Source organism: Winogradskyella bathintestinalis (assembly GCF_030407435.1).
GTDB lineage: Bacteria > Bacteroidota > Bacteroidia > Flavobacteriales > Flavobacteriaceae > Winogradskyella > Winogradskyella bathintestinalis.
The window spans coordinates 1-57,671 of record NZ_JASDDK010000001.1 but is presented as its reverse complement, the minus strand read 5'-3'; the positions used below and the strand labels follow the sequence as shown (position 1 = coordinate 57,671).

Below are 57,671 nucleotides of genomic sequence, written 5' to 3'. Positions count from 1 at the left end.
TGCCTTTTGGCAATGCACCACATCATTACTGCGACCCAGAAAGGGATGGTTATATTATGTTGGATGGTTCTGAAATTATAGCGAAAAAACTCGAAGAGTTTAATACCTCTTATTACTTCAATATTGTTAATGGTGGTCGGCATGAAGTATCTCGAATTCCTTTTGAAGATTTAGATAAAGTATTCAACTTTTTTAATCAAACCATGATAAATGATGAAGTCATTCAGACTAAAATTATAAAAACGAAACAACCATGAAAAATTTATTCCTTGCTTTAATCGTGCTTGTTGCATTTCATTCTTGCAAGAATGAACCTAAAAATACTGATGCCGCTTCTAATGTAGCCGAGAAGTCGAAACCACGACCAAATATCGTTTACATTATGGCAGACGACCATGCAGAACAGGCGATTAGTGCTTATGGTCATCCTATAAGTAAATTAGCACCAACACCAAATATTGACCGCATTGCTACCGAAGGTGCTTTGTTTAAAAATAATTTCTGTACCAATTCTATATGCGGACCGAGTAGAGCCGTTGTGTTGACTGGGAAATTTAGTCACATTAATGGTTTTAGAATGAATGGCGACCAATTTGATGGTAGCCAACAAACCTTCCCTAAGTTATTACAAAAAGCAGGTTATAATACAGCGGTAATCGGAAAGTGGCATTTACATGGTTTACCGGAAGGGTTTGACTATTGGAAAATATTAACAGATCAAGGCAATTACTACAATCCAGATTTTATAGCGATAAACGAAATTACCAAAGTAGCCGATACCTCAAGAACTGAAGGTTACGCCACAGATATTATTACCCAAGATGGAATTGCATATTTAAATTCAGTAAAAGATAGCGATAAACCATTTATGCTGATGCTACAACACAAAGCACCACACAGAAATTGGATGCCAGCATTGCGACATGCCAATAAATTTGATGACGTAGAATTTCCCTTGCCTGACACCTATTTTACAGCTCACGAAGGGTCTTTAGCTTCACAGCAGCAACAACAAACCATTTATAAAGATATGTATGAAGGTCACGATTTAAAATTGACCAAAAAGAAAGGAAGTCCAGAATTGGCACACAACCCATGGAAATCGGATTTCAACCGTATGAACGAAGCACAACGAACAGCTTGGGATAAGGCCTATCAAGCAAAGAATGATGCCTTTCACGATTCAAATTTATCACGGGCAGCATTAGCAAAGTATAAAGGACAACGTTACCTACAAGACTATTTAGCAACAATTGCCTCGGTAGATGAAGGGGTTGGTAAGGTTTTGGATTTTCTTGAAGAAAATGGTTTAGCCGAAAATACGATGGTTATCTATACCACTGATCAAGGCTTTTATTTAGGTGAAAAAGGCTGGTTCGATAAGCGTTATATGTATGAAGAATCTTTAGCAATGCCCTTGGTTGTAAAATACCCTGATGTAATTAAACCAGGAACCGTAATTGATGACATGACCCAGAATCTAGATTTTGCCGAAACTTTTTTAGATTATGCGCAAGTTGAAATTCCAGCAGATATGCAAGGAAAATCCTTACGTCCTTTATTGGAAAACACCTTTGATGCAGACGATTTTAGAGATGCAGTTTATTATCATTACTACGATTATCCAGCATTTCACATGGTAAAAAAACATTATGGAGTTAGAACTAAACGCTATAAGTTAATGCATTTCTATGATGATATCGATACTTGGGAATTATACGATTTAGAAGAAGACCCAAAAGAAATCAATAATCAAATCGATAATGCGGAATACGATAAAATTGAAGCACAACTAAGATCAAAGTTGACCCAGCTTCAAAAGAAATATAAAGTAACTCTTTCTGATTTTGAGCAAGCTTCCGAGGAAAGCGTTAAGCGTGGTTACAAACAATTTGAAAGGTTAAGAGGTGATACCGGAACGTCATATAATCCGCAAACGGATAAAGACACAAAATTATAGTGAAACCGTTGCTTGTTCAGTATAAAAATACCCCACATGGGGACAATTTTTCGGTTGAATCAATCTATTGTCCCTTTTGAGGAGACTTTAAGAATATAAAGCAATGATTAAAGAGTTTTAAGAACATATAAGATATTATTCCATGAAAAATTTATTCCTATCCATTTCAATTTTACTTACATTTTCATGTACTACTCACACCAAAAATGGGGAACTAGCATTAAATGAAACCCATAAAGTTGACACCGAGAAAAAAAAGCACCAAACTTATATCAACCCGCTCGATATAGATTATACCTATATGGTTTACAATTCTAGTAAAAATAAATCATACCGTTCTGGTGCGGATCCTGCGGTTATTGAATTTAAAGGAGAATATTATATGTTCGTCACACGTTCGTTTGGGTATTGGCATTCTAAGGATTTGGTCAACTGGGATTTTATTAAGCCACAACAATGGTTTTTTGAAGGGAGTAATGCGCCAACAGCATTTACATATAAAGATTCGCTAGTCTATTTTGCTGGTGATCCTGCGGGTTATGGAAGTATTCTTTATACTGATGATCCAAAGAAAGGCACTTGGACACCCACCGCTTCAATTTCTAATAATATTCAGGATTCGGAATTATTCATTGATGATGATGGTAAAACTTATCTGTATTGGGGGTCTTCTAACGTACATCCACTTCGTGTAAAAATGCTGAATAAAGATGATCGATTTTTAGAAACAGGAGTTAAGAAGGAATTGTTTAATCTTGATGAAGAAAAACATGGATGGGAACGTTTTGGTGAAAATAATTATCATCCCACTTTAAAGGAAGGTTATATGGAAGGTGCTTCCATGACTAAACACAATGGGAAATACTATTTGCAATATGCCGCACCTGGCACACAGTTTAATGTGTATGCTGATGGTGTCTATATTGGCGATACACCACTTGGGCCTTTTACTTATATGAAAAACAATCCAATGAGTTTTAAGCCAGGTGGATTTACGAATGGAGCAGGTCATGGAATAACAGTAAAACAAACCAATGGTCAATATTGGCATTTTGCAACCATGGCATTGGCTTCTAATGCGCAGTGGGAACGTCGCTTGTGTATGTTTCCTACGTATTTTGATGAGGACGGTTTAATGTATTCAAATACGGAATATGGCGATTATCCACGTTTTGGTGCTAGCCATCCTTCAAAAGCAGGAGAACACAATGGTTGGATGTTGTTGTCATACAAAGGCGATGTCACCGTATCAACATCCTTAAAACAAATTATGAAATTTACATCGAATGACGATGATGTGGAAGTGACGGAGTTATCTGTAGAGAAAACTGATGACGGTCAAATTACCGCGAAGGTTTTAACGGATGAAAACCCTAAAACCTTCTGGGTAGCGGAAGCCAATGATGATAAACAATGGGTTAACATTGAAATGCAAAACGCAGGAAACATCCACGCATTACAACTTAATTATCACGACCATGAATCTGGAATTTACACACGCGTAGAAGGTTTAAGACATCGCTTTACAATCGAAGTCTCGGAAGATGGCAACAATTGGCAAACGGTTGTAGATAGAAGTAAAAGTGATATTGATGCCCCCAATGCTTATCTCGTTTTGAACGAGCCAGTAAAAGCAAAATATGTGCGTTATAATAATATTGAAGTGCCAGGCGCAAACTTTGCCATGTCTGAAATTAGAGTGTTTGGCTTAGGACTTGAAGAAAAGCCTAAAAAAGTTACCGGTTTTAATATTGAAAGACAGAAAGATCGTAGAGATGCTGCACTTGCTTGGAACCCTGTAGAAGGAGCTCAAGGCTATAATATACGTTGGGGTATTGCTAAAGATAAGCTCTATCAATCGTGGTTGGTCTATGATGTTGAAGAACTTTATATGCGTAATTTAGACCGCGATACGTCTTATTATTTTAGCATTGAGTCTTTTAGCGAAAACGGAATCTCAGAAAAAAGTGAGGTTATTTTTATCGAATAAATACTGTAATAAAAATTCTGTCTAATATGAATTTATAAAATATTCAAGAACTAAAAAATAATTAATTATTAAATAAAACTGAAATGAAAAAAGGTGTTTTCTTATTATTAATAGCAGCCGTTTCCGCCTTAGGAGGTTTGCTTTTTGGGTATGATACAGGTGTAATTAATGGAGCACAATTTTATTTAACACAGTATTTCGACCTTAGTGATGCTTTAAAAGGTTGGGTAGTTGGAAGCGCGCTTTTAGGATGTTTTGTAGGAGCTATAATTGCAGGTCCATTAAGTATTAAAATTGGTAGAAAATGGTCATTGATACTTTCTGCCATATTCTTCACACTATCGGCCTATGGGTCTGGATTGCCAGAAATGTTTCCGCAAACCGTTAGTATGTTGGTGGTGTTTAGAATTATTGGAGGATTAGGCATTGGCGTGGCATCCATGAATGCACCAATGTATATTGCAGAAATTGCACCGTCAAATATTAGAGGACGTATGGTAACTTATTATCAATTGGCCATTGTAGTTGGTTTCTTTGTGGTTTTCTTAGCAACTTATTTTATAGGTAATGATTTAAGTGTGTCTGAAAATATTCAATTCGGATGGAGACGTATGTTTTGGTCAGAATTGGTACCTAGTCTTTTGTTTTTATTATTGTTGTTTATTGTACCTAAAAGTCCTAGATGGCTAGCATTAAAAGGAAGAGATAGTGAAGCTTTAACAGTTTTAAAAAGAATAAATGGTGATGATACTGCTGAAAAAGAAATGTTAAGTATTAAAAAATCTTTGGATGAAAATAATGATGGTATAAAAGTAAGTTACTTTTCTAAAGCTATATTAGTTATAATTGCTATTGGTACTGTTCTATCTGTTTTACAGCAATTTACAGGAATTAATGCTGTGTTATATTATGGAGCTGATATTTTTGAAAAAGCACTAGGATTTGGAAAAGAAGATGTGCTAGCCCAACAAATATTATTAGCCTTCGTAAACCTAGTATTCACATTTGTGGCTATGTTTACAGTTGATAAATTTGGTAGAAAACCGCTGCTTTATATTGGTTCTATAGGTATGATTGTAGGTTTTTTACTTTTAAGTATCACATTACAGCAAGAAAGTGTTGGTGTTTTATCTTTAATCGGTGTATTGCTTTTTATCGCATCCTTTGCATTATCAATGGGCCCAGTAGTGTGGGTGTTATTGTCCGAAATGTTTCCTAATAAAATCCGAAGTGTAGCTATGTCAGTTGCTGTTGCTGCGCAATGGGCTGCCAATTATGTGGTTTCTCAGTCGTTTCCTATTGTAATGGGGAGTGAAATGAATAATAGTGAGCCTTGGAATGGATCCCTTCCATACTATATTTTTATAGTATTTATTCTAATAATTGTTTTTGTAACTTATAAATTTATACCAGAGACGAAAGGAAAAACATTAGAAGAAATTGAAGGATTCTGGAAATAATTAAAAAGATCGTATTCTAAAAAAAAAACAGACTGTCTAACTGCACAGTCTGTTTTTCATTAAATGGTTAATAGCAAAATATATTGGTTAATAGCATAAATTTTAATGACTTAACAAAATTTTACAGTCTTAACTTTAATTTGAAGACTTTTTCTATAAGCTTTAATACTGATAATTTCATTACTCTTTTTACGATTCATTTTTAAAACCTTAGATTTTATCTTAGCAGAAATATCAATTGCTTTAGCATCTGTTTTTTCAACTTTATTAGCTTCAACGAATTCAATTTCATTATTAACGGAAACTTTTTGTTGAGCAAAAGCTGTTAAAGACATTGTTAAAAATAATGTGATGATTAAAGCATTTTTCATAATCGTAAGAAGTTATATTTGTTTTAACTTCGAGTCAAAGAAACGACGGATATCTAATGTGAAAGAAAAATTTAGATGAAACAAGTCGATAAATGGATAACAGGAAAGTACTCGTAAAAAACTACGATGAAATACACAAAATCGGCTCGCAGCCCTTTAAAAAGGTTAGCTTTAATGCTGAACAACATTATTTTATGGATGAAAAACACTCTAAAATTAAAAACATCGATGAAATACACAAATTCAGTTTCAAAAGCGCATTAATACTGAAAAATTATGAATGATTTCAATGATAATTCCTATTTTAAATTGTTTAACCAACAACGGCAAAATCAATTTGCTATTGGGAATAGTTCCTCTAAAGAAAGAATAAGAAAATTAGATCAACTTCAACGTGCTATAGAGGTAACGTATAGAAAAGAAATTCAATCCGCCTTATATAAAGACTTAGGTAAACCAGTTGTTGAAACAGAGCTTACAGAAATTTACGCGATAGTAGGAGATATAAAGCACGCTAAGAAAAAGTTAAAACAATGGATGCAGAAGCAAAGTGTTGACACACCCATATCCATGTTGGGGTCGAGTTCTTATATTAAATATGAGCCAAAAGGTGTCTGTTTAATTATTTCACCATGGAACTTTCCTTTCAATCTTACCTTTGGACCTTTAGTATCCGCTATAGCTGCTGGAAATACAGCCATAATTAAACCATCTGAGATGACACCTCATTCGTCGGTATTAATGGAAAAGATAGTTTCAGAAGTGTTTTCAGAAGATGAAGTAGCGCTAATACAAGGAGAGGTTGAAGTTTCTACAGAACTTTTAAAACTACCATTTAATCATATTTTTTTTACAGGTTCTCCAAAAGTGGGAAAAATAGTGATGGAAGCTGCCTCTCAGCATTTGGCATCAGTAACCTTAGAACTAGGCGGAAAATCGCCTACCATAGTAGATAAAACTGCTAATATCGATAAGGCAGCAAAGAAAATAATGTGGGCAAAATTCTTAAATTGTGGACAGATATGCGTTTCACCAGACTATGTCCTTATAGACGAAAGCGTAAAAGCGTCATTTATTACATCGTGCATTAAATGGTTAAACACCTTTTATAGCGATAACCCCAAAGCATCAGATTCCTACGGAAAAATAGTAACCGATAAGCACTTTGAACGTTTAAGTTCTTATTTAGAAAATGCTAAATCATTAGATGCTAAATTTGAAATTGGAGGCAGTACCGAGAGCACTTCAAAATATATAGAGCCCACCATTATTTCCGATTTAAAACCTGAAGCAAAACTTCTGGAAGAAGAAATATTTGGACCTATTCTACCAATAGTTACTTACAAGAGTTTAGACATGGCAATGGCGTATATTAATTCCAAACCTAGACCATTGGCACTTTATATATATAGCAAGAGTAAAGCCAGCATTAAAAAAATTATGAATAATACTAGAGCAGGTGGTACGTGTATAAATAATAGTGTGCTACATTATGCCAATCATAACTTACCCTTTGGTGGTGTAAATAATAGTGGAATTGGTAAGAGTCATGGGTTTTACGGGTTTAAGGCCTTTAGTAATGAACGATCGGTTTTAAAACAACATACCTTTGGGGTTACAGAATTATTGTTTCCACCTTATACTAATATGAAAGAAAAATTGGCCAGGTTAACTGTAAAGTGGTTTTAATCTTTATTAAAATAATCAGACTGTATCTGCTCGTTTATCCCATCTTGAAACTTCGTCATGCTAAAATACTGATGAATAGAGTAACACCCGGTTTCACCCGATTTATTAATGGCGATATAACCAACCTGAAAGTTTTTGTAGTCACTATGAGGTTTGTTAACAATTCTACCAATAGCTTCTTCACAGGCCGCTTGAGGCGACTTTCCTTGTCGCATTAATTCTACAACTAGAAAGCTTCCCACTGTTTTTATAACTTCTTCACCTAATCCGGTGGCTGCGCAAGCACCAATTTCATTATCTACAAATAAACCAGAACCTATAATAGGTGAGTCACCAACACGACCTGGCATTTTATAGGCCAAACCACTTGTAGTACACGCCCCAGAGATATCACCATTTTTGTCAAGAGCGAGCATACCAATCGTATCATGATTTTCAATATTGATAATTGGTTCGTAATTGGCTTCAACTTTCCATTTTTCCCAAGTTTTTTTTGATGCTTCAGTGAGGAGATCTTCAGGTTCAAACCCTTGTAAAATTGCAAATTCTTTAGCGCCTTCGCCAGCAAGCATTACATGTGGTGTTTCTTCCATAACTTTTCTCGCTACTGAGACGGCATGAGTAATGTTTTGAAGATAAACTACTGAGCCACAATTGCCGTGTTGGTCCATTATGCAAGCATCGAGTGTTACATTACCATCTCTATCAGGTAAGCCTCCTTTACCAACAGTTTGTCCTTTTTCGTTAGCTTCCTCGATTTTACAACCTTGTTCTACAGCATCTGTAGCATCGCCGCCAGCTTGTAAAACCTCCATAGCTTTAGCTGTTGCTTTTTTAACATTCCAGGTGGCAATTACCACAGGTAATATTACCTTATCTGTCTTATTAGCTTTAAAGATTGGTTTTTCAAGAATAGCATTTTTTGCAAATGAATTGTTAATCGTTAAGCCTAATCCGGTAAATGATGCATTTTTTATAAAATCTCTTCTTTTCAAACTATCCTAAATTTATAGCAAGATCTCATCGAATTCAACCCTGATTGTGTCTTGTTGTTTTGCTGCCCAGTGTATTATAAATGTTTAATACTGCACTCCTTGTTTATCCAATACTGTTTTTGTTCTAAACGCATAAAATAATAAATAGGCAAAACAAGCCACAGCCATCCAATAAGAAGATTGAATAGTGAATACATCCGCTAATTTTCCCTGTACAGGTGGAATTATAGCCCCTCCTAAAATCATCATAATTAAAAAGGCAGAACCTTGCGAGGTATATTTTCCTAATCCAGCAATACTTAATGTAAAAATGCAAGGCCACATTATTGAGCAAAATAATCCACCAGATATAAAGGCAAACAACGCCATATTTCCTGAGGAGAATAAACCGATAAGCATAGCAATAATGCCTAATAAACTAAATACTTTTAAAGTTTGTACAGGATTATCCTTAGCTATAAAAAAACCGCCAATTTGAACCGCAATACAAATAGCGAAGAAAATTATTTCATTAGGACTGAAGCTAAACTTTATACTATTTACTAAAATAATCACTCCGAAAGCCACGTAAGGCACAATAATTAATAAGGCTTTCTTCAGCCCTTTACTAGGATTAAAAACAGTTATGGCTCCAACCCAACGGCCAATCATTAGACCGCCCCAATACATCGAGATATATGATCCAAGTTGCGAATCGTTTAACTCTGGAAGTCCTAAGGCATTCAGGCCAGTGTCACCAACACTTTGTTTTAAAAGCTCTCCCAAATTACTGCCAATGGTAACCTCTACGCCCACATAGGTAAATATAGCGAGCATACCCAATACTAATTGTGGATATTTCATGGCTCCCCAACCTTTGGCATTTTTACGTGCACTTGCATTGGCAAAGAATACCGATAAAATTACAGCTAATAGTGCCACAAAAAGTAAAACTAATCTTATGTTTTCAATGTGTTCGGTTGCGTTTTCAGTTCCAGAATATGTGCTAAAAATATAACCGAAGCAGCCAATGACAACAAATGTTAAAACAATTAATAGATTTCGTGCTTTGTTAGCGGGTTCAAAAGCAGTTTCTGATTTAAGAGCTGGCAATTTTTTTGAAAAATGAAATAATGCCGCAGCTATTAAGAACAGAGCACCAACACCTAAATACAAGTGTTGTACAGTAACTAATGTGATCACATTATTATCTATCATTTGAGCCAACTCATCTGTACTCCAGGATGCTGACCCAAATATGACCAAGCTAACGACTACTGGTCCTATAGTTGTACCAAAAGAGTTTATGCCTCCAGTTAAATTTAAACGATGTGATCCTGTTTTTGGATCTCCAAGAGCAACAGCAAAAGGGTTGGCTGCCGTTTGTTGTAATGAGAAGCCTAAAGCCACTATAAAAAAGGCAATAAGCACCAAATAAAATACTCCGGTTTGTCCTTGTTCTGCGCCAGATGTAACCGGATACATTATAAATGCACCTATAGCAGAAAGCAATAACCCATATACAATTCCATTTTTGTATCCCCAATTGTTAAGAATATCCCGTTTTAGAATACTTGATACTATAAACAGTAGAAGGGCTCCGATATAATAGGCGCCGTAAAATGCAAAATCTACTAATTGAGATTGAAATTGGTCGATATTAAAATACGTTTTACAAAACGGTATAAACACACTGTTAGATGCGGCTATAAAGCCCCAGAAAAAGAAAACTGTACATAACGTTGCTAAGGCTGATTTGTTGTTTTGGTTGTTCATTAGTATAAGTTAGTTAATTTTAAAGCATCTAATATAGTAAAATGCATTTCACGAATGTAATTGCTTTTTTATTTTATGAATTTTAGAAGTATTAAAATTTCTATTAACGGTAATTTTTTACAATAACACCAATAAATTGGCTTTTCATAATGTTGTACATAAAACCGTCAATTTTAATATCTTATGCATTAACATTTTTATAAGATACTTCGTAGTTTCGTATTTCAAATTTACCTGTTTTACTTACCATAACTATAACAGCGGTAAAAACAAAATTTCTATGTTGCGTTGGATTATCTTAATCATTCTTATTTTTATTCTCGATTTTTATGCCTTTCAGGTTATAAAAACTTTGACTAAAAGCTATTGGATTTATGTGCTTTATTGGATCTTGTCCATATTGGTAGTAGCAAATTTCGCTTACTATTATTTCAATTTTGTAAGAGGGGAAAGTTTTACACATGGTCATGGTTACGCGGTGGCTTTTTTGTTTACGGTTTTTGTGCCTAAAGTAGTTTTGGTCTTATTTATGTTTGGAGAAGATTTGGTAAGAATAGGGACTTATCTCTTTCAGAAATTTTCTAATGACACGGCTCACTATAATGGTAGACGTGAATTTGTATCCAAAATTGCGCTTGGTGTAGCAGCCATTCCGTTCGCATCTTTTGTATATGGGATTACTAAGGGGAAGTACAACTTTCAAGTTTTAAAGCGTACTATATATTTTGAAGATTTACCAGAAACTTTCGATGGTTATAAAATAACTCAAATTAGCGATATCCATTCCGGAAGTTTAGAGAGTAAAGAAGACATTGCTTTTGGAGTGAATTTGGTAAATGAGCAAAACAGCGATGTTATATTATTTACAGGTGATATTGTAAATAGTAAAGCAGAGGAAATGCAGGAATGGATTCCCGTGTTTGATAAATTAAAAGCAAAAGATGGAAAATATTCTGTGCTAGGCAATCACGATTATGGATATTATGCGTACGGTGGAGATGTTGAGTTGAACCGAAAAAACCAAATAGAGGTTGAAGCTGTTCATAAAAGTATTGGGTTCGATTTATTGTTGAATGAAAACCGACGCATTGAAAAAAATGGTGAGCATATAAATATTTTAGGTGTAGAAAATTGGGGTGCATCACGTCATTTTCCCAAACGGGGAAGTCTTAAAGAGGCAACAAAGAATATAGGTGAAAATGACTTTAATATTTTGATGAGCCATGATCCGTCTCATTTTGATTACACAGAAATGGAGCTTAATACTGAAGACATTAATAATCACGATATTATTATTGACGAATCAAATATTATTAATTTCAGTAAGCACATTCATCTTACGTTAGCAGGGCATACGCACGGTATGCAATTTGGAATAGAATTGCCACGGTTGGGAATTAAATGGAGTCCTGTAAAATACCGTTATCCTAAATGGGCAGGTCTATATAAGAAAGCAAGTAAATATTTATATGTTAACCGAGGGTTTGGTTATCTCGCTTTTCCTGGACGCATAGGAATATGGCCCGAAATCACTGTGATAGAACTCAAAAGAGGAACAGAAAGTGCATAATTGTAAAGAATTGCTTATTTTTATATTAAGCCTATCTAACTAACGATAATTTAATATTTCAGTATTTTGATTTGAGATGCTTATTTATTTGACTAAAACTATAATATATGTCTAAATTTGGGGAAATAATAGATGTTGATATTCCAGTATTATTGGACTTCTACACAGAAGAGAATAATCAATCAAAAACCATGCATCCTATTCTTAGGGATGTTGCTGCAGCTTTAGGTGATAAAGCTAAAATTATAAAAATTGATGTTGAGAAAAATAAGGAACTCGCCGAGGCGCTTCGAGTTAAAGGCTTGCCAACTTTAATTATTTATAAAAGTGGCGAAATGAAATGGCGCCATAGTGGGGACCAAGATGCCAATACTTTGATTAATATTATTCAGGAATATGTTTAGTTGATTAATACATATTTAATAATCATCGTTCATAATTTATCTAACTTCGAACTTACCTAAGCATTTTAAACTGTTTAAGCAATACTGTGTAAAATTTTCATTTCTGTATTCAAATACCAATTTTAAATTAAATAAAAGGGTGTATGTAGCTAAAAATTAGCGAACCAATTTGTAAGCTATTGCGATCTTAGAATTTCAAACTTTTAAATTGAAAACCAGTATTAGTATAATAATCTAAAACTTTGGGAAGTACATATTGTAAATTTCGAGAGGCTTTTACACTATCATGAAAAACAATTATACTACCTTTTTTACCCGATGAGGTTACATTTTTAAGACAGGTATCTTCGGATACAGAAATGTCCCAATCGAAGGACAACACATCCCACATTACAATTTTATAACTTAAGTCTTGAATTTGTTGGCTTTGCTTAGATTTGAGTTTTCCGTAAGGTGGTCTAAATAGATTTACAATATTGACCTCGACGTCTTGTAATTGAAGTTTAGATTTTATAATATTTTCGGTTTGGATAACATCTGTTAAGTAAGCTTTTGTTTTATGTTTCCAACCTTTTAAATGGTGGTAAGTGTGGTTGCCTATGGCATGGCCATCGTTTATAATATTCTGAAAAATACCTGGGTGCTTTTCAATATTATTTCCAATACAAAAAAACGTGGCTTTTGCATTATAATCTTTTAATGTTTGAAGAACCCAATCCGTAATTTCGGGGGTAGGGCCATCATCAAAAGTTAAATAAAGTTCTTTCTCGATGGTGTCAATATTCCAGATAAAATTTGGGAACAATGTTTTTACAAAGTCTGGCGTTTTAGCTGGAATAATAGTCATGTTATTTTATAATTCAGGAATAATATTATCTACTTTATCTATAGTGTCTTTAATAGCATTCTGAATATCTACATCTTCAGGTATTTCTGGCAGTTCGTCATCGTTGTAACGACTCATTAATTCATCAAACAAGCTTAGGTAGCTATTGAAGGTTTTGGTCTCTTGGAGTGCAAAATCTTTATCGTTGTAAATCACTAATATGTCAATTAAAGCTCTGTAACGTTGAATATCTAAATAAATATCCTCTCCGACCATTAGTTCTTGGTCTTCAAGATCTAAACTGCTGTAATACACTAAGTTTTCTTGATATTTTTTGGCAACATCTTTATAAAGTTTGCGCCCTTTTTCGACCTTTCCTATTTGATAGTAGGCACTTACATAGGGTTCAAGTAAAGAGTAAAAGCCAAACTTATCTACAGGCATTTTTTCCATGGCAATGTCTGCGATTTCTTCTGCTTTATCTAGTTCGTCTTCATTGATGAGTTGTTCTATCAATCGTGCTAAATTTCCTCTATAAGTAATGCCGTTTCTTCGCGTTTCAATGTCGTAATACAGCTCTGTTCCGCTGCCTCCCCATTTCCAATTTTTAACCATATTGTACATTAGGTCTGGATCTACACGTCCCATATCATAAGGATTTGCTCTATCAACGGCTGTTTTAATCGGAACGAGTTTATAACACATACCATCGAGCTGTAAATAATCTTTTAACCAGATATAATCTTCTGCTCCAAAAGCTCCCCCTGTAAAATATATTGGTCGTTCCCAATTGTTATTAGCAATGATATCTAACATTAATAGACGGTTCTTATAAAGATAGCTGCCTCCAATTTCTGTGTAAAGCTTATCTTCTATTAAGTCTGCATCTTTTGGTTTCACAATGCCGTTTTTAAGAACCATATCTTTATTAACAGGAATACTAATGTTTTTGGAAGGAAAATAATTTGTATTCAGTAAATGTTTAGGATAAAGACTTGGGTCTTCACCTTGTCTTTCAACCACATATTTAAATTTTGTGTTTGGTTTATCACTAGAAACAAAATCCATAAAATCTTTAATTGGTATGGTGTCTTTAGTGATTTCTCTTCTAATTATAACGTCTCTTGTGCCTCCTCGATATTGGTTATGTGTCAACTGCGAAGGGATAGGGTCACTATCGTAAGCTTTACGTTTCATTTGGTCGATGTACCAATCCGTTTGAAACAAACTAGTATTAACCACTCGTACATCTGTACGTACTCCTTCTATTTCCTGTAAATACCAAAGGGGAAATGTGTCGTTATCTCCAATGGTAAATAATATGGCATTTGGCGCACAAGATTCTAAATACTTTCTTGCCATGGATTCCGTAGTGTATTTTCCAGAACGGTCATGATCATCCCAATTATTTGCGGCTAAAACACCAGGAACAATAATTATGCATACTAAAGTAATAGCAGGGGCTAAAAGTTTCGTTTTTATACTGGCTTTTAATAAATCGTAAATGGCATAAACTCCAAAACCAATCCAAATAGCAAATACATAAAACGAACCGACCACAGAATAATCGCGTTCTCTTGGTTCAAAAGGTCTAATATTGGTATAAAATTGTATAGCCAAACCTGTCAGTAAAAAGAAAACTAAAAGCACCCAAAAACGCTTTAAATCTGAATACATTAGGAAAAAGAAGCCTACTAAACCTAGTAAAAGCGGTAAAAAATAATAGGTGTTTCTAGATTTGTTTTCTAAAACATCGGTTGGTAGGTTGTCTTGAGATATACCTAAATGCAATTCGTCAATAAACGGTATACCAGAAATCCAATTTCCATTTTTGTACGTGTATTTTCCTTGGATATCGTCTTGTCGTCCTGTGAAATTCCACATAAAATAGCGCCAATACATATAGCCAAATTGATATTGAAACATGTACATTATATTATCCATAAAGGAAGGCTGTTCAATAATCAAATACTGTTGGCCATAATTTCTTAAAAATTGATTATAACCTTCATAATCAATTTCGCCTCGTGCCACTCGCATTTTAAAATCCTGAACAAGCTGATCGAATTGTTGCTTCTCTCCCAAAGCGTATTGACTCGCCTGATCTTCGGATAAGCCTGCGTTCATAGCTTCATTATAAGCACGAGTTTGTAAATTAGGATCAACTCTAAAATCAATTAAACCTGTGAACATCATGTAATTCTCTGCATGTTCGGCACTCCACATTCTAGGAAGTATGGAAGCATGTTCATGATTGTAGTTTTGTCTGCTTTTTTCCCAATCGTTAATAATTACATATTTACCCGCCTCTTCATCACGCTCAAAATTCTTTTTATCATCTATGAAAGGCTCATCTTTATCTGCGCCAGAATACACTTCTGTAAACTGGGGCCCATAAAATAAATGTGTTTCGGGATATTGTTCAAGGTTGTAATACGCTAAAAGTTCTCTGGCATCTGAAGGGTCATTTTCATTAATCACCACTTGTGCATTAGCACGAATAGGAAGCATCATCCAAGATGAAAAACCTATAAAAATAAACATGAGACAAAGTACTAATGTGTTTACATGTCTCATTTCTTTTTTACGAGTATAATTTAACCCAAAATAAAATAAACCAATAACCATTAGCCCTGTAATTATGGTTCCAGAATTAAAAGGTAGTCCAATAGAATTCACAAAAAAGACTTCTAAATAACCAAAAAGTTTTAATGTAGATGGCAATAATAATTTGAATATAAATAGTAAAATTGCTGCCGACGCAATATTGGCAATTATGAAGTTTTTAACCGTTATGGTTTTATAATTCTTAAAATAATAGAGTAGGCCAATCGCAGGAATAGTTAATAACCCCATAAAGTGAACACCAAATGATAAACCTATTACAAAAGCAATTAAAATTAGCCAACGGTTACCTCTTGGTTTGTTCATATCTTGCTCCCAACGCAAACCTAAATAAAATAGAATGGCCATAATTAAGGTGGCCATGGCATAAACCTCAGTTTCTACAGCATTAAACCAAAAGGAATCAGTAAATGTAAAGGCTAAACTGCCCACTAAAGCACTACCTAAAATGGCATACGCTTTGCTCGGGTTATCATCATTGTTATACTTAACCAGCTTTACGAGGAGTAAGGTGATTGTCCAAAACATAAATAGGATGGTAAAGGCACTGGCGACTCCACTCATCATATTCATTATCATCCCAATTTGAGACGATTCTAAAGCAAACATCGAGAAAAAAGCCCCGAACATTTGAAACAAAGGAGCACCTGGTGGATGACCAACCTGTAATTTTGAAGACGTTAAAATATATTCACCAGCATCCCAAAAACTCACGGTTGGTTCAATAGTTAGAGCGTAAACCACAACGGCTACAGCAAAAACAAACCACCCTAGGATGTTGTTCCACTTTTTAAAGTTAAAATCTGTCATGTAAAACTGTACTTATTAACGCTGGCGAATTTACTAATTATTACCTAAATGTGGACATTTTTAAGCTAACGTTAAGTATTTTAAATAATTTTTCACTTTTTTTTTGCTTAACTCAAACTTTGTTTTAAATTTGCACCCTCAAATTGAGAGATTGGCCCATGGTGTAACTGGCTAACACATCGGTTTTTGGTACCGAAGAGTCTAGGTTCGAAACCTAGTGGGCCAACCAAAGTATAAAATCCTAACCCGTTAAGAGTTAGGATTTTTTTTGTTTAATTAAAGCGAGGTTGCGTCTTTAAATATCTGGAAGTGTTAAGCGTAGCGTAAGTAAATGCTAATCAGTTAAAAAAATCTTAGTCACAATTGCTTAAGATTTTTTTGCTTTTGACTCTGTTAATGAGGGGTTGTAATTTTAATTGTAAAGCAGTTTAACCTGTTTTTATATCTTAAATGTTATTACAGGGCGCTTAGCATGGTTTACCAAATCTTCACTAATGCTACCATTAAAAAAATGAGCAATGCCTTGCCTTCCATGTGTACTAATGCCAATAAGATCTGCGTTTAAATCTTTAGATACATTTAGTATGCCTTGTTCTACAGTATTATCATTGTGAATTGTAATAGTGTAATTTTCAAAAGCTTGTCCAAAAATAAAATCATTAATTCTAGTTTTAGCTTCATAAGTTGTCAAAAAACTACCAGAAGTAATTACCAATAGTAAATGAATTTTAGCGCCAAATGCTTCTGCAAATTTAACCGCTTGCTTATACGTTTCTCTGTTGTCATTTTTAAAATCGGAAGCAAACACAAAATCAGAAATGTTAAAACTATGGTGTTCGTTTTTAATCACTAAAACGGGCACTTCAGAAGTTCTTACTACCTTTTCAGCATTAGATCCCACAAACATTTCTTTTAAACCAGATGCACCATGTGAGCCCATAACAATAAAATCGATATCTAATTCTGTGCAAGAATCTTTAATCGCATTGAATGTAATGTTTGCTTTAACAGTTTCATGTACAGTAACTCCTTGTAAATAATCTTCTGCCATAAGATTTTCGAACCTTTTTTGAGCCAATTTCATAAAAAATATAGTTTCCGGAATATCGCTTTGTGCGCTGCCTTGATCGGTTTGTTGCATCGGGATTTCCATCATATGAAGTAAGAATATTTCAGCATTATGAGCTTTAGCGAGCATAGCAGCTACTTTTAAAGCGTTTTCGGCCTGTTCTGAAAAATCGGTTGGAACTAATATTTTGTGCATTATTGATGGTTTATGTATGGTTTACTAAATTTAAGAAAATTATTCCACATTACATAACTTGGATAAATAAATTAAAATGTCGTATATTTGCACCGTTGTTTACTAAAAATAAATAAGCGAGAGGACGAAAAGTCCTCTCTTTTTATATCAAAAAATGTTTAAGAATACAGTACAGGACTTATTACAAAACGCATTAGACGAAAGGCAAGATCTATTTCTTATAGATTTTACAATGTCTGGTGATAATGCTATTAAAATCGTTATAGATGGTGATAATGGTGTTTTGGTAGAAGATTGTATGTTTGTTAGCAGAGCAATTGAGCATAATATTGACAGAGACGAACACGATTTTTCTTTAGAAGTTTTATCATCTGGTGCAGCAACTCCTTTAATTTTACCTAGACAATACCATAAGCATATAGGTAGAAATTTAGAAATTAAGACTTTAGATGGTCAAAATTTAGAAGGAGAATTAACAGCAGTAAATGATGAGGATGTGGTTTTGAAGTGGAAGGCTAGAGAGCCTAAGCCCGTAGGTAAAGGGAAAGTGACCGTAGTTAAACAAGCAAATGTTACTTTCGATAACATTAAAGAAGCAAAAGTTAAAATAAAATTTTAATTCATATCAATTATGGAAAATGTAGCGTTAATTGAATCATTTTCAGAATTTAAGGACGACAAATTAATAGATAGAGTTACGCTAATGGCGATTCTGGAAGATGTATTACGTAATGCATTGAAGAAAAAGTATGGCGATGACGATAATTTTGATATTATTATAAATCCAGATAAAGGGGATTTAGAAATATGGAGAAACCGTATTGTGGTTGCAGATGGAGAGGTTGAAGAGCCGAATCAAGAAATTGAATTGTCTGAAGCTCAAAAAATTGAACCAGATTTTGAAGTTGGTGAAGACGTTGCTGAAGAAGTGAAATTAATCGATCTTGGAAGACGTTCAATTTTAGCCTTAAGACAAAATTTAATATCTAAGATTCACGAACACGATAATACAAACATCTACAAGCACTTTAAAGAGCTTGAAGGTGAGATTTATACAGCTGAAGTTCATCATATTCGTCACAGAGCTATTATTCTGTTAGATGACGATGGCAATGAAATTATACTTCCGAAGGATAAACAAATTCCTTCAGATTTCTTCAGAAAAGGTGAAAATGTAAGAGGAATTATTGAAAGTGTAGAATTAAAAGGAAGCAAACCGGCAATTGTAATGTCCAGGACATCACCAGTGTTTTTAGAAAAGTTGTTCGAACAAGAGATTCCTGAAGTTTTTGATGGTTTAATTACGGTTAAAAAAGTAGTTCGTATTCCAGGAGAAAAAGCAAAAGTAGCTGTTGATTCTTATGATGATAGAATTGACCCGGTTGGGGCTTGTGTAGGAATGAAAGGGTCGAGAATTCATGGTATTGTACGAGAGTTAGGCAACGAAAATATTGACGTAATTAACTATACTAATAACATTCAACTATTCGTTACAAGAGCCTTAAGTCCGGCTAGAGTTACTTCGTTGAAGTTAGATGAAGAAAATTTACGTGCAGAAGTGTTGTTAAAACCAGAAGAAGTATCTAAGGCTATCGGTAGAGGTGGTCATAATATTCGTTTAGCAGGTCAGTTAACAGGTTACGAAATAGACGTATTTAGAGAAGGTGCAGAAGAAGATGTAGAGTTAAAAGAATTCTCAGATGAAATCGAAGAATGGGTAATCGCTGAATTTAGCAAAGCTGGTTTAGATACGGCAAAAAGTATTTTAGAACAAGATGTTAATGATTTGGTGAAGCGTACGGATTTAGAAGAAGAAACGATTTTAGACGTTATTAGAATTCTAAAAGAAGAATTTGAAGATTAAATATCGACTTAAATTTAAAATGAATTTTACAAATCATTTTAAAGTTGAATTGGTATCACACTAATTTTAGTTGAAAATAAGCTTTGATTTAAAATTAGTATATAATATATTTAAGTATTTTACAGGCAATTTATGGCTCAAACAAGATTAAACAAAGTATTAAGGGAATTAAATATCTCAATAGATCGTGCTGTGGATTTTTTAGAATCCAAAGGCATAGATGTTGAGAAGAGCCCAAATACTAAAATTTCGCAAGAGGTTTATGATACGCTTTCTGATGAATTTCAGACTGATGCAACGAAGCGTGAAAAAGCTCAAGAAGTTAGTGAAGCAAAACTTAAAGAAAAAGAAGAGCTTCGAGAACAAAGAGAACGCGAAATTGAAGAAAAGCAAAAGCAAAAGGCGGAAAGAGAATCTGTGGTTAAAGCTAAAGCCGAGTTAAGTGGGCCAAAGCAAGTTGGTAAAATTGACTTAGATAAAAAAGCTAAAGCAGAAAAGGAAACACCAGCTAAACCTGCAGAAGTTAAGGAAACTCCGAAAGTAGAAAAGGTAGAGAAGAAAGAAGAGACTGCACCAAAAGTTCAAGAAAAAGAGGTTCCTAAAAAAGTTGAAAGCGACAAAAAGAAAGAGACGGAGAAGGTAGAGGTCACTAAGGCTAAGGAAGAAAAACCTAAAGTTCAAGAAGCTAAGCCAGTTGAAACGAGAAAGGAAAAGCTTAGTAAAGCAGATGAAGACGGAGCTCCTGCTGAAGAAACTCTGAAAACTCAATATAAGAAACTAACTGGACCAAAGGTTGCAGGAGAAAAAATTGATCTTTCAAAGTTTAAAAAACCTAAAAAGAAAAAAGACGAGAAGTCAAGTTCAGATAATACTAATAAACGTAAGCGACGTAGAATTAGTAAAGGAGGAAATGATGCTGGTGGAAAACCAAACTTCGATAAAAGACGAGGTGGAAAAGGTCGCGGAGGTAATACGAGACCTAAAGTGGTTAAGGAAGAGCCTACTGAAGAAGATGTAAAGAAACAAATTAGAGAAACCCTTGAAAAGTTACAAGGAAAATCTAGCAAAGGAAAAGGAGCTAAGTACCGTAGAGATAAGAGAGATCAGCATAGAGAACAAACTGAAATTGATCAGGAAATTGCAGCAGCTGAAAGTAAAACGCTTAAAGTTACTGAGTTTGTAACGGTAAGCGAAGTGGCAACCATGATGGAAGTTGGGGTGACTCAAGTAATTTCGGCATGTATGTCTTTAGGGATGATGGTAACTATGAATCAAAGGTTAGATGCGGAAACATTAACAATTGTTGCAGAAGAGTTTGGTTACGATGTAGAATTCATTAAAACTGATATAGAAGAATCTATAGATGTTGCAGAAGACGATCCAAAAGATTTAAAACCAAGAGCTCCGATCGTTACTGTAATGGGTCACGTAGATCATGGTAAAACATCGTTATTAGATTATATACGTAAAGAAAATGTAATTGCAGGTGAATCTGGTGGTATTACGCAGCACATCGGTGCTTATGGAGTACAACTAGAAAACGGACAGAAAATAGCGTTTCTAGATACTCCAGGACACGAGGCCTTTACAGCGATGCGTGCTCGTGGTGCTCAAGTAACCGATATAGCAATTATTGTGGTTGCTGCGGATGATGCTATAATGCCTCAAACGAAAGAAGCCATTTCTCATGCACAGGCTGCAGGCGTACCAATTGTATTTGCTATAAATAAAATTGATAAACCAGATGCTAATCCTGAAAAGGTGAAAGAGCAATTAGCACAGATGAACCTTTTAGTAGAAGATTGGGGTGGAAAAATTCAATCTCATGATATCTCTGCTAAGGTAGGAACTGGAGTTAAAGAATTATTAGAAAAAGTATTACTTGAAGCTGAATTATTAGAACTTCAAGCAAACCCGAATAAAGCAGCAAGCGGAACCGTAGTAGAAGCTTATTTAGATAAAGGTAGAGGTTATGTTTCAACGATTTTAGTGCAAGCAGGTACTTTAAAAGTTGGTGATTATGTTTTAGCTGGAAAAAATAGTGGTAAGGTAAAAGCTATGCAAGATGAGCGCGGAAACGATGTTGATGTTGCTGGTCCTGCTACACCAGTATCTATTCTAGGTTTAGATGGTGCGCCTCAAGCTGGTGATAAATTTAACGTATTTGCAGATGAGCGTGAAGCGAAACAAATTGCGACTAAACGTACGCAATTACAACGTGAGCAGTCGGTTAGAACACAACGTCATATTACATTAGATGAGATAGGTAGACGTATTGCACTTGGTGATTTCCAAGAGTTGAATATTATTCTTAAAGGTGATGTGGATGGTTCTGTTGAAGCCTTAACAGATTCTTTCCAGAAATTATCAACTGAAGAAATTCAAGTTAATATTATACATAAAGGAGTTGGTGCCATTACAGAAAGTGATGTCTTATTAGCAACAGCGTCTGATGCGATTATCGTCGGCTTTAATGTTCGCCCTGTTGGAAACGCTAGAATGATTGCAGATAAGGAAGAAATTGATATCAGAACGTACTCAATCATCTACGCTGCTATTAACGATCTTAAGGATGCGATGGAAGGTATGTTATCTCCAGAAGTCAAAGAAGAGGTTACAGGTACTGCTGAAATAAGAGAAATTTTCAAAGTTTCTAAAGTCGGAAACATTGCAGGATGTATGGTAACTAATGGTAAAATCTTTAGAAATTCTAATATTAGAATTATTAGAGATGGGGTAGTTGTTCATACTGGTTCATTAGAAGCCTTGAAACGTTTTAAAGATGATGTTAGAGAAGTTTCTAAAGGTTACGATTGCGGTATGCAAATCAAAGGCTACAACGATATTTCAATTGGAGATGTGATAGAAGCTTTCCAAGAAGTAGAAGTTAAGAAAAAGTTGAAATAATAACATTAGAAAATAAAAAAAACCGACAAGAAATTGTCGGTTTTTTTATGAAAAAAAGTTAAAATCTAATCGTCTGTTTTAGGCTGAAAAATAATAGCGTTCATATAATTTTTTTTGATTTGAACTCCAGCACGTTCAGCTTCTAATCGTGTGGCAAAATTACCTACCCATACTTTATAGTTAGGAGTATTCCATACTATTTCTACTGGCCAATCATTATAAGTGTTTAAGAAGTTCGATTTTTCGCGTTGTGCTTTATCTGGATCTACATTTTGATAAACCTGTATTTTGTAAACTTTAGATGTTTTAATATCTTTTTTAAATTCCAATAATTTATCGATATCACTATCTTGGGTAACATTAACGGTACCTTGCTGCGCATATGCGGAAAGTGTTAATAGATAGCCTAAAATTACCAGGCATAGGGTTTTATTATTCAGTTTCATGAGTTTAAATTGTTTATAGATGTTAACAGTTGATAAGGTTTTAATATTACTTAGAATTGGATAAATTTATCAAACACACTGTAGAGTTTACTAAAATTTTAAAGCAAAGGTATAGTTTATATGGGAACAAGTACCAATTTTTTTATTGACATTTTTTATGTAAACAATTGCGCTTCAAGCCATCGATAAATACGGAACGAGTTTACCCGCAAAAAATTTCAGAATACTTTATTTAGAATTGGTATAAATTATATATTAACAGTTCTCTAAGATTTTCAAAATCGACTTTAAATGTTACTTTTGCCAGAGTTTTTATAAACATCTTTTTTCGAGTTTTTAATGAAAAAATCGTACCAAAGTTTAGAAGATAATCCAATTAATAATATGAAACAGGTGATTTACTGTGGTTTAACCTCAAAGATTTATAGTCTTTGTATTGTGCTTTTACTTACGTTTTCAACTTCACTTACAGCTCAAGAGGGTGATCCAGCAAATGGAAAATCACTTTACAATTCCAATTGTGCGGCGTGTCACAAATTAGATAGTGATATGACGGGGCCTGCGTTACGTAACGTAGAGGCAAGGTTGGCTGATGAGGAAGGTTTAGATAGAACATGGCTTACAGATTGGATTCATAATAGTTCAGCAGTCATTAAGTCTGGTGATGCCTATGGAAACAAAATATTTGCTGAATGGAATAACACAGCAATGACTCCGTTTCCTCAATTAAGCGATCAAGATATATCAGATATATTAGCCTATACAGCGCAGCCAAAAGCTGAACCTGTTGTAGCGGACGGTCCTACGGGAGTACCTGTTCAGGAGGGTGGTGTTTCAAATGATTTAATTCTTGGAGCATTAGCTTTATTATTTGCATTATTGGCAATGGCATTAATTTTAGTTAATAAAACTTTAAATCGGTTTGCTGATGCAAAAGGTATTGAGGTGCCAAGTAAGGACAAAAGAACGCCTTTATGGAAAGCGTTTGTTCAGAATCAATTTTTAGTATTGGTTACGGCAATCGTCTTTTTGTTAGCTAGTGGGTATTTTGTATACGGGTATTTTATGCAAGTTGGTGTTGATCAAGGTTACGAGCCGGTGCAACCAATTCATTATTCGCATAGAATTCATGCAGGTGATAATGGTATTGATTGTAAATATTGTCATTCTTCTGCAAGAGTGAGTAAGACTTCAGGTATTCCATCTTTAAATGTTTGTATGAACTGTCATAAGTCAATTTCAGAAGTTTCTCCAGAAACGTTAGCGGAAGGAGATGAGTACGGGGTTGATTATAATGCTGAGATTCAAAAATTATACGATGCTGTTGGATGGGATGGAACAGGTTATACTGGTGATCAGAAACCTGTAAAATGGATTCGTATTCATAATTTGCCAGACTTTGCTTATTTCAATCACTCACAACACGTTGAAGTTGGTGGTATAGAATGTCAAACCTGTCATGGACCTGTTGAAGAGATGGAAATTATGTATCAACATTCATCATTAACTATGGGATGGTGTATTAATTGTCACAGAGAGACTAACGTAAAAGTTAAGGATAACGAGTATTACACTAAAATTCACGAAGAACTATCTAAGAAGTATGGTGTTGAGCAGTTAACTGTTGCACAAATGGGTGGTTTAGAATGTGGTAAGTGTCATTATTAAATTAAATAAGAAGTAATTCAAAATTATATGTCATCAAACAAGAAATACTGGAAAAGTGTTGAAGAGCTAAACGAAAATAGCTCTATTGTTGAGGCGCTACAACAAAATGAATTTGTGGAAGCAATTCCTACAGATGAATTTTTAGGAGATAAAGAAACATTAGAATCTTCATCTACATCGCGTCGTGATTTCTTAAAGTACGTTGGTTTTAGTACTGCTGCTGCGTCATTAGCGGCTTGTGAAGGGCCAGTGATTAAGTCAATTCCCTACATAAATCAACCAACGGAAATTATTCCAGGTGTGGCTAATTATTACGCAACAACAATTGCTGATGGTTACGATTTTGCTAGTGTTTTAGTAAAGACTAGAGAGGGGAGGCCAATTAAAATAGAAAATAATACTGATGCTGGTACCAATGGTGTCGCTAATGCAAGAGTTAATGCTTCTGTTTTAGGTCTCTATGACAATCTAAGGGTGAAATCACCTATGAAAGGTGATTCAAAAATCTCTTGGGATACTTTTATGTCTGAAACCACTTCAAAACTAAATAGTCTTAATGGTAAGCAAATTGTGTTTTTAACACAATCAATGCCTAGTCCTTCTACAGATAAGCTAATCGCTACATTTAAATCGAATTTTGGTAATGTAAATCATGTAACATATGATGCTGTTTCAGAATCTGCAACTTTAGATGCTTACCAAGCGAAGTATGGCACAAGAGGAATGGCTAATTACGATTTTTCTAAAGCTAAAACAATTGTTTCTATTGGTGCTGATTTCTTAGGAGATTGGCAAGGTGGTGGTTTTGATTCTGGGTATTCGGTAAACCGAATTCCACAAAATGGAATGATGTCTAGACATATTCAGTTTGAATCTAATATGTCATTATCTGGTGCAAATGCAGATAAGCGTGTGCCATTAACACCAAGCCAACAAAAATTGGCTTTAGCGAAATTATATAGTGAAATTACAGGAAATTCTGCGGGTGGAGTTAAACTACCTGAAGGATTAGATGCAGCAATTAAAGCTGCCGCTGTAGAATTGAAAAAAGCAGGTAGCAACGGTGTCGTTGTTACTGGTATTCAAGATGTCAATGCACAGTCCGCTGTTTTAGATATAAATACCTCTTTAAGAAGTAAGGCTTTTGATCCTGGTACAACCATAAAAACTAGACTTGGTAGCGATAAAGCAGTTACACAATTAGTAGCGGATATGAAAGCTGGAAGAGTTGGTGCCATCATTATGAATGGTGTGAATCCAATGTATACACTTCCAAATGCTTCAGATTTTAAAGAAGGATTGGCTAAAACAGAATTGTCTGTGGCGTTTTCAATGAAACAAGATGAAACGTCAACCAACTGCCATTATATTGCTGCTACACCACATAACTTAGAATCTTGGGGAGATTTCGAATTTAAATCTGGTCATTATTCAATGATGCAGCCAACTATTCGTCCATTATTTGATACAAAACAGTTTCAAGACGTATTAATGGCTTGGACAGATACAACAGGAACGTATAGAGATTATATAAAGTCGGTTTGGACACAAAATGTTCTAAATGGTTCATCATTTAATCAAGCAGTTCAAGACGGCGTATTTATTACGGGTTCTGCACAAGGTGGAAGTGGTCTAAATAGATCATCTACTACAGTTGCATCGTCGACCAACAAACTAAACGATAAAAAAGATAGAACCTTCTTAGGTGGAGTTATTCATGATGTCGCTGTAGGTGTTGGAATTAAAGATGAAGACAAAGAGGAATATACAACTACAACATCTTCATCAACTACAATTAATAATGCAACAGGTAATAATACAGACGTAGCTTCTGTATTAACAGGTAGTGCTGCGGCTAGAGCTTTGGCTCAAACGGCATCGGGAACTGGTATGGAGTTATCATTATATACCAAAACGGGTATGGGTGATGGACAACAAGCCAACAATCCTTGGTTACAAGAATTTCCAGATCCGATCACAAGAACCACTTGGGATAATTACTTAACGGTTTCTAAAGCTGATGCGGATAGATTAGAATTGGAAAATTGGAATGAGGCTAATGGTGGATTAAATGGTAGCTATGCTAAAGTTTCAGTTAACGGAGCAGAAGCTATAACGGTCCCTGTTATAATTCAACCAGGACAAGCCAAAGGTTCAGTAGGATTATCATTCGGTTTTGGTAGAACGTCTAAGGCATTGAAAGAAGAAATGAAAACGGGAGTTAACGCTTATCCGTTATATCAAAATTTCAAAGATGTACAGAATGTATCTATAGAAAAAGCTGTTGGTAGTCATGAGTTTGCTTGTGTGCAGTTGCATAATACCTTAATGGGACGTGGTGACATTATAAAAGAAACTAACTTAGAGGTATTTAATACTTACAAATATAACGACCATAAACATGGTTGGAATAAGACTCCTCAAGTTTCTTTAAACCATATAGAAACTCCGGTAACTTCTCCAGATGTAGATTTATGGGATGAGTTTGATCGTTCAGTTGGGCATCATTTTAATTTATCAATTGATTTAAATGCTTGTACAGGATGTGGAGCATGTGTTATTGCATGTCACGCTGAAAACAATGTGCCTGTAGTCGGTAAGTCAGAAATGAGACGTAGTAGAGATATGCACTGGTTGCGTATAGATAGATACTATTCTTCGGAAGATTCATTTGAAAGTGATCTTGAGAAAAAGGAAAATATTTCAGGATTAGGTAGTTCATTAAGTGAGTTTGGTGAATTGGAAAATCCTGCAGATAATCCACAAGTTGTTTTTCAACCTGTAATGTGTCAGCATTGTAATCACGCTCCTTGTGAAACTGTTTGTCCGGTAGCAGCAACTGCTCACGGTCGTCAAGGTCAGAATCACATGGCGTATAACCGTTGTGTTGGTACACGTTACTGTGCTAATAACTGTCCATATAAAGTTCGTCGTTTCAACTGGTTCTTATATAATAAGAATGATGAGTTCGACTACTATATGAATGATGATTTAGGTCGTATGGTATTGAATCCAGATGTTACAGTAAGATCTCGTGGTGTTATGGAGAAATGTTCTATGTGTATTCAAAAGACACAAAAAACTATTCTCGATGCTAAACGTGAAGGACGATTGGTTAAAGATGGTGAATTCCAAACAGCTTGTTCTGCAGCATGTGGAAACGGAGCTATGGTATTTGGAGATATCAATGATAAAGACAGTAAAATTACTGCATTAAAAGAAGATGATCGTATGTATCACTTGTTAGAGTATGTTGGAACTAAACCTAACGTAATTTATCAAACAAAAGTGAGAAACACATCAAAAGCGTAAATAATAAAGAAACAAGTATATAATTATGGCGTCTCATTACGAAGCACCTATTAGAAGACCTTTAGTTACTGGCGAAAAATCGTACCACGATGTTACAGTTGATGTAGCAAGACCAGTTGAAGGCAAAGCCAACAGAGCATGGTGGATTGTTTTTAGCATTGCTTTGGTAGCATTCCTTTGGGGAATAGGTTGTATTATTTATACCATATCTACAGGTATTGGAGTTTGGGGTCTTAATAAGACCGTCAACTGGGCTTGGGATATTACTAACTTCGTTTGGTGGGTTGGTATTGGTCACGCAGGAACATTAATTTCTGCCGTACTTCTACTATTTCGTCAGAAATGGAGAATGGCAATTAACCGATCGGCAGAGGCGATGACAATTTTCTCCGTTGTTCAAGCTGGTTTATTTCCTATTATTCACATGGGTCGTCCATGGTTAGCATATTGGGTATTACCAATTCCGAATCAGTTTGGGTCATTATGGGTTAACTTTAACTCACCATTACTGTGGGATGTATTTGCAATTTCTACGTATTTATCGGTTTCATTAGTATTCTGGTGGACAGGTTTATTACCAGATTTTGCGATGTTAAGAGATAGAGCGGTTAAACCTTTTCAAAAGAAAATATATGCTTTAGTAAGTTTCGGTTGGTCGGGTAGAGCAAAAGATTGGCAACGTTTCGAAGAAGTATCTTTAGTACTTGCTGGTCTAGCAACACCATTAGTACTGTCCGTACACACTATTGTATCTTTTGATTTCGCAACGTCGGTGATTCCAGGTTGGCATACAACAATTTTCCCTCCTTATTTTGTGGCAGGTGCTGTATTCTCAGGATTTGCTATGGTGAATACGCTATTAATTATTATGAGAAAAGTGTGTAATCTTGAAGATTACATTACTGTGCAACACATTGAATTAATGAACATAGTCATTATGATTACAGGTTCAATTGTTGGTGTGGCTTATATTACAGAGTTATTTATTGCCTGGTATTCTGGAGTAGAATATGAACAGTATGCGTTCCTAAACAGAGCTACAGGTCCTTATTGGTGGGCATATTGGGCGATGATGTCTTGTAATGTGTTCTCACCTCAGTTTATGTGGTTTAAGAAACTAAGAACGAGTATTATGTTCTCATTCTTTATCTCAATTGTTGTAAACATAGGTATGTGGTTTGAGCGTTTCGTTATTATTGTAACGTCATTACACAGAGATTATTTACCATCATCATGGACGATGTTCTCACCAACCTTTGTGGATATTGGAATTTTCATAGGAACAATAGGATTCTTCTTCGTATTATTCTTATTGTATTCTCGAACATTCCCAGTAATTGCACAGGCAGAAGTTAAGACAATTTTAAAATCTTCTGGTGAACGTTATAAGCGAATAAGAGAGAATGGAGACTCACTTGCCGGCACTGGTGCAGATGATAGAACATCTCAATTTAAACTTCCTGAAACAACGACAGCTTCAAAACCATTACAAGATGATGAAGAAAAACTTGGTAACCTTTTAGAAGGTGTCGGTCGATTTGATCCTGAAGTTCAAACACCTGATGATTTAAAAGTGATAACTGGTATTGGTCTGAAAATGGAAGACGTACTTAACACATTAGGAATTTATACTTATGCCCAAGTAAGTAAAATGACAAAAAGAGAATATGACTTGTTAGATGAAATTACAGGATCTTTCCCAGGGAGAGCAGAACGTGATGATTGGTCAGGACAAGCTAAAAATTTATTAAACAACTAATATAGTCTATGGAAACTTCGAAAGTAATTCATGCTATTTATACAGATGATGATATCTTAATGTCGGCCGTTAAAAAGGTGAAGGCAGAGAGACATCATATTGAAGAAATATATACTCCTTTTCCAGTTCATGGACTAGACAAAGCAATGGGATTAGCACCTACACGTTTAGCAATTACAGCATTTTTATATGGTTGTGTTGGTTTAACAGTAGCAATTACCATGATGAATTTTATAATGATTGAAGATTGGCCACAAGATATTGGGGGTAAACCAAGTTTCAGTTATATAGAAAATATGCCAGCATTCGTTCCTATTATGTTTGAACTTACGGTATTCTTTGCAGCTCACTTAATGGTTATTACGTTTTATTTGAGAAGTAGAATGTGGCCATTTAAAAAAGCAGAAAATCCAGATCCAAGAACAACAGATGACCATTTCTTAATGGAGATTGCTATTCACCACAATGAAGATGCATTATTATCGCTTTTAAAGGGAACTGGAGCTGCTGAAATAAATATTGTAGATAAAGAAGAAGATGCACATTAATATGAAGACAGCCGCAAAATATATTGTAATAACAGTACTTTTGGTAAGCTTTGTGTCTTGCCAAAAAACTTCGAGCCGTAACTATCAGTACATGCCTAATATGTATGAGTCTGTTGGTTATGAAACATATCAAGAATCTGACGCATTTGGAAATGGTGTGGAAGCCCAGTTACCTGCTGAAGGGTCTATTCCAAGAGGTGATTTTATGCCATTTGAGATTGAAAATACAAACGAAGGCTTTGCATATGCTAAAGCTAATTTATCTAGTCCTTTAGATTCCACACAAGTTGATTATGCTAAAGGTGGACCATTATATGCCATTTATTGTGGTATTTGCCATGGATCTAAAGGAGACGGTAAAGGTAAATTAGTGCAACGCGAAAAGATTTTAGGTGTTCCTAGTTATTCAGATGTTGGTAGAGCAATCACAACGGGTAGTATTTATCATGTAATTTATTATGGTAAAAACACTATGGGTTCTTATGCAAACCAATTGAATGAAGAAGAGCGTTGGCAAGTAGTTGCTTACGTTGAGAAACTGAAGGCAGATTTAGAAAAATAAGATTTAGATAAAGATTATATAAATGGAATATAAAATTTCAAATCGATTAAGAATAGGTGCTATAGTTTTAATAGTTTTAGGACTATTAGGAGTGGGATATGGCTTTATTGATTCCCATCAATATGAAACGGTTGAGGACGTTAAAGAGCTACTAGCAAATGAATCTCATCATGATACTCATGCAAATGAAGAACATGCAGAAGAGGTTCATGAAGAATCACATGTTAGTGACAATATTGGGGAAGAAGCACATGGTGCAGAACATGCAGAAGAAGGACATGGCATGAGTCACGAGGAGCATGTATTACATCAAATACATAACAGACCTTATTCTGCATTATATATTGCTGCTTTCTTTTTCTTCATGATAGCTTTAGGAGTTTTAGCTTTTTACGCGGTTCAGTACGCATCTCAATCAGGTTGGTCACCAGTACTTTTTAGAGTAATGGAAGGTATAACTTCCTATGTATTGCCTGGTGGTATACTAGTGTTATTAATTGCATTTATTGCAGATAGTCATTTATTTATCTGGTTAACTGATGGCATGACTACAGAGGGTAGTGATAATTATGATGCCTTAGTAGCTGGAAAATCTGGATGGTTAAATAAAACCGGTTTTTTTATTAGAGGTTTAATATTTTTGGCGGGGTGGTCTGCTTATCGATATTTCTCGCGAAAATTTTCAATTGCACAAGATAATGCAGATATTAACGATAATAGAAATTTTAAAAAGAACTTTAGAATTTCTGCAGCGTTCTTAGTATTCTTTATCTATACAGAATCTATGATGTCTTGGGATTGGATTATGAGTGTAGATCCACATTGGTTTAGTACATTGTTTGGATGGTATCTATTAGCGGGTATGCTTGTATGTGGTGTTACCACAATTGCTATGATCGCAATATATTTAAAGTCTAAAGGGTTACTAGAATATGTTAATGATAGCCATATACATGATTTAGCTAAATTTATGTTCGGTTTTAGTATTTTCTGGACCTACTTATGGTTCTCTCAATTTATGTTAATATGGTATTCTAATATACCGGAAGAAGTTACATATTTCGTGACGCGTATTGAAGATTATAACTTACCATTCTTTGGTATGATAGTAATGAATTTTATTTTCCCGCTATTGTTATTAATGAATAGCGATTACAAACGTATTAATTGGTTTGTAATGATGGCTGGTATAGTAATTTTATGCGGTCACTATATTGACATATTCAATATGATTATGCCTGCAACAGTAGGAGATAGATGGTTTATCGGAATTCCTGAAATAGGATCGATATTATTATTTGGTGGCATATTTTTGTTCATCGTATTTACTGCACTTGGCAAATATCCATTATTACCAAAAGGAAATCCATTTATTAAGGAAAGTAAAAATTTCCATTATTAATTTTAAATAAGAAAAGAAACGATAATGACGGCTTTATTAACGATTATAATTGTACTCTTTGCAGCTATTGCCATATGGCAAATGGTAAAGATATTTGATTTGGCTCAAGTTGGCACAACAAATAATTCCCAAGTTGCAGACGACCATGATAACAAAATTAATGGTTATTTAATGATAGGATTTTTAATTTTTATCTATGTAATAACAATTCTTAGTTTTTGGTATTTAGGTGATTTACCGTTGATGTCTAATTCGGCATCAGAACACGGTGATGAATTAGATAATTTAATGATTATATCCATGGTCATTATTTTTATTGTGCAAACATTAACGCAGTTTATATTGCATTATTTTGCTTATAAGTACAGAGGAGAAAAAGGTAAAAAAGCATTATTCTATGCTGACAACAATACCTTAGAATTTATCTGGACGATTATTCCTGTAATTGTATTAGCAGGTTTAATTATATATGGTTTATTCACGTGGAATGATATTATGAATATCGATGAAGATGAAGACCCTATGGTTATAGAATTATACGCTCAGCAATTTAATTGGACGGCACGCTATAGTGGTAATGACAATGTGTTAGGTAAAGCCAATGTAAGATTGATTGATATAGATCGTGCCAATGTATTAGGAATTGATGAGGACGACCCCAACGCTAAAGATGACGTAATCGTGAAAGAACTACATCTTCCTGTAGGACAGCCAGTGGTATTCAAAATGCGTTCTCAAGATGTATTGCACTCTGCCTTTATGCCTCACTTTAGAGCTCAAATGAATACGGTTCCAGGTATGGTAACACAATTTGCTTTTACACCTACCGTAACCACTGCAGAAATGCGTGAGAATCCAGATATAATCGAAAAAGTTCAGAACATTAATGCGCTCAGAAAAGAAAGAAAAGCTGAGATAGAAGAAGCTGGGCAAGAGTTAGTCTATGAATTCGATTACTTGTTATTATGTAATAAAATTTGTGGTACATCACATTATAATATGCAGATGAAAATTATTGTAGAAACTCAAGAAGAGTATGATGCATGGATGAAAGAGCAAACAACCTTCCCTAATTCATTAAACTAAAAGAATTTTTTTAAGAAAAGATAAAAGAGATTATGTCAGCAACTATAGATACACACGGTCACGACGACGACCACGACGTACATCATCATAAAGAAACATTTGTAACAAAGTATATTTTTAGCCAAGATCACAAAATGATCGCTAAGCAATATCTAGTTACAGGAACAATAATGGGAGTTATTGGTGTTTTAATGTCTATTATGTTTCGTATGCAAATTGCTTGGCCCGAAGAGCCAAACGTATTGTTTGAGGCATTGTTAGGAAAATGGGCGCCAGGTGGCGTCATGGATGCTGATATTTATTTAGCATTAGTTACCATACATGGTACTATCATGGTATTCTTTGTACTAACGGCTGGTCTTAGTGGTACATTTAGTAACCTCTTGATTCCGTTGCAAATTGGAGCGCGAGATATGGCATCTGGATTTTTAAATATGGTGTCTTATTGGTTATTCTTTGTGTCTTGTGTTATAATGATTTGTTCATTATTTGTTGAAGCCGGACCGGCAGCTGCAGGTTGGACTATCTACCCTCCATTATCTGCATTGCCAATGGCATCAGGTGGTTCTGGATTAGGTATGACGTTATGGCTAATCTCAATGGCTATATTCATAGCATCGTCATTATTAGGTTCATTAAACTATATTGTAACTATAATTAATTTACGTACTAAAGGAATGTCAATGACAAGATTGCCATTAACTATTTGGACGTTCTTTGTTACAGCTATCTTGGGGGTAGTATCATTTCCTGTATTATTATCTGCGGCATTGTTGTTAATTATGGATAGAAGTTTTGGAACGTCATTCTTTTTATCAGATATATTTATTCAAGGTGAAGTATTACATTACCAAGGAGGATCACCAGTTTTATTTGAGCATTTATTTTGGTTCTTAGGACACCCTGAAGTATACATAGTTATTTTACCTGCCATGGGATTAGTGTCTGAAATTATGGCTAGTAGCTCACGTAAACCAATATTTGGATATCGTGCTATGATCGCATCTGTATTAGCTATTGGATTCTTGTCTACTATTGTTTGGGGACACCATATGTTCATTTCGGGTATGAATCCGTTTTTAGGATCTGTATTTACATTTACAACCCTATTGATTGCTATACCGTCGGCTGTAAAAGCTTTTAACTGGATTACAACCTTATGGAAAGGGAACTTGCAAATGAATCCGGCTATGCTCTTCTCTATTGGTTTTGTTTCTACTTTTATTACAGGTGGGTTAACAGGAATTATATTGGGTGATAGCGCATTAGATATTAACGTTCACGATACTTATTTTGTAATTGCACACTTCCATTTAGTAATGGGAATTTCTGCACTATATGGTATGTTTGCGGGTATTTATCATTGGTATCCAAGAATGTATGGTAGAATGATGAACAAGAACTTAGGATATTTACATTTTTGGATTACGGCCATCTGTGCGTACGGTGTATTTTTCCCAATGCACTTTATAGGAATGGCAGGTTTACCAAGACGTTATTATACCAATTCTAATTTTCCTTTATTTGATGATTTAGCAAATGCCAATGTGGTAATTACCATTTTTGCAATCATAGGAGGTATAGCACAAATTATCTATTTATATAACTTCTTTGCAAGTATGTTCTTTGGTAAGAAATCTGAACAAAATCCATGGAAATCTACTACATTAGAATGGACAGCACCTGTTAAGCATATTCATGGTAACTGGCCTGGTGCCATACCTCACGTTTACCGTTGGTCTTACGATTATAGTAAGCCAGGTTATGAAGAAGATTTTGTGCCGCAGAATATACCGATGAAAGAAGGCGAGGAAGAATTACAGCATTAAATCATTCGCATAAGCGAGTATCTAATATTAGTTTAAAAAGACCTTTGGAAAGCCTATAATTTCCAAAGGTCTTTTTCGTTATATTTGCTTTAAGGTAAATTCTATGCGCCAAGCCTGTGACGTTACTTAAACTTTACAGGTTTTTAACGATAATATAAAGATCCGGTTTTACGGAAAATAAAAAAGATTCCCACTTTCGTAGGAACTAAATATGAATGAAAACTTAAATCCATACAACGATAACTTCACGCCAGAAGAACAAGATGTCGAAAAGAAATTAAGACCCTTAACCTTTGAAGACTTTACAGGTCAAGATCAAGTATTAGAAAATTTATTGGTTTTTGTACAAGCGGCAAATCTTAGAGAGGAAGCTTTAGACCATACTTTATTTCACGGCCCTCCAGGATTAGGAAAAACAACTTTAGCACATATATTGGCTAATGAATTAGATGTTGGTATTAAAGTGACTTCAGGACCTGTTTTAGATAAGCCAGGTGACTTAGCAGGTCTATTAACTAATCTTGAAGATAGAGATGTTTTATTTATAGATGAAATCCATCGTTTAAGTCCAATTGTAGAAGAGTATTTATATTCTGCTATGGAAGACTATAAGATTGATATTATGATTGAATCTGGTCCCAATGCCAGAACCGTTCAAATCAATTTAAATCCTTTTACCCTAGTTGGTGCAACCACAAGATCTGGCTTACTTACAGCGCCAATGCGTGCTCGTTTTGGCATTAGTAGCCGATTACAATATTATAAAACAGAATTGTTAACTTCAATTGTGCAACGTAGTGCTTCGATATTAAATATGCCTATTTCTATGGAAGCTGCCATTGAAATCGCCGGAAGAAGTAGAGGCACACCTCGTATTGCTAATGCATTATTAAGGCGGGTAAGAGATTTTGCGCAAATAAAAGGGAATGGAAAAATAGATATTGAAATTGCTAAATTTGCGCTAAAAGCACTTAATGTAGATGCTTATGGACTAGATGAAATGGACAATAAAATCCTAATTACAATTATTGACAAATTTAAAGGTGGACCAGTTGGTATCAGCACTATTGCCACAGCTGTAAGTGAAAGTACTGAAACCATAGAAGAAGTTTATGAACCCTTTCTTATTCAGCAAGGTTTTATCATGCGAACACCTAGAGGTAGGGAAGTTACAGAACAAGCGTATAAACATTTAGGCAAAATGAAAGGCCCTACGCAAGGAGGGTTATTCTAAATATTACGGTAACTTCAATTTTCGATATCGCAATATGAAGGAATTAAAAACGCTGTTAAAGACTATTAAAACCTGAAGCTTTGAACTCAAAAAGAAACATACCTACAGTCCCACTTAACCGATTTATTAAGCATTCCTTAGAAATTTTAAAAAATCCGCTGCCCTTTCATCATCAAAATTTTGAGGAACAAGGAGACGTTTTTAGATTAAAAATAGGATTAAGAAATAGTGTGATTTTTGTTCGAGATGCGGCGTTTGCAGAATATGTACTTCAAAAAAATCAACGAAATTATACCAAATCAAAAATTCAAACCGAAGATTTAGTAAAGTATGTAGGCAAAGGTTTGTTGACTTCTGAAGGTGAGCATTGGAAAAAACAACGGAAACTCATTCAACCAGCTTTTCATAAAAAACAATTAGAAAATCTTTTGGGAAGTATTAAAAATGCGATTCTTTCGGAATACCAAAAAATAACACCAAATGAGGTTATTGATGTATTTCCTATTCTTAATGATTTAGCTTTTCAAACAGTGGTTAAATCGTTGTTCAGTAGTGCCGCTGACCAAGATGATATTAATAGGCTTCAATATATTACTGAGGCTGCTCAGAAAATGTTGGTTAAAGAGTTGCGCCAACCGTATTTGGGTTGGTGGTTTAATATTAGTGGCGAAATTCAAAAGTATATTGATCTCACACAAGAAGCGCGACAAATCTTAAAACGAATCGTCAACGAACGAAGAGCTTCAGCTATTAAAGAACACGATTTATTAGATATGCTGTTAGATGCCAAATATGACGATGGCAATGCCATGGAAGAAGAGCAGCTTATTGACGAAATTCTGATTCTGTTTACAGCTGGCCACGAAACGACCTCGAATGCCTTAACCTTTACAACACAATTGTTGGCATTGCATCCAGAATGGCAAGAAAAAATTTTTAAAGAACGTGCAGAATTAAAACAAGAATCGGAAAATTTAATGGATTTGGTCACTAAATCCAAAATCTGCCAACAGGTGATTGAGGAAGCCATGCGACTGTATCCACCTGTTTATTTTATAGACCGGGTAAATAAAGATCCAGATACGTTTAACGACATGGACTTCGAAGCCGGTTCCAATCTTTTATTTTCGGTTTACGAAATCCATCGACACCCAAAACTATGGGATCAACCCAACCGTTTTATACCAGAACGGTTTAATGAAGGCGGCCGGAAATTTTCATCGCAATATTTTCCATTTGGTGCAGGTCCAAGAAAATGTATTGGAAATAATTTTGCGATGTTTGAAATGATTATTGCGATTTCAGAATTGGTTTCTAACTATAAAATGCATCCTAATTTTGAGGCTATAGAAATAACACCATTAATATCCTTAAAACCTAAAAATGCTTTGCTTCGATTTGAAAAACGGTAAATGATTTAGATGCGTTTATTAAAGCCTACGAACTAAAAATTCACTAACTTTAATTTTTGTTAATCAATTGATACAAAGGTGGTTATTAGTTATAGCTTTTCTAACTATAGAAATCCATGGCATTTTGCGATGGTATTTTTTACCATTTTAATTATTCAATCGTCATCTTTCTCATTTGCACAAACCTACTTAGAATCCCATAGAATTAGACATTATTCTTTAGAAGACGGCTTGTCTCAAGTAACAGTTAACGACCTGTTACTTGATAAATCAGGGTTTGTTTGGATAGCGACTCAAGATGGATTAAATAGGTTTGATGGAAATGAGTTTAAACATTTCAGACATCGTGAATCAGACGCTTTAACCATTTCTGGCAACCTAATCAATAATATACTCGAAGATAAAAAAGGAAATATATGGGTTGGCACCATTGGCAGTGGTCTTTCGTATTATAACCCAAATTTAGAGCGCTTTTATAAATTGAAGTTGAAATTTGCTAATGACGAAAATGAGGTTATATCTGATTTAACTTTAGATAACGATGGTAATATTTGGGTAGCATCGAGATTGTCGGGTTTACATAAAATTACTGATTTAGAGAACAACACTTTTCGGCAAAATAACTATTTACCTACACAACCATTAAGTGCATTGTTCTATTCTGAAACCGGAAAACTATGGGTTGGTGATTTTAATGGCAATGTTTATAATATTAATATGTCACAGAATATTAGTGAAAATATTGAACCTATATTTAAAATAAACAGTCGGGTACGTGCATTTTATAATACGAGCGATTATCTATTAATTGGTGGTGATTTTGGTTTATATATTTATAATTATCAGAATAAAAATCTTGAATTATTCGAATTTAAAGTAACAACACACGTTTCGGTAAAGTTTGTAACTTCCTTTTTAAAAAAAGATGAATTATCAGTATGGGTAGGTACAGGAAATGGTCTTTTTCTACTGGATTTGAAAACCATGAAAATTATTCATGAGATAGAAAAATCGATTAGTAATGAGGATGGCTTAAGCAATAGTACAGTTACAGCACTGCTTAAAACGGATAATGATCACATACTTGTAGGTACAGCGAATAATCTGAATCTGATAAACTTTAAACCTCCATTTTTCCAAAATATTTCTAAAGACAAACGTGGCAGTCATCTACTTAATGATAATGTGATTTTTTCAATATTAAAAGACAAAGAGGATTTATGGATCGGAACCTCTGATGGTGGTTTAAATCTAATTAGAAATGGTACTCCTTACTATTTTGAAAATGTATTAAATGATTCAATCAACATTTTTGGAACGGTGAGAGACATAGTTAAAGATGATAAAAATAAAAGACTATGGTTTGCTACCACAAGAGGCTTACGGATGCTAGATTTAAAAACCTTTAATCCCGAACAACCCAATTTTAAAATATTTAGATATAACCCTAATGATACCAATTCTATTAATGGTGACTTTTTAAAGGGCATTACATTAGATAAAAACTATAATATTTGGGGTGCCACTTATGGCTATGGTGTTTTTAGACTAGAAATGCAAGAGAATGGAACCGTCAACGTGATTAGGTATGTACATAACCCTGCAGATAAAAATTCAATTCAGAACAATGTAACTACGTGTGTAAGGATAGATAAAAAAAATAATGCTTGGATTGGTACGCAAGGAGGTTTAACCCATATAGATTTTAAAGGAGATGGTTATACAGATCCAATTTATAAAAACTACCATAAAGAAAAGCATAGCAAGAAAAGTCTATCCCATAACGCAGTATATGATATTTTAATAGATAAAAACGATAGTATTTGGGTGGGCACACGCCATGGTTTAAATCTTTTTTTAGGTAATAATAAGTTTACCTCATGGAAGGAACAAAATCAATTTACCAATGCAGCGGTGTATAGCGTACAAGATGATTATGAAGGAAATTTATGGTTAGGTACTAATGATGGATTGGTTAATTTTAATACAAATAATAGAAAATTCACGCAATACAAAACAGAAGATGGTATTCAAAGTAACGAATTTGATATTCATGCGAAATTCAGGGATAATAAAGGTGTTATTTATTTAGGTGGTGTAGAAGGCGTGACCTTTTTTAACCCTATTGACATTAAAAATATTGATCGACCTAAACGAATCTATTTTTCAGAATTAAGAGTAAAAGATTATGCCGTACAACCTAATGGTACTGTAGATAAATTATTAACGAAATCTATTGCAAATTCTAACATTTTAGAGTTTAAACACCATCAATTTCCGTTTTATTTAGACATTTCTTCAATAGATTATAGATTAAATAAAAATGTAGAATTTGCTTATCGTTTACTTCCAGAGAATCAAGATTGGATTACCCTCAAAGATAATGAAATTCAGTTTTTAAATTTACCATCAGGAGAATATCAACTACAAGTCAATGGCTTTTCAAGAGGAAAAATATGGAATCAACCACCTTTAGAAATGAGCTTGATAATTTTACCTCCACTGTGGGGCACTTGGTGGGCTTATGGATTATATATTGTAGTTTTAGGTGGCTTATTATATTGGTTTTACAATTTTAAACTCTCAAAACAACTCGCCATTGCCGAACATCAAAAACTAAAAGAACTCAGTGTATTAAAGAATAATTTATACACTAACATCACACACGAATTTAGAACACCTTTAACAATAATTCTAGGTTTGGCAGACACCATTAAAAAAAATCCGAAATTGCAAAACCATGACGAAACAACCGAAGCCGTTGATATTATAGAACGCAATGGCAAAGATTTGCTCTTACTCGTTAACCAACTTTTGGGAATAAGTAAAGCCGAAAGTGGCACTATGGAACTTAATCTTATTCAAACAGATGTTATTCCTTTTTTAAGATATGTTAGCGAGAGTTTTCAATCTTTAGCAAAAAATTCCAATATTGATATGATTTCATATTTTGAGACCGATAATCTCATTATGGATTTTGATGACGGAAAGTTGCAAATCATCGTTTCTAATTTGTTGTCTAATGCCATTAAATTTTCTCCTGATTATAAAAAGATTTTTTTTCATGTTAACAAAGGTGTTTTAAATGACCAAGAAATCCTTATCGTTAAAGTAAAAGATCATGGAATAGGTATTCCTGAAAAAGCGTTGTCGAAAATTTTCGATCGGTTTTATCAAGTAGAAAATTCATTTTCCAAAGCAGGAAAAGGGGTAGGTATTGGACTCGCTTTAACCAAAATATTGGTTGAACTTATGCATGGCGAAATTAGTGTAAAAAGTACCGAAAATAAAGGTACTGAATTTACTGTGATTCTTCCTGTAACTAGAAATTCTTCTCTAGTAACAAACATAATTACAAGCTCTAGTGATATGGTTGATAATATCAACGATGAAAAAGAATGGTCATTACAACTGTATGATAAGGACAACAATTTGCCAAAAGCGCTAATTATTGAAGACAATAAAGATGTTTCCTATTATTTAAAACTATGTTTAGAGCAGAAGTACCAATGTCTATTTGCGAATAATGGCAGTTTAGGTTTAGATAAAGCCTTCGATACAATACCAGATATTATTATTTGTGATGTTATGATGCCAGAAAAAGATGGCTTTCAAGTTTGTGAAATTCTGAAAACTGATGTACGTACCGATCATATTCCTGTAATTTTACTTACGGCGAAAACTTCAGAAAATGACCGGATTAAAGGGCTTCAACATGGTGCAGATGCTTATCTCACAAAACCATTTTTGAAGACCGAGTTGTTAACCAGATTAGACCAATTGGTATTGTTAAGACAACGTATGATGCAATCGTTTTCAAAGGATAAAATCTCTCAAATATTAGATTCAAAAGGCAATAAGCCTGAATTGAAATTTCTTCAAACCATAATCACTATAATTCAAGAAAATATCGAAGATTCAAATTTAGGATCTAGACATGTTGCTCAGAAAATGAAGATGAGTGAGTCACAAATTTATAGAAAATTAAAAGCCATAACGGGAAAATCTACTGCTGTTTTTATTCGTTCCGTACGATTGGAAAAAGCTAAAGATTTAATTCAAACTACTGAAAAATCAATTTCAGAAATTGCCTATGACGTCGGATTTAATGATCCTTCTTGGTTTAGTCGCGCCTATAAGGAAGAATTCGGGCAAACGCCAAGCGAAACACATAAATAATTGAAAATAAGCATATTAAATCTAGATTTGTTATTTTTGTGACAAAATAGTGCTAGTGTTTTTTGGATTTGAACAAATAGTGATACACAAAATTAAAATAGTAAAAGGCATCCTTCTTTTCTCTTCCTACGTTTGCTATCAATATTAATTTTAAAAACTAAAATCATGGCAATCGACGAAAACAAATTAAACAGTTTATTAGGTAAAATGGTAACCGAAATGGGTGCTGCAGCAATTGGCCCACTAATTATTATTGGAGATAAACTAGGTATTTATAAAACAATGGAAAAAGTAGGAAGTGCATCGTCTTCTCAACTTGCTAAAGCTGCAGAAGTCAATGAACGCTATTTAAGAGAATGGCTATCTGCACATGTAGCGTCTGGATATATTGAATATAATGATACTAATGAATCATTTACATTATCTCCAGAACAAGCTTTTGTTTTTAGTAATTCTGATAGTCCTGTATTAATGACAGGTGCCTACTTTGCCATTTCTTCGATGTATCATGATGTGCCAACCATGGAAAAAGCATTTCAATCCGGTGAAGGGGTGTCTTGGGGAGATCATCACAATTGTTTATTCTGTGGTACCGAAAAATTCTTTAGACCCTCTTATGCTACGAATTTGGTACAAAATTGGTTGCCATCCTTAGATGGCGTTATGGAGAAACTTGAAAAAGGAGCAAAAGTAGCTGATGTAGGTTGTGGCCATGCGGCTTCAACAATGATAATGGCAAAAGCCTTTCCTAATTCGGAATTTATAGGATTTGATTTTCATCAAGGATCCATAGACCATGCCAAAACTCATGCAGCAGAATCTGGACTCGATAACATTTCGTTTCAGTTGGCCACTGCAAAAGATTTTCCAGGAGATGAATATGATCTTGTAACATTTTTTGATTGTTTACACGATATGGGAGATCCTGTTGGTGCATGTATTCATGTGAAAAAAGCGCTAAAACCCGATGGTACTTGTATGCTAGTAGAGCCTTTCGCTAATGATTCATTAAAAGATAATATCAATCCTGTGAGCAGAGCATTTTATTCATTTTCAACCTTATTGTGTACACCGAGTTCTATGAGCCAAGAAGTCGGTTTGGCTTTGGGTGCACAAGCAGGTGAGAAGCGATTAAGAGAAGTGGCTCATGAGGCAGGTTTTAATCACTTTAGACGTGCGAATGAAACGCCTTTTAATCTCATATTAGAGGCGCGTCCTTAATTATTTTAAAATGGAGATTGGAGGATTTACGGGCATCATTCGTCTTTAGATGTGGGAAAGAAAAAGGACTAAAATGAAAAAATAATCATTTAACAGAGAACTTAATTAACCGTAACTTTGTGCTGTGGATAACAAGCAGCAATACACCGATTTAATAAAATCCGAAGCCAAACGCCTCGGATTTTTGTCATGTGGTATTAGTAAAGCAGAATTCTTAGAAACCGAAGCACCTCGTCTTGAAACCTGGCTCAATAAAAACATGAATGGCGAAATGCACTACATGGAAAACCATTTCGACAAGCGTTTAGATCCCACCCTTTTGGTGGAAGGTTCAAAATCTGTGGTGTCATTATTGTTAAATTATTACCCTTCAGAACTTCAATCAGACAATTCTTATAAGCTATCAAAATATGCTTACGGAAACGATTATCATCATGTTATAAAACATAAACTGAAATCATTATTATATTTTATTCAGGATGAAATAGGAGAGGTTGGTGGACGTGCCTTTGTAGATTCTGCACCAGTTTTAGATAAAGCTTGGGCAGCAAAATCGGGTTTGGGTTGGATTGGGAAACATTCCAATTTATTGACTCAGCAAGTCGGTTCGTTCTATTTTATAGCTGAACTGATTATAGATTTAGAATTGGAGTACGATACACCAGTAACTGACCATTGCGGCACATGCACAGCTTGTATTGATGCTTGTCCAACCGAAGCAATTACAGAACCTTATGTGGTGGACGGCAGCAAATGCATTTCATATTTTACCATAGAACTTAAAGACAATATTCCGACAGAATTTAAAGGCCAATTTAACGATTGGATGTTTGGTTGCGATATCTGCCAAGACGTTTGCCCATGGAATCGTTTTTCAAAATCACATAACGAACCGTTATTCAATCCGCATCCAGAACTGTTGGATATGACCAAGAAAGATTGGGAAGAAATTACAGAGGATACTTTTAAAAAAGTGTTTCAAAAATCTGCTGTAAAGCGCACTAAATTTAAGGGTTTAGAGCGAAATATTCGATTTTTGAAGGATTAATTTTCTTCTTAAAAGTGAATCTAAAAAAATTTTTTAAAATAAAATTATAATTAATCTTTTTGGTACTATAACAATGATAATCCAATCTTAAGACAATCTAAATTTAACTCATGGCGTTTAATTAGCAATTTTTATGATGAATCTTTTGGCAATAATCATAATGAGATGAAAGCATAATTTTTTGAGATCGTGAACCTTTTGTGAAACTTGAAATGTGAATGTTACAAATGGACTTACCTCAATTTGCGACATAAAAATTAATTGTTAAGTAAATAAAAACCCGTTTAAAGCGTTTAAGTTATATAACTTGCTTTGGCGAATAGCAGCCAAAAAAAGGAGATTATATAATAGAATTATGCAAGGATGAGCTAATTTTCCAAATTGAAAAATTGACTGTTATGATTACCCCGAAAAAACATAAGAAAGAAAAAGAAAGATTAAAAAATTTAGAATCATATTCAATATTAGATACGCTTCAAGAATCTGATTACGATGATATTACAACAATTGCTGCAGAAATTTGCGATATGCCAATTGCTTTAATCAGTCTTATTGACGATGAACGCCAATGGTTTAAATCGCATTATGGCTTAGATGTAGAAGAAACTTTAAGGGATTATGCCTTTTGTGCTCATGCCATTAATGACGAAGAAAATACTTTCATTGTAGAAGATTCAAGAAAAGATGACCGTTTTAAGGATAATCCTTTAGTAACGGGCGATCCGAATGTGATTTTTTATGCGGGCGTTCCTCTTGTAAGTAAAAATGGACTTCCTTTAGGTACATTGTGTGTTATTGATAATAAACCTAATTTATTAAGTCAGAATCAACTAAAATCTTTATCAGCGCTTTCTAAACAAGTTATGAATTTGTTAGAACTGCGAAAAAGCAAATCTTTATTAAAACGGGCTTTGAAAGATTTAAAAATTAAAAATAAGGAATTAGAGCGTTTTGCTTATATCGCTGCTCACGATCTGAAATCTCCCTTAATCAATATTTCTAGCTTGGCACAACTATTTTTAGAAGACTATAAACTGAAAGTTGACGATGAAGGTATTGAGATGCTTGAAATGATCATAAAATCTTCTGATAGTCTTAATGATTTAATTGACGGGTTGCTTGATTACAGTAGAAGTGATAATATTTCAAACCAAGAGAAATCTAATATTAATTTAGAAAAATTAAACACAGAAATTGAAGGTCTTTTCAATTATGATCATAGCCTTAGTATGATTTTGAACAGTTCACTATCTCAAATACATGCCAATAAAACAACAATCACTCATGTTTTAATTAACTTGGTAACTAATGCCATTAAGTATAATGACAAAGATAAGGTTGAAATTGAATTAGGAGTAACTGAAACCGATACCCATTTTGAATTTTACTTAAAAGATAATGGTCCTGGTATAGCTGTTGCCAATCATAAAAAAATATTTAAAATTTTTCAAAAAATTACACAACAAGATAGATTTGGTCGCGTAGGTAACGGCATTGGTTTAGCTACTGTAAAGAGAATAGTTGAAAAATCAGGAGGTGAAATTAATATAGAATCTGGTTTAGGAAAAGGGGCTAAATTCGTTTTCACCATCAAAAAATAATTGAAATTTCAATTATTTATTTTTTGAGAAATAGCAATTTTTTCTACACCTTTTTTGCAAATATTTTATGTAAATGAAACTTTTACTTAAATAGTTTTTGAAGTTATTATAAGAAAAAAAGAAATAGCAATTTTATAAAAGATTTGGTATTTCATTAATTAGGATTGTTAAATTTGAAGTTCCTAAAGATTATTCCATATGAGCAAACAAAGCAAACGCATAGAAGCCTTAGTATATCATGCTAAACCTACTCCTGGCAAAATTAAAGTTGTACCAACAAAAAAATATGCCTCCCAACGGGACTTATCTTTGGCCTATTCACCAGGTGTGGCTGAACCTTGTTTAGAAATAGAAAAGGACGTTAATAACGTTTATAAATACACCGCAAAAGGTAATTTGGTGGCTGTGATATCTAATGGAACTGCCGTTCTGGGTTTAGGGAATATTGGTCCAGAGGCTTCTAAGCCAGTGATGGAGGGGAAAGGCTTGCTTTTTAAAATTTTTGCCGATATCGATGTGTTCGATATAGAGGTGGATACTGAAGATGTTGAGGCATTTATTGCTACAGTTAAAAACATTGCGCCAACATTTGGTGGTATTAATCTTGAGGATATTAAAGCTCCAGAAGCCTTTGAAATTGAACGTCGTTTAAAAGAAGAGTTAGATATTCCTGTAATGCACGATGATCAGCATGGCACGGCTATAATATCGGCGGCGGCGCTGATTAATGCATTAGAAATAGCAGGAAAAAAGATTGAAGAAGTCAAGATTGTTGTGAGCGGGGCAGGTGCGGCAGCAATCTCTTGTACTCGGTTATACCAAGCTTGTGGAGCTAGTCTCAAAAATATAGTAATGTTAGATAGTAAAGGCGTTATTAGAGATGACAGAATTAATCTAACTGCAGAAAAAGCAGAGTTTGCTACATCTCGTAAAATCGATACACTGGCTGAAGCTATGGAAAATTCGGATGTGTTTATTGGTTTGTCACAACCTAATATTGTGACGCCTGAAATGCTAAAATCTATGACAGCAAATCCAATAGTATTTGCTATGGCAAATCCAATACCCGAAATTAGTTATCAACTTGCCATAGATACCAGAGACGACATTATTATGGCAACGGGTCGTAGCGATCATCCAAATCAAGTAAACAATGTGCTTGGATTTCCTTTTATTTTTAGAGGAGCTTTAGATGTTAGAGCAACAAAAATAAACGAAGCTATGAAGATGGCTGCGGTTAAAGCTTTATCTAAATTAGCCAAAGAATCAGTTCCGGAACAAGTTAATATTGCATATTCCGAAACACGATTAACCTTCGGAAAAGACTATATAATTCCAAAACCTTTTGATCCAAGATTAATTGCAGAAGTACCACCGGCCGTAGCAAAAGCAGCCATGGAAAGTGGTGTAGCAAAAGAACCGATAGAGGATTGGGATCGCTATAGGAATACGTTATTAGAGCGATTAGGCTCAGATAATAAATTAATTCGTATGCTCTTAGAAAGAGCGAAAACTAATCCTAAGCGTGTAATTTTTGCGGAAGCCGATCAGCTAGATGTACTTAAAGCGGCTCAAATTGCTTACGATGAGGGTATTGCAATACCAATATTATTAGGTCGTAAAGAGGCTATTATCGCTTTAATGGAAGAAATTGAATTTGATGCTGAAGATGTACTCATTATAGATCCAAAGTCCGATGATGAGGTAGAACGCAAAAACCGTTATGCCAAAGCCTACTGGAAAAAGCGAAAGCGACAAGGAGTTACCATTTATTCAGCAGAAAAGAAAATGAGAGAGCGTAACTATTTCGCAGCAATGATGGTTAATGTTGGTGATGCTGATACTTTGATTACAGGTTATTCCCGTAACTATCCTTCAGTTGTAAAACCGATGCTCGAATTAATAGGGATGGCTGATGGTGTAACCAGGGTTGCCGCAACTAATTTAATGATGACACAACGTGGTCCGATGTTTTTAAGTGATACGTCCATCAATATTGATCCAACAGCCAAAGATTTAGCTAAAATTGCCCGTATGACATCGCGTGTGACTAAAATGTTTGGCATAGAGCCGATAACCGCGATGATCTCATATTCAAATTTTGGATCATCAGAAAATCCGCGAGCAGAAAAAGTAAGAGAAGCCGTAGCATATTTACATAAAGCTTATCCGGAAATGGTGGTTGATGGAGAGGTGCAAACGGATTTTGCATTGAATTCAAAAATGCTTCAAGATATTTTTCCATTTTCTAAATTAGCAGGTCGAAAAGTAAATACACTCATATTTCCCAATTTAGACGCGGCTAATATTACTTATAAAATGCTGAAAGAACTCAATAAAGCAGAATCTATAGGTCCTATAATGATGGGCATGCGTAAACCGGTACATATTTTACAATTAGATGCAAGTGTAGATGAAATTGTAAATATGACGGCTATTGCAGTTGTTGATGTACAAGAACGTGAGAAACGAGAACAGAGACATGTTCGATAATTATTAATTTAGAAAGTTTGAGTTTTTTAAATTAGTATTCAGTCTCTATAGTAGTGTTATATCTGAATTAAAACCTCGGAATTTAAGTAAATAAAATCAATAAAGAAGCGTTCTCAGGATCTCATTGTTTTTTTGTGCCAAGCTTATAAAAGTTCTTAGTCGATAAATCCATGTTAACTTTTTTTTAACGAAATGAGTAATGCTAATTAGTGATCCCAATAGTATTGGAAGACTTTTATAGAACACATGAAGAATGCTTATAAACCCGAGAAAATCGTGACGTAATATGTAGAATTATGTTATTAATTTTCATACCAATCAACTAAGGTCGTTAATGAAAATAATTTTACTACATTTGGATTTTTAACTTTTCTTTATAAAATGATTACACATATAGAAGGCAAACTTGTTGAAAAAAATCCGACGGACGTTGTTATTGATTGCAATGGTATCGGCTATTTTATTAATATCTCATTGCATACTTTTTCTCATATTCCCGATAAAGAACATTTAAAACTTTACACATATCTCCAAGTACGTGAAGATTCTCAGAGTCTTTATGGCTTTTCTTCCAAGATTGAACGTGAAATCTTTAAGCTATTAATTTCAGTTAGTGGTATCGGGGCTAATATTGCACGTACCATGTTATCATCATTAACTCCAGACCAAGTAAAGGAAGGCATCGCAGGCGAAGATGTCTCCTTAATTCAAAGTGTAAAGGGAATTGGAGCAAAAACGGCACAACGGGTCATTATAGATTTAAAGGATAAAGTGTTAAAAGTATATGGCATTGACGAACTTTCTTTAATACCAAACAATACCCATAAAAATGAAGCGTTATCTGCTTTAGATGTATTAGGATTTAATAAAAAACAATCCGAAAAAGTAGTTGATAGAATTTTAAAAGCCCAACCAGAAGCCCAAGTAGAGCAAATAATTAAAGAAGCTCTAAAAAACTTATAATGCAATTGAATACAACTCTACATAGCCAATTCTATTCCTATAAATTTTATTTCATATTAGCTTTTTTAATGCTAATAAGTAATTCAGTTTTAGCTCAAGAAACCGAAACAGAACAAGACTCAACTAAAACAACTTTTGCTTTTGGTAAGCTTAACATGCCTAACCCAAATAGTATAGTTTCTAAATATACCTACGATCCTGTTTTAGATCGATATATCTATTCCGAAAAAATTGGAGATTTCAATATTAATTATCCATTAATTCTTACGCCAGATGAATTTCAAAAATTAGTGCTTCAAGAAAAATTGAAAGACTATTACAAGAAAATGGCTGATGCTAAAGCTGGACAAAAAGAAGGTTCGGAAGAAGATCAGAAAAATTTATTACCTGAGTTTTATGTGAATTCAGGGTTGTTTGAAACCATATTTGGCGGAAATACCATAAATGTTATACCACAAGGTTCCGTTGAGGTTGATCTAGGGGTGTTGTTTACAAAACAAGATAATCCGGCTTTTTCACCAAGAAACAGAACAAACTTCACATTTGATTTTGACCAACGCATAAGCTTAAGTTTATTGGGTAAAGTAGGTACCCGGCTTCAAGTCACAGCAAATTATGATACAGAAGCCACATTCGATTTTCAACAAGTTGTAAAATTAGAATATACACCAACTGAAGACGATATTATTAGAAAGATCGAAGTTGGTAATGTTAATATGCCATTAAATAGTTCTTTAATAACGGGTGCACAAAGTCTTTTTGGAGTAAAAACAGAATTGCAATTTGGTAAAACTAGAGTAACGGCAGTCTTTTCAGAGCAACAATCTCAATCAAAATCGGTAGTTGCAGAAGGTGGAGGAACCGTTGAAGAATTTGAGTTTTTTGCAAGAGACTATGATGAGAACAGACACTTTTTCTTAGCACAATATTTTAGGGAAACTTATAACAACGCCTTGAAACAGTATCCTTGGATAAACAACCAAGGACTTCAAATTACAAGAGCTGAAGTTTGGGTAACAAACAGAACTAACCAAACTGAGAATGTTAGAAATATTGTGGCATTTCAAGATTTAGGGGAATCCACACCCGAAAATATTGGACTTACTGCATTTCCCCCCAACTTTATAAATAATCCAGGGGCAAGACCTAGCAATAAAAATAACGAATTTGACCCAACAAATATCGGTGGCGCTGGTTCATTTTTAACGGAAGCCGTTAGAGATATCACAAATGTTGAAAATGGAGTTAATACGGTTAACGTCAATGAGGGTTTTGACTACGGAAAACTGGAGTCTGCAAGAAAATTACGTGAAGGCCAAGAATATGTTTTAAACTCAGATTTAGGTTATATCTCATTAAATCAACGATTACAAAATGATGAGGTTTTAGCAGTAGCATTTCAATATACTATTGGTGGACAAGTCTTCCAGGTCGGTGAATTTGCAAATGATGGTGTTGATGCCACTGTAGTTGATGAAAATATCAGCACAGGAAATCAGATTGTAAATAACCAAAGTTTAATTCTTAAAATGCTAAAGAGTTCAGTGACTTCGGTAGATCAGCCAATTTGGGATTTAATGATGAAAAACATTTACGACACGGGAGCATTTCAACTCAGTCGAGAAGATTTTAAATTAAACATCTTTTATACCGAAGCTTCCCCTTTAAATTATATTAATCCGGTGGAGAATACGACATTCCCTCCGTTCGACAATAACACCCCTAATAGTGCAGAAGATGATACTGCAATACAAGAAACCCCTTTAATTAGGCTTTTTCATTTAGACCGACTTAATTATAATAACGATCCGCAAGAACGTGGTGACGGTTTCTTTGATTATGTGGAAGGACAAACCGTAATAAGTCAAAACGGAAAAATAATTTTTACTACCGTAGAACCTTTTGGACGTTATTTATTCGATGTTTTAGATGATGATGGCAATCCAAATGATAATGCTTCAGATTATGAAGATATTTCAGATACTCAAACAAATTATAACGAAAATCAAAAGAAATACGTTTACGATTTACTCTATAAATCTACCAAAACTGAAGCTTTAGATGAAGTTGAAAAAAATAAATTCCAAATAAAGGGCCGTTATAAAAGTAGTGGAGGAGACGGTGGCATTCCAATAGGAGCATTTAATGTGCCTCGAGGTTCTGTTGTTGTTACTGCTGGTGGGCGCCAACTTGTAGAAGGGGTAGATTATACCGTAAATTACCAACTGGGTCGTGTAGAGATTTTAGATGAAGCTCTAAAAGCTTCAAATACTCCGATTAATGTATCTGTCGAAAATAATGCGGTTTTTGGTCAGCAAACTAAACGGTTCACAGGAATTAATGTAGAGCATCAATTCAATGAAAATTTTGTAATTGGAGGAACCTTATTAAATCTTAATGAGCGCCCAATTACCCAAAAAGCAAATTTTAATTCAGAGCCTATAAATAATACTATTTTTGGTTTTAATGGTAATTACTCAACGGAAGTGCCATTTTTAACACGATTGGTAAATAAATTACCAAACATAGATACGGATGTTCCTTCTAATCTATCATTACGAGGTGAGTTTGCTTATTTATTGCCAGGTGCTTCAAGTGGAGCAGATTTTAATGGTGAAGCTACTGCCTATATTGACGATTTTGAAGGCACACAAGGAGCTATTGATTTATTAAGTCCTTTATCTTGGTCACTCTCTAGTAGACCTAAAGAACTTCCGGAAATTAAATCTGGGAACGATGATCCAGGAATAGAAAATGGATTTGGTAGAGCACTTCTTAACTGGTATACTATAGATCCAATTTTCTATAGTAATCAACGCCCTGATGGTATTAGTGACGACGATATTTCTGATTTGTATACACGTCGTATTTTTATTGATGAAATTTTTAATCAAGATATCGTACAAGGTCAAACAGCAGTTATTAACACCTTAGATTTGGCGTATTACCCAACAGAACGTGGCCCTTATAATTTTGATCCTGAGGCTGTCAACGGCGATGATTTAGATCCAAATAGAACTTGGGCCGGAATCACGAGACAAATTACATCGACTGATTTTGAGCAAGCCAACGTAGAATATATAGAATTTTGGATTCAAGATCCGTTTTTAGATAACCCGAGTAATACAGGTGGAAAATTATCGATTAATCTAGGTAATATTTCTGAAGATGTTCTAAAAGATGGTAAAAAACAATATGAAAACGGGTTGCCAGACAATGGTATTATATCCACATTAACCCCTACATTATTCGGAAGTGTAGTGCCACAAAATCAATCTCTGATTTATACGTTTGCTACTTCGGGATCGGAAAGAGCAAATCAAGATGTTGGTCTTGACGGATATGATGACAGTGATGAAACTCCCATAATAGAAGACAATCCGGATTTGACCGCACTTTATGCGAATTTTTCAAACTTGGAAGATCCCGCAAACGATAATTACGCTTATTATTTAAATACAGATGGTGATATTTTTGAACGTTATAAAAAGTATAATGGCTTAGAAGGTAATACACCAGACACTTTTACGGATACCAATAGAGGTTCTACCACGCTACCAGACGTGGAAGATATCAATAGAGATAATACCATGAATACTATTGATAGTTATTATGAGTACCAATTAGATATTACACCAGCGAGTTTGGCAGATCCGAACAATCCTTATATAAATGATGTTCGTGGGGGACCAAACGATCCGCTTTCAGTTACGTTACCAAATGGTGAGGTGAGAAATGATGTTAAATGGTATCAGTTTAGAATTCCTGTTGCAGAAAGTGATATACGTGAAGCTATTGGAGGAATTTCAGACATCCGTTCTGTGCGTTTTGCCCGTCTATATGTTTCTGATTTTACAGAGAAAACGGTTCTTCGTTTTGCTACGTTAGATTTAGTACGTAGCGATTGGAGACGATACACGTTAGATTTAGATAATGATGATACTAACAATAGCGCAAATGCAGAATTTAATGTAGGCGTTGTAAATGTGCAAGAAAATGCAGGTTATAAAACACCACCAGGTGTTGAACAAGAGGAGCTGAATAATAATAATAGTATCATAAGACAGAATGAGCAATCGTTAGTTATACAAGCTTGTGAGTTAGAAGCGACAGATTCTCGTGGAGTATTTAAAAATATCAATGTGGATATGCGTCAGTATAAAAAACTACGTATGTTTATTCATGCCGAACCACAAGATGGTGCTCAATTAGGAGATGGAGAATTGGTTGGGTTTATTAGAATGGGTAATGACTTTACCCAGAATTATTATCAAATAGAAGTTCCATTATTACCATCAGATAATACAACTGTGGGTGCTAGTGCAGAACAAGTTTGGCCAGAACAGAATGAAATAAATATACCTTTGGAATTCTTGCAAAAGATTAAGGCTTTAGGAATTTCTGCCGGTACTTTAAGTGATGAAAACCCAATGTTCTATAACGTAGTGAACGGGGTGCTTAATGAAGCTGGATTTAATAATCCTGATGAAATTCCTTATGATGATGTGGCATCAAATACCGGACAACAAAGAATTGCCATAAAAGGAAATCCTAATTTTGGTGATATTCGGGTTTTAATGATGGGTGTAAAAAATAGCAACCTCGCGATTACGCAACAAGATGTTTGTGGCGAAGTTTGGTTCAATGAATTACGGATGTCCGATATGGAAAACGAAGGAGGTTGGGCAGCCGTAGTAAGTATGGATAGTCAAATTGCAGATTTTGCAGATATTAGCGCTACAGGTAGACGAAGCACCATCGGATTTGGTAGCTTAGACCAAGGCCCAAATGAAAGAAGTTTAGAAGATGTACAACAATACGATGTTGTGACTAATATACAGTTGGGCCAACTATTACCTAAAAAATGGGGTGTTCAAATTCCGTTTAATTATGCGCAAAGTGAAGAATTAATCACACCTAAATTCGATCAGTTTTATAACGACCTTACCTTAGAGTCGCGAATTGATGCGGCTAGTTCTAATGAAGAAGAAGATCGGATTAGAGAGCAATCGGAAGATTACACCAAGCGTCAAAGCATTAATTTTATTGGTGTAAGAAAGCAAAAGGTAGGAGATGCTAAAAAACAGGTGTATGATGTTGAAAATTTAACATTCAATTATTCTTATAATAAAGTAGAGCATCGTGATTTTGAAATAGAAAATGCTTTAGACCAAACTGTAAGGGTAGGCGCTAATTATAATTATGCTTTCGAGCCTGTAAAACTTGAGCCTTTTAAAAAGAATGATTCACTATTTACCGGGAGATATTGGAAAATTTTAAAAGATTTTAATGTTAATTTATTGCCATCGAGTTTTTCTGTGAATACTGATATTAATAGACAGTTTAGTAAACAGAAATTTAGAGAAGTTGAATTAGGCGGTGGCAATATTGGTATTGAAGAATTATTTAGAAGGAATTATACTTTTGATTTTCAATACGCCATCAATTATAATATTACGGATGCGTTGAGTCTAAACTTTACAGCTGCGAACACCAATATTGTTCGTAATTATTTTATAGACGATCGTATTGGCGGACGTCAAGATCCGGAGCTCAATGTTTGGGATGGATTTTTTGATTTTGGTGATCCAAATTTTCAAACGCAGCAGATACAGGTTAATTATGAGTTGCCTTTATATAAAATTCCGGTATTAAGTTTCTTAAAAACTACTTATGCTTATAGCGGTGCTTTTCAATGGCAAAAGGGATCAGATTTATATGAAGATTTAATTATTGATGGTGCCACTTATAATTTAGGTAATTCTATTCAAAATTCAAACACTCATAATATCAATTCTACCCTTAATATGGAAACCTTATATAAAACATTAGGGTTAGTTAAAAAGGGAAAACAGAACACTAGAGGTCGTGGCAGAACTACTGGTGCTACAAGACGCTCGGCAGCACTAACGGATAATAAAGATGACAACGCTGAAGATCCTAACAAGTTAAGTACAGGCCAAAAAGCTTACAATACAGTATTAGATATTGTTACTATGGTAAAGCGTGTTCAGTTGGGTTATAGCGAAAACAATGGTACTTTTCTTCCTGGTTATTTGCCTACACCTGGTTTTATAGGAACATTAAAACCTACTGTTGGTTATACATTTGGTGGACAAAGAGATATTAGAAACTTAGCAGCGAGAAACGGTTGGTTAACAAATTTTCAGGAGTTTAGTCAACAATATACTGAGGTGGAAAATACGTCTTTAGATTATTCGGTTAATGTTGAACCTATGCGCGATTTAAAAATCGATTTAATTGGTAATAGAACTTACGCAGAAAATTACACAGAAAACTTTAGAGTTGACGACGATCTTAAATATGTGCCGCTAACACCAAACACATTCGGAAACTTTAATATCTCTACGGCTTTAATTAAAACGGCATTCAAAAAAAGTGATGAAAATCAATCGGCAACTTTCAATGATTTTAGAGCGAATAGATTGATTATTGCGAACAGGCTTGCAAGCAGAGCTGGTATCAACGTTAATGATGCAGCCAATTTAGATTCGGAAGGCTACCCGTTAGGATTCGGAAAAAATAGCCAACGTGTTCTATTACCAGCATTTTTATCGGCTTACCAAGGCACCAATCCAGATAAAGTTAGTACCAGAGCATTTAGAGATGTTCCTATTCCTAACTGGACCTTGAAATATACTGGGTTAATGAAAATAGCATGGTTTAAGAGAACCTTTAGACGATTCTCTGTACAACACGGTTATCGATCTAATTATACGATTAATCAATTTCGTACCAATTTAGATTATGCTGCGCCAGATTATACTTTTAGGGCGAACGAACCTGAAAACGCGGAGGCTATTGACCAAGCGGGTAATTTTAAAAATGAGACACTCTATAGCAATATTAATTTGGAAGAACAGTTCAGTCCTTTGATGCGCTTAGACTTTGAAATGAAAAATTCAATTAAAGTTTTGGCAGAAATAGCAACGGATAGAACATTGTCTTTAAGTTTCGATAATAATTTAATGACCGAAATTCAAGGCAAAGAATATACCCTTGGCTTGGGATACCGCTTCAAGGATTTAAGAATCCGTTCTAAATTGGCTGGACCAAAACAAATTATTGTAAGTGATTTAAATATGCGCGCCGATGTTACCGTACGAGATAATAAAACTATTATTAGATATTTAGATTTAGAGAACAATCAGGTCACCGCAGGTCAAACTATTTGGGGGTTGAAATACACAGCAGATTATGCTTTTTCTAAAAATTTAACTGGTATTTTCTATTTTGATTATAGCTTTTCAGATTTTGCAATTTCAACATCGTTTCCACAAACATCCATAAGATCAGGATTTACATTGAGATATAATTTTGGGAATTAAGCTTGAATTAAAACCATTAAAAAATTACATTTGCGTAACTAACAATATACCATATAAAAGATGAACACACCATCAGAATTAAAATACACCAAAGATCACGAATGGATAAAAATTGAAGGCGATATTGCTACAATTGGTATTACCGATTTCGCACAAAGTGAATTAGGTGATATCGTTTATGTAGAAGTCGATACTTTGGACGAAACCTTAGAGGTTGAAGAGGTCTTTGGAACGGTTGAAGCTGTAAAAACAGTTTCAGATTTATTTCTACCATTATCAGGTGAAATTATTGAATTTAATGAAGGCCTAGAAGACGAGCCCGAAAAAGTAAATTCAGATCCTTACGGTGACGGCTGGATGATTAAATTAAAAATTTCAGACACTTCACAAATAGACAATCTATTATCAGCAGACGATTATAAAGCACTTATTAGTGGTTAAAAAAATGCTTTTGTTAGTGTCTATAGGCTATACCTTGGCATTAATTATTGCGAGTTTAATTAGTTTAAGCGGTGTTCCTAGTTTAGGCTCATCGTTCGATGATAAGATTTATCATGTAGTTGCTTATTTCGGGTTAGCATTATTATGGGTAACATATGTTAAAACGTTTAGAATTAAACGTTTAATTATAATTACATGTTTTTCGGCGATTTTATTGGGGTTTATTTTAGAATTGTTACAATATCTTGTCAACCCTAGAAGAACCTATGATACTTATGATTTAATTGCAAATGGTATTGGAGCTGTCTTTGGTACAATAATTGCAACTCAATTAAACAGATATAAATTAAAATAACCCAAAGCCTTGTTTTTTTTCCAATTAATTAGTTAAATTAGCAATGTTATATTAAAATTAATAATATGGAACCTAAAAAGAATCCGAAATCAGACGTTAGTCGTAACAGCTCATTGTACTTTGCTGTTGGTCTTGCCTTAATGTTAGGTATTACCTATATGGCAATTAATTATAAGACTTATGATCCAACCGGTGTTGTTGCAGACTCGCTTAACTTAGATGATGAATTAGACGAAGAAGTGCCAATTACTGAACAATTGGTAACTCCACCAC

The 57,671-nt window shown here is 34.4% G+C and carries 36 protein-coding genes, 1 tRNA gene and 1 pseudogene (1 of these 38 running past the window's edge); 31 read left to right on the top strand and 7 right to left on the bottom strand.

Translation table 11 applies throughout. The features are described 5' to 3' along the window. The 4 genes from QMA06_RS00190 to QMA06_RS00175 all read left to right on the top strand — a co-directional run. Positions 1 to 257: the end of an alpha/beta hydrolase gene (locus QMA06_RS00190; RefSeq protein ID WP_290204865.1), read on the top strand. 634 nt of this gene lie to the left of the window's left edge; the window shows 257 of its 891 coding nt (coding positions 635-891); its start codon lies beyond the left edge, outside the window; the stop codon is at positions 255 to 257. Beyond that, positions 254 to 1,960 (top strand): sulfatase family protein, encoded by a 1,707-nt coding sequence (locus QMA06_RS00185; protein ID WP_290204864.1) that lies wholly within the window; start codon positions 254 to 256, stop codon positions 1,958 to 1,960. Before QMA06_RS00190 ends, QMA06_RS00185 begins: the two co-directional genes overlap by 4 nt. A 142-nt stretch (positions 1,961 to 2,102) precedes the next feature. After that, positions 2,103 to 3,950 (top strand): family 43 glycosylhydrolase, encoded by a 1,848-nt coding sequence (locus tag QMA06_RS00180; RefSeq protein ID WP_290204863.1) that lies wholly within the window; start codon positions 2,103 to 2,105, stop codon positions 3,948 to 3,950. A gap of 83 nt (positions 3,951 to 4,033) precedes the next feature. Further along, a complete protein-coding gene (locus tag QMA06_RS00175) occupies positions 4,034 to 5,410 on the top strand; it encodes a sugar porter family MFS transporter (RefSeq protein ID WP_290204862.1) in 1,377 nt (458 codons plus the stop codon). A gap of 110 nt (positions 5,411 to 5,520) precedes the next feature. Here the strand turns inward: QMA06_RS00175 and QMA06_RS00170 are convergent, their stop codons facing one another. Then, complete coding sequence (locus QMA06_RS00170; protein ID WP_290204861.1) at positions 5,521 to 5,781, bottom strand: hypothetical protein; 261 nt, start codon at positions 5,779 to 5,781, stop codon at positions 5,521 to 5,523. A gap of 276 nt (positions 5,782 to 6,057) precedes the next feature. Between QMA06_RS00170 and QMA06_RS00165 the strand changes: the two genes are divergently transcribed. Next, positions 6,058 to 7,470: an aldehyde dehydrogenase family protein gene (locus tag QMA06_RS00165; RefSeq protein WP_290204860.1), complete on the top strand. Its 1,413-nt coding sequence runs from the start codon at positions 6,058 to 6,060 to the stop codon at positions 7,468 to 7,470. On the opposite strand, the gene QMA06_RS00160 is transcribed toward QMA06_RS00165, so the two are convergent. Beyond that, positions 7,467 to 8,465, bottom strand: coding sequence for a N(4)-(beta-N-acetylglucosaminyl)-L-asparaginase (locus tag QMA06_RS00160; protein ID WP_290204859.1), 999 nt, complete (start codon positions 8,463 to 8,465; stop codon positions 7,467 to 7,469). The two genes, QMA06_RS00165 and QMA06_RS00160, sit on opposite strands and share 4 nt — an antisense overlap. A gap of 84 nt (positions 8,466 to 8,549) precedes the next feature. Next, entirely contained in the window at positions 8,550 to 10,220 is a 1,671-nt protein-coding gene (locus QMA06_RS00155; RefSeq protein WP_290204858.1) for an MFS transporter, read from the bottom strand. 280 nt (positions 10,221 to 10,500) lie between these two features. Here QMA06_RS00155 and QMA06_RS00150 point away from each other — a divergent pair, with 280 nt between their 5' ends. Together QMA06_RS00150 and QMA06_RS00145 are read left to right on the top strand one after the other, a co-directional pair. Further along, positions 10,501 to 11,790, top strand: a complete 1,290-nt coding sequence (locus QMA06_RS00150) for a metallophosphoesterase (RefSeq protein ID WP_290204857.1) — start codon at positions 10,501 to 10,503, stop codon at positions 11,788 to 11,790. A gap of 107 nt (positions 11,791 to 11,897) precedes the next feature. Next, entirely contained in the window at positions 11,898 to 12,194 is a 297-nt protein-coding gene (locus QMA06_RS00145; RefSeq protein ID WP_290204856.1) for a thioredoxin family protein, read from the top strand. Between the two features lie 187 nt (positions 12,195 to 12,381). Here the strand turns inward: QMA06_RS00145 and QMA06_RS00140 are convergent, their stop codons facing one another. Together QMA06_RS00140 and QMA06_RS00135 are read right to left on the bottom strand one after the other, a co-directional pair. Further along, positions 12,382 to 13,041: a polysaccharide deacetylase family protein gene (locus tag QMA06_RS00140; protein WP_290204855.1), complete on the bottom strand. Its 660-nt coding sequence runs from the start codon at positions 13,039 to 13,041 to the stop codon at positions 12,382 to 12,384. 6 nt (positions 13,042 to 13,047) lie between these two features. Further along, positions 13,048 to 16,455: a glycosyltransferase family 117 protein gene (locus QMA06_RS00135; protein ID WP_290204854.1), complete on the bottom strand. Its 3,408-nt coding sequence runs from the start codon at positions 16,453 to 16,455 to the stop codon at positions 13,048 to 13,050. 152 nt (positions 16,456 to 16,607) lie between these two features. On the opposite strand from QMA06_RS00135, the gene QMA06_RS00130 reads away from it, so the two are divergent. After that, positions 16,608 to 16,684, top strand: a tRNA-Gln gene (locus tag QMA06_RS00130). Between the two features lie 210 nt (positions 16,685 to 16,894). On the opposite strand, the gene QMA06_RS00125 is transcribed toward QMA06_RS00130, so the two are convergent. Beyond that, on the bottom strand, positions 16,895 to 17,719 hold the full coding sequence (locus QMA06_RS00125) for a universal stress protein (protein ID WP_290204853.1): 825 nt from the start codon (positions 17,717 to 17,719) through the stop codon (positions 16,895 to 16,897). A gap of 154 nt (positions 17,720 to 17,873) precedes the next feature. On the opposite strand from QMA06_RS00125, the gene rimP reads away from it, so the two are divergent. The 3 genes from rimP to infB all read left to right on the top strand — a co-directional run bounded on the left by rimP (position 17,874) and on the right by infB (position 22,490). Beyond that, positions 17,874 to 18,338, top strand: a complete 465-nt coding sequence (rimP, locus tag QMA06_RS00120; protein WP_290204852.1) for a ribosome assembly cofactor RimP — start codon at positions 17,874 to 17,876, stop codon at positions 18,336 to 18,338. Positions 18,339 to 18,350: 12 nt separating this feature from the next. Continuing rightward, positions 18,351 to 19,583: a transcription termination factor NusA gene (nusA, locus tag QMA06_RS00115; RefSeq protein ID WP_290204851.1), complete on the top strand. Its 1,233-nt coding sequence runs from the start codon at positions 18,351 to 18,353 to the stop codon at positions 19,581 to 19,583. Between the two features lie 132 nt (positions 19,584 to 19,715). After that, entirely contained in the window at positions 19,716 to 22,490 is a 2,775-nt protein-coding gene (gene infB / locus QMA06_RS00110; protein ID WP_290204850.1) for a translation initiation factor IF-2, read from the top strand. 65 nt (positions 22,491 to 22,555) lie between these two features. Here the strand turns inward: infB and QMA06_RS00105 are convergent, their stop codons facing one another. Beyond that, complete coding sequence (locus QMA06_RS00105) at positions 22,556 to 22,936, bottom strand: SPOR domain-containing protein (RefSeq protein WP_290204849.1); 381 nt, start codon at positions 22,934 to 22,936, stop codon at positions 22,556 to 22,558. Between the two features lie 384 nt (positions 22,937 to 23,320). Here QMA06_RS00105 and QMA06_RS00100 point away from each other — a divergent pair, with 384 nt between their 5' ends. The 20 genes and pseudogenes from QMA06_RS00100 to QMA06_RS00005 form a co-directional block, all read left to right on the top strand. Continuing rightward, entirely contained in the window at positions 23,321 to 24,604 is a 1,284-nt protein-coding gene (locus QMA06_RS00100; protein WP_290205743.1) for a c-type cytochrome, read from the top strand. A 27-nt stretch (positions 24,605 to 24,631) separates the two neighbouring features. Then, complete coding sequence (locus QMA06_RS00095; RefSeq protein WP_290204848.1) at positions 24,632 to 27,916, top strand: TAT-variant-translocated molybdopterin oxidoreductase; 3,285 nt, start codon at positions 24,632 to 24,634, stop codon at positions 27,914 to 27,916. A 25-nt stretch (positions 27,917 to 27,941) separates the two neighbouring features. Next, entirely contained in the window at positions 27,942 to 29,675 is a 1,734-nt protein-coding gene (gene nrfD, locus QMA06_RS00090) for an NrfD/PsrC family molybdoenzyme membrane anchor subunit (protein WP_290204847.1), read from the top strand. 8 nt (positions 29,676 to 29,683) lie between these two features. Continuing rightward, positions 29,684 to 30,223, top strand: coding sequence for a DUF3341 domain-containing protein (locus QMA06_RS00085; RefSeq protein ID WP_290204846.1), 540 nt, complete (start codon positions 29,684 to 29,686; stop codon positions 30,221 to 30,223). A gap of 1 nt (position 30,224) precedes the next feature. After that, positions 30,225 to 30,785: a c-type cytochrome gene (locus tag QMA06_RS00080; RefSeq protein ID WP_290204845.1), complete on the top strand. Its 561-nt coding sequence runs from the start codon at positions 30,225 to 30,227 to the stop codon at positions 30,783 to 30,785. A gap of 22 nt (positions 30,786 to 30,807) precedes the next feature. Continuing rightward, positions 30,808 to 32,187 (top strand): quinol:cytochrome C oxidoreductase, encoded by a 1,380-nt coding sequence (locus QMA06_RS00075; protein WP_290204844.1) that lies wholly within the window; start codon positions 30,808 to 30,810, stop codon positions 32,185 to 32,187. Positions 32,188 to 32,211: 24 nt separating this feature from the next. Then, a complete protein-coding gene (locus tag QMA06_RS00070) occupies positions 32,212 to 33,273 on the top strand; it encodes a cytochrome c oxidase subunit II (protein WP_290204843.1) in 1,062 nt (353 codons plus the stop codon). A gap of 32 nt (positions 33,274 to 33,305) precedes the next feature. Further along, positions 33,306 to 35,102: a cytochrome c oxidase subunit I gene (locus QMA06_RS00065; RefSeq protein ID WP_290204842.1), complete on the top strand. Its 1,797-nt coding sequence runs from the start codon at positions 33,306 to 33,308 to the stop codon at positions 35,100 to 35,102. Positions 35,103 to 35,313: 211 nt separating this feature from the next. Continuing rightward, on the top strand, positions 35,314 to 36,336 hold the full coding sequence (ruvB, locus tag QMA06_RS00060) for a Holliday junction branch migration DNA helicase RuvB (RefSeq protein WP_290204841.1): 1,023 nt from the start codon (positions 35,314 to 35,316) through the stop codon (positions 36,334 to 36,336). 80 nt (positions 36,337 to 36,416) lie between these two features. Next, on the top strand, positions 36,417 to 37,748 hold the full coding sequence (locus QMA06_RS00055; RefSeq protein WP_290204840.1) for a cytochrome P450: 1,332 nt from the start codon (positions 36,417 to 36,419) through the stop codon (positions 37,746 to 37,748). 78 nt (positions 37,749 to 37,826) lie between these two features. Further along, positions 37,827 to 41,927, top strand: a complete 4,101-nt coding sequence (locus QMA06_RS00050) for a hybrid sensor histidine kinase/response regulator transcription factor (RefSeq protein ID WP_290204839.1) — start codon at positions 37,827 to 37,829, stop codon at positions 41,925 to 41,927. A 165-nt stretch (positions 41,928 to 42,092) separates the two neighbouring features. Further along, positions 42,093 to 43,148, top strand: coding sequence for a class I SAM-dependent methyltransferase (locus tag QMA06_RS00045; protein ID WP_290204838.1), 1,056 nt, complete (start codon positions 42,093 to 42,095; stop codon positions 43,146 to 43,148). 124 nt (positions 43,149 to 43,272) lie between these two features. Next, the gene (queG, locus tag QMA06_RS00040; protein ID WP_290204837.1) at positions 43,273 to 44,196 is read left to right on the top strand and encodes a tRNA epoxyqueuosine(34) reductase QueG; all 924 of its coding nucleotides are present in this window, start codon (positions 43,273 to 43,275) and stop codon (positions 44,194 to 44,196) included. A gap of 398 nt (positions 44,197 to 44,594) precedes the next feature. Continuing rightward, positions 44,595 to 45,797 (top strand): sensor histidine kinase, encoded by a 1,203-nt coding sequence (locus QMA06_RS00035; RefSeq protein WP_290204836.1) that lies wholly within the window; start codon positions 44,595 to 44,597, stop codon positions 45,795 to 45,797. 198 nt (positions 45,798 to 45,995) lie between these two features. Further along, a complete protein-coding gene (locus QMA06_RS00030; protein WP_290204835.1) occupies positions 45,996 to 48,290 on the top strand; it encodes an NADP-dependent malic enzyme in 2,295 nt (764 codons plus the stop codon). 381 nt (positions 48,291 to 48,671) lie between these two features. Beyond that, complete coding sequence (ruvA, locus tag QMA06_RS00025) at positions 48,672 to 49,253, top strand: Holliday junction branch migration protein RuvA (protein WP_290204834.1); 582 nt, start codon at positions 48,672 to 48,674, stop codon at positions 49,251 to 49,253. Beyond that, complete coding sequence (sov, locus tag QMA06_RS00020; protein ID WP_407704285.1) at positions 49,253 to 56,602, top strand: T9SS outer membrane translocon Sov/SprA; 7,350 nt, start codon at positions 49,253 to 49,255, stop codon at positions 56,600 to 56,602. The genes ruvA and sov overlap by 1 nt, the downstream gene beginning before the upstream one ends. A 60-nt stretch (positions 56,603 to 56,662) precedes the next feature. Continuing rightward, positions 56,663 to 57,043: a glycine cleavage system protein GcvH gene (gene gcvH, locus QMA06_RS00015; RefSeq protein WP_290204832.1), complete on the top strand. Its 381-nt coding sequence runs from the start codon at positions 56,663 to 56,665 to the stop codon at positions 57,041 to 57,043. Positions 57,044 to 57,047: 4 nt separating this feature from the next. Beyond that, the gene (locus QMA06_RS00010; protein WP_290204831.1) at positions 57,048 to 57,398 is read left to right on the top strand and encodes a VanZ family protein; all 351 of its coding nucleotides are present in this window, start codon (positions 57,048 to 57,050) and stop codon (positions 57,396 to 57,398) included. Positions 57,399 to 57,463: 65 nt separating this feature from the next. Beyond that, positions 57,464 to 57,671 (top strand): annotated as a pseudogene (locus QMA06_RS00005) (energy transducer TonB); the annotation flags it as partial.

Excerpts from the sequence above, each read along its gene's own strand:
- QMA06_RS00080 (WP_290204845.1), top strand. The coding sequence starts at position 30,225 with ATGAAGACAGCCGCAAAATATATTGTAATAACAGTACTTTTGGTAAGC.
- QMA06_RS00140 (WP_290204855.1), bottom strand. The coding sequence starts at position 13,041 with ATGACTATTATTCCAGCTAAAACGCCAGACTTTGTAAAAACATTGTTC.
- QMA06_RS00045 (WP_290204838.1), top strand. The coding sequence starts at position 42,093 with ATGGCAATCGACGAAAACAAATTAAACAGTTTATTAGGTAAAATGGTA.
- gcvH (WP_290204832.1), top strand. The coding sequence starts at position 56,663 with ATGAACACACCATCAGAATTAAAATACACCAAAGATCACGAATGGATA.
- infB (WP_290204850.1), top strand. The coding sequence starts at position 19,716 with ATGGCTCAAACAAGATTAAACAAAGTATTAAGGGAATTAAATATCTCA.
- QMA06_RS00125 (WP_290204853.1), bottom strand. The coding sequence starts at position 17,719 with ATGCACAAAATATTAGTTCCAACCGATTTTTCAGAACAGGCCGAAAAC.
- QMA06_RS00175 (WP_290204862.1), top strand. The coding sequence starts at position 4,034 with ATGAAAAAAGGTGTTTTCTTATTATTAATAGCAGCCGTTTCCGCCTTA.
- QMA06_RS00065 (WP_290204842.1), top strand. The coding sequence starts at position 33,306 with ATGTCAGCAACTATAGATACACACGGTCACGACGACGACCACGACGTA.
- QMA06_RS00035 (WP_290204836.1), top strand. The coding sequence starts at position 44,595 with ATGATTACCCCGAAAAAACATAAGAAAGAAAAAGAAAGATTAAAAAAT.
- QMA06_RS00105 (WP_290204849.1), bottom strand. The coding sequence starts at position 22,936 with ATGAAACTGAATAATAAAACCCTATGCCTGGTAATTTTAGGCTATCTA.
- QMA06_RS00170 (WP_290204861.1), bottom strand. The coding sequence starts at position 5,781 with ATGAAAAATGCTTTAATCATCACATTATTTTTAACAATGTCTTTAACA.
- QMA06_RS00085 (WP_290204846.1), top strand. The coding sequence starts at position 29,684 with ATGGAAACTTCGAAAGTAATTCATGCTATTTATACAGATGATGATATC.
- QMA06_RS00180 (WP_290204863.1), top strand. The coding sequence starts at position 2,103 with ATGAAAAATTTATTCCTATCCATTTCAATTTTACTTACATTTTCATGT.
- nusA (WP_290204851.1), top strand. The coding sequence starts at position 18,351 with ATGGAAAATGTAGCGTTAATTGAATCATTTTCAGAATTTAAGGACGAC.
- QMA06_RS00185 (WP_290204864.1), top strand. The coding sequence starts at position 254 with ATGAAAAATTTATTCCTTGCTTTAATCGTGCTTGTTGCATTTCATTCT.
- ruvA (WP_290204834.1), top strand. The coding sequence starts at position 48,672 with ATGATTACACATATAGAAGGCAAACTTGTTGAAAAAAATCCGACGGAC.
- QMA06_RS00070 (WP_290204843.1), top strand. The coding sequence starts at position 32,212 with ATGACGGCTTTATTAACGATTATAATTGTACTCTTTGCAGCTATTGCC.
- QMA06_RS00145 (WP_290204856.1), top strand. The coding sequence starts at position 11,898 with ATGTCTAAATTTGGGGAAATAATAGATGTTGATATTCCAGTATTATTG.
- QMA06_RS00155 (WP_290204858.1), bottom strand. The coding sequence starts at position 10,220 with ATGAACAACCAAAACAACAAATCAGCCTTAGCAACGTTATGTACAGTT.
- QMA06_RS00100 (WP_290205743.1), top strand. The coding sequence starts at position 23,321 with ATGAAACAGGTGATTTACTGTGGTTTAACCTCAAAGATTTATAGTCTT.
- ruvB (WP_290204841.1), top strand. The coding sequence starts at position 35,314 with ATGAATGAAAACTTAAATCCATACAACGATAACTTCACGCCAGAAGAA.
- QMA06_RS00135 (WP_290204854.1), bottom strand. The coding sequence starts at position 16,455 with ATGACAGATTTTAACTTTAAAAAGTGGAACAACATCCTAGGGTGGTTT.
- rimP (WP_290204852.1), top strand. The coding sequence starts at position 17,874 with ATGTTTAAGAATACAGTACAGGACTTATTACAAAACGCATTAGACGAA.
- QMA06_RS00010 (WP_290204831.1), top strand. The coding sequence starts at position 57,048 with ATGCTTTTGTTAGTGTCTATAGGCTATACCTTGGCATTAATTATTGCG.
- QMA06_RS00030 (WP_290204835.1), top strand. The coding sequence starts at position 45,996 with ATGAGCAAACAAAGCAAACGCATAGAAGCCTTAGTATATCATGCTAAA.
- QMA06_RS00165 (WP_290204860.1), top strand. The coding sequence starts at position 6,058 with ATGAATGATTTCAATGATAATTCCTATTTTAAATTGTTTAACCAACAA.
- QMA06_RS00095 (WP_290204848.1), top strand. The coding sequence starts at position 24,632 with ATGTCATCAAACAAGAAATACTGGAAAAGTGTTGAAGAGCTAAACGAA.
- QMA06_RS00150 (WP_290204857.1), top strand. The coding sequence starts at position 10,501 with ATGTTGCGTTGGATTATCTTAATCATTCTTATTTTTATTCTCGATTTT.
- QMA06_RS00075 (WP_290204844.1), top strand. The coding sequence starts at position 30,808 with ATGGAATATAAAATTTCAAATCGATTAAGAATAGGTGCTATAGTTTTA.
- sov (WP_407704285.1), top strand. The coding sequence starts at position 49,253 with ATGCAATTGAATACAACTCTACATAGCCAATTCTATTCCTATAAATTT.
- nrfD (WP_290204847.1), top strand. The coding sequence starts at position 27,942 with ATGGCGTCTCATTACGAAGCACCTATTAGAAGACCTTTAGTTACTGGC.